This is a genomic window from Roseibium aggregatum, assembly GCF_014692675.1.
GTDB lineage: Bacteria > Pseudomonadota > Alphaproteobacteria > Rhizobiales > Stappiaceae > Roseibium > Roseibium aggregatum_C.
This window is the reverse complement of the sequence record NZ_JABFCZ010000015.1, coordinates 1-57,671: the sequence shown is the minus strand read 5'-3', so window position 1 is coordinate 57,671 and position 57,671 is coordinate 1. Positions and strand designations below refer to the sequence as shown.

The 57,671-nt window shown below is 62.2% G+C and carries 49 protein-coding genes and 2 other RNA genes (1 of these 51 running past the window's edge); 39 read left to right on the top strand and 12 right to left on the bottom strand.

Going from position 1 to position 57,671, the window contains the following annotated elements; all coding sequences use genetic code 11:
* Nucleotides 1–49, top strand: an RNA gene (gene rnpB / locus HK439_RS14405) — RNase P RNA component class A (it extends 339 nt beyond the left edge of the window).
* Nucleotides 50–343: 294 nt separating this feature from the next.
* The gene (locus tag HK439_RS14400; protein ID WP_190292215.1) at nt 344–1,141 is read left to right on the top strand and encodes a hypothetical protein; all 798 of its coding nucleotides are present in this window, start codon (nt 344–346) and stop codon (nt 1,139–1,141) included.
* A 134-nt stretch (nt 1,142–1,275) separates the two neighbouring features.
* Here HK439_RS14400 and HK439_RS14395 read toward each other — a convergent pair whose 3' ends face one another.
* The 3 genes from HK439_RS14395 to HK439_RS26915 form a co-directional block, all read right to left on the bottom strand.
* Nucleotides 1,276–2,763, bottom strand: coding sequence for a flavin-containing monooxygenase (locus HK439_RS14395; protein ID WP_190292214.1), 1,488 nt, complete (start codon nt 2,761–2,763; stop codon nt 1,276–1,278).
* Between the two features lie 33 nt (nt 2,764–2,796).
* A complete protein-coding gene (locus HK439_RS14390) occupies nt 2,797–3,243 on the bottom strand; it encodes a cupin domain-containing protein (RefSeq protein WP_190292213.1) in 447 nt (148 codons plus the stop codon).
* 77 nt (nt 3,244–3,320) lie between these two features.
* Nucleotides 3,321–3,512 carry a hypothetical protein gene (locus HK439_RS26915; RefSeq protein WP_235987898.1) on the bottom strand — a complete coding sequence of 64 codons (192 nt, stop codon included), beginning with the start codon at nt 3,510–3,512 and terminating at the stop codon, nt 3,321–3,323.
* Nucleotides 3,513–3,521: 9 nt separating this feature from the next.
* Between HK439_RS26915 and HK439_RS14385 the strand changes: the two genes are divergently transcribed.
* The 23 genes from HK439_RS14385 (at nt 3,522) to HK439_RS14275 (ending at nt 32,978) form a co-directional block, all read left to right on the top strand.
* Nucleotides 3,522–4,406, top strand: a complete 885-nt coding sequence (locus HK439_RS14385) for an AraC family transcriptional regulator (RefSeq protein WP_235987896.1) — start codon at nt 3,522–3,524, stop codon at nt 4,404–4,406.
* A 361-nt stretch (nt 4,407–4,767) separates the two neighbouring features.
* Nucleotides 4,768–5,238, top strand: coding sequence for a division/cell wall cluster transcriptional repressor MraZ (locus tag HK439_RS14380; RefSeq protein ID WP_190292211.1), 471 nt, complete (start codon nt 4,768–4,770; stop codon nt 5,236–5,238).
* Nucleotides 5,238–6,275 carry a 16S rRNA (cytosine(1402)-N(4))-methyltransferase RsmH gene (rsmH, locus tag HK439_RS14375; RefSeq protein ID WP_209011831.1) on the top strand — a complete coding sequence of 346 codons (1,038 nt, stop codon included), beginning with the start codon at nt 5,238–5,240 and terminating at the stop codon, nt 6,273–6,275. Before HK439_RS14380 ends, rsmH begins: the two co-directional genes overlap by 1 nt.
* A 1-nt stretch (nt 6,276) precedes the next feature.
* Nucleotides 6,277–6,633 (top strand): cell division protein FtsL, encoded by a 357-nt coding sequence (gene ftsL / locus HK439_RS14370; RefSeq protein ID WP_190292209.1) that lies wholly within the window; start codon nt 6,277–6,279, stop codon nt 6,631–6,633.
* Between the two features lie 10 nt (nt 6,634–6,643).
* Nucleotides 6,644–8,356, top strand: a complete 1,713-nt coding sequence (locus HK439_RS14365) for a peptidoglycan D,D-transpeptidase FtsI family protein (RefSeq protein ID WP_190292208.1) — start codon at nt 6,644–6,646, stop codon at nt 8,354–8,356.
* Nucleotides 8,357–8,447: 91 nt separating this feature from the next.
* Complete coding sequence (locus HK439_RS14360; protein ID WP_190292207.1) at nt 8,448–9,917, top strand: UDP-N-acetylmuramoyl-L-alanyl-D-glutamate--2,6-diaminopimelate ligase; 1,470 nt, start codon at nt 8,448–8,450, stop codon at nt 9,915–9,917.
* Nucleotides 9,914–11,344, top strand: coding sequence for a UDP-N-acetylmuramoylalanyl-D-glutamyl-2,6-diaminopimelate--D-alanyl-D-alanine ligase (locus tag HK439_RS14355; protein WP_190292206.1), 1,431 nt, complete (start codon nt 9,914–9,916; stop codon nt 11,342–11,344). Before HK439_RS14360 ends, HK439_RS14355 begins: the two co-directional genes overlap by 4 nt.
* Nucleotides 11,345–11,354: 10 nt before the next feature.
* Nucleotides 11,355–12,437, top strand: coding sequence for a phospho-N-acetylmuramoyl-pentapeptide-transferase (gene mraY, locus HK439_RS14350; protein WP_190292205.1), 1,083 nt, complete (start codon nt 11,355–11,357; stop codon nt 12,435–12,437).
* Between the two features lie 4 nt (nt 12,438–12,441).
* On the top strand, nt 12,442–13,842 hold the full coding sequence (gene murD, locus HK439_RS14345; protein ID WP_190292204.1) for a UDP-N-acetylmuramoyl-L-alanine--D-glutamate ligase: 1,401 nt from the start codon (nt 12,442–12,444) through the stop codon (nt 13,840–13,842).
* Nucleotides 13,842–14,999, top strand: coding sequence for a putative lipid II flippase FtsW (gene ftsW, locus HK439_RS14340; protein ID WP_190292203.1), 1,158 nt, complete (start codon nt 13,842–13,844; stop codon nt 14,997–14,999). Before murD ends, ftsW begins: the two co-directional genes overlap by 1 nt.
* Nucleotides 15,000–15,018: 19 nt before the next feature.
* Nucleotides 15,019–16,137 (top strand): undecaprenyldiphospho-muramoylpentapeptide beta-N-acetylglucosaminyltransferase, encoded by a 1,119-nt coding sequence (gene murG, locus HK439_RS14335; RefSeq protein ID WP_190292202.1) that lies wholly within the window; start codon nt 15,019–15,021, stop codon nt 16,135–16,137.
* A complete protein-coding gene (gene murC, locus HK439_RS14330; RefSeq protein ID WP_190292201.1) occupies nt 16,134–17,549 on the top strand; it encodes a UDP-N-acetylmuramate--L-alanine ligase in 1,416 nt (471 codons plus the stop codon). The genes murG and murC overlap by 4 nt, the downstream gene beginning before the upstream one ends.
* The gene (murB, locus tag HK439_RS14325; RefSeq protein WP_190292200.1) at nt 17,546–18,517 is read left to right on the top strand and encodes a UDP-N-acetylmuramate dehydrogenase; all 972 of its coding nucleotides are present in this window, start codon (nt 17,546–17,548) and stop codon (nt 18,515–18,517) included. Before murC ends, murB begins: the two co-directional genes overlap by 4 nt.
* Nucleotides 18,517–19,443, top strand: a complete 927-nt coding sequence (locus HK439_RS14320; RefSeq protein WP_190292199.1) for a D-alanine--D-alanine ligase — start codon at nt 18,517–18,519, stop codon at nt 19,441–19,443. The genes murB and HK439_RS14320 overlap by 1 nt, the downstream gene beginning before the upstream one ends.
* Nucleotides 19,410–20,348: a cell division protein FtsQ/DivIB gene (locus HK439_RS14315; RefSeq protein WP_209011816.1), complete on the top strand. Its 939-nt coding sequence runs from the start codon at nt 19,410–19,412 to the stop codon at nt 20,346–20,348. Before HK439_RS14320 ends, HK439_RS14315 begins: the two co-directional genes overlap by 34 nt.
* Complete coding sequence (gene ftsA / locus HK439_RS14310) at nt 20,345–21,667, top strand: cell division protein FtsA (RefSeq protein ID WP_190292198.1); 1,323 nt, start codon at nt 20,345–20,347, stop codon at nt 21,665–21,667. The genes HK439_RS14315 and ftsA overlap by 4 nt, the downstream gene beginning before the upstream one ends.
* A gap of 100 nt (nt 21,668–21,767) precedes the next feature.
* Nucleotides 21,768–23,531, top strand: a complete 1,764-nt coding sequence (ftsZ, locus tag HK439_RS14305; protein ID WP_190292197.1) for a cell division protein FtsZ — start codon at nt 21,768–21,770, stop codon at nt 23,529–23,531.
* Nucleotides 23,532–23,787: 256 nt separating this feature from the next.
* The gene (gene lpxC, locus HK439_RS14300; RefSeq protein ID WP_190292196.1) at nt 23,788–24,729 is read left to right on the top strand and encodes a UDP-3-O-acyl-N-acetylglucosamine deacetylase; all 942 of its coding nucleotides are present in this window, start codon (nt 23,788–23,790) and stop codon (nt 24,727–24,729) included.
* Between the two features lie 215 nt (nt 24,730–24,944).
* Complete coding sequence (locus HK439_RS14295; RefSeq protein WP_328804166.1) at nt 24,945–25,811, top strand: outer membrane protein assembly factor BamD; 867 nt, start codon at nt 24,945–24,947, stop codon at nt 25,809–25,811.
* 131 nt (nt 25,812–25,942) lie between these two features.
* The gene (gene recN, locus HK439_RS14290) at nt 25,943–27,613 is read left to right on the top strand and encodes a DNA repair protein RecN (RefSeq protein WP_190292195.1); all 1,671 of its coding nucleotides are present in this window, start codon (nt 25,943–25,945) and stop codon (nt 27,611–27,613) included.
* 52 nt (nt 27,614–27,665) lie between these two features.
* Nucleotides 27,666–29,825: an NAD-dependent DNA ligase LigA gene (ligA, locus tag HK439_RS14285; protein ID WP_190292194.1), complete on the top strand. Its 2,160-nt coding sequence runs from the start codon at nt 27,666–27,668 to the stop codon at nt 29,823–29,825.
* A 272-nt stretch (nt 29,826–30,097) separates the two neighbouring features.
* Nucleotides 30,098–30,385, top strand: a complete 288-nt coding sequence (locus HK439_RS14280) for a GIY-YIG nuclease family protein (protein WP_190292193.1) — start codon at nt 30,098–30,100, stop codon at nt 30,383–30,385.
* Between the two features lie 148 nt (nt 30,386–30,533).
* Nucleotides 30,534–32,978 carry an ATP-dependent helicase gene (locus tag HK439_RS14275; protein ID WP_190292192.1) on the top strand — a complete coding sequence of 815 codons (2,445 nt, stop codon included), beginning with the start codon at nt 30,534–30,536 and terminating at the stop codon, nt 32,976–32,978.
* 6 nt (nt 32,979–32,984) lie between these two features.
* On the opposite strand, the gene HK439_RS14270 is transcribed toward HK439_RS14275, so the two are convergent.
* Nucleotides 32,985–33,572, bottom strand: a complete 588-nt coding sequence (locus HK439_RS14270; RefSeq protein WP_190292191.1) for a tetratricopeptide repeat protein — start codon at nt 33,570–33,572, stop codon at nt 32,985–32,987.
* A 275-nt stretch (nt 33,573–33,847) separates the two neighbouring features.
* On the opposite strand from HK439_RS14270, the gene HK439_RS14265 reads away from it, so the two are divergent.
* Nucleotides 33,848–34,738: a 50S ribosomal protein L11 methyltransferase gene (locus HK439_RS14265; RefSeq protein ID WP_190292190.1), complete on the top strand. Its 891-nt coding sequence runs from the start codon at nt 33,848–33,850 to the stop codon at nt 34,736–34,738.
* Between the two features lie 355 nt (nt 34,739–35,093).
* Here HK439_RS14265 and HK439_RS14260 read toward each other — a convergent pair whose 3' ends face one another.
* A complete protein-coding gene (locus HK439_RS14260; protein WP_190292189.1) occupies nt 35,094–35,306 on the bottom strand; it encodes a hypothetical protein in 213 nt (70 codons plus the stop codon).
* A gap of 250 nt (nt 35,307–35,556) precedes the next feature.
* Here HK439_RS14260 and HK439_RS14255 point away from each other — a divergent pair, with 250 nt between their 5' ends.
* Together HK439_RS14255 and HK439_RS14250 are read left to right on the top strand one after the other, a co-directional pair.
* Nucleotides 35,557–37,371, top strand: coding sequence for an aminopeptidase P family protein (locus HK439_RS14255; RefSeq protein ID WP_190292188.1), 1,815 nt, complete (start codon nt 35,557–35,559; stop codon nt 37,369–37,371).
* 73 nt (nt 37,372–37,444) lie between these two features.
* Nucleotides 37,445–38,482: a phytanoyl-CoA dioxygenase family protein gene (locus HK439_RS14250; RefSeq protein ID WP_190292187.1), complete on the top strand. Its 1,038-nt coding sequence runs from the start codon at nt 37,445–37,447 to the stop codon at nt 38,480–38,482.
* Nucleotides 38,483–38,510: 28 nt separating this feature from the next.
* On the opposite strand, the gene HK439_RS14245 is transcribed toward HK439_RS14250, so the two are convergent.
* Nucleotides 38,511–40,175 carry a chloride channel protein gene (locus tag HK439_RS14245; protein WP_190292186.1) on the bottom strand — a complete coding sequence of 555 codons (1,665 nt, stop codon included), beginning with the start codon at nt 40,173–40,175 and terminating at the stop codon, nt 38,511–38,513.
* A gap of 247 nt (nt 40,176–40,422) precedes the next feature.
* Here HK439_RS14245 and HK439_RS14240 point away from each other — a divergent pair, with 247 nt between their 5' ends.
* Nucleotides 40,423–42,234, top strand: coding sequence for a chloride channel protein (locus tag HK439_RS14240; protein WP_190292185.1), 1,812 nt, complete (start codon nt 40,423–40,425; stop codon nt 42,232–42,234).
* 54 nt (nt 42,235–42,288) lie between these two features.
* Here HK439_RS14240 and HK439_RS14235 read toward each other — a convergent pair whose 3' ends face one another.
* Entirely contained in the window at nt 42,289–42,786 is a 498-nt protein-coding gene (locus HK439_RS14235; protein ID WP_235987893.1) for a thioesterase family protein, read from the bottom strand.
* A 130-nt stretch (nt 42,787–42,916) separates the two neighbouring features.
* Between HK439_RS14235 and HK439_RS14230 the strand changes: the two genes are divergently transcribed.
* Complete coding sequence (locus HK439_RS14230) at nt 42,917–44,332, top strand: FAD-binding oxidoreductase (protein ID WP_190292184.1); 1,416 nt, start codon at nt 42,917–42,919, stop codon at nt 44,330–44,332.
* Nucleotides 44,333–44,393: 61 nt separating this feature from the next.
* Complete coding sequence (locus HK439_RS14225; protein WP_268956907.1) at nt 44,394–48,326, top strand: AsmA family protein; 3,933 nt, start codon at nt 44,394–44,396, stop codon at nt 48,324–48,326.
* Here HK439_RS14225 and HK439_RS14220 read toward each other — a convergent pair.
* From HK439_RS14220 to ssrA, 4 genes are all read right to left on the bottom strand, one after another.
* Nucleotides 48,323–48,544 (bottom strand): ribbon-helix-helix domain-containing protein, encoded by a 222-nt coding sequence (locus HK439_RS14220; RefSeq protein ID WP_190292183.1) that lies wholly within the window; start codon nt 48,542–48,544, stop codon nt 48,323–48,325. The two genes, HK439_RS14225 and HK439_RS14220, sit on opposite strands and share 4 nt — an antisense overlap.
* Nucleotides 48,545–48,555: 11 nt before the next feature.
* On the bottom strand, nt 48,556–48,777 hold the full coding sequence (locus tag HK439_RS14215) for a DUF4169 family protein (RefSeq protein WP_190292182.1): 222 nt from the start codon (nt 48,775–48,777) through the stop codon (nt 48,556–48,558).
* An 18-nt stretch (nt 48,778–48,795) separates the two neighbouring features.
* On the bottom strand, nt 48,796–49,374 hold the full coding sequence (locus HK439_RS14210) for an SspB family protein (protein ID WP_190292181.1): 579 nt from the start codon (nt 49,372–49,374) through the stop codon (nt 48,796–48,798).
* A gap of 124 nt (nt 49,375–49,498) precedes the next feature.
* Nucleotides 49,499–49,869, bottom strand: a transfer-messenger RNA (tmRNA) gene (ssrA, locus tag HK439_RS14205).
* Nucleotides 49,870–50,031: 162 nt separating this feature from the next.
* Here ssrA and HK439_RS14200 point away from each other — a divergent pair.
* Complete coding sequence (locus HK439_RS14200; protein WP_190292180.1) at nt 50,032–50,826, top strand: thymidylate synthase; 795 nt, start codon at nt 50,032–50,034, stop codon at nt 50,824–50,826.
* Nucleotides 50,827–50,865: 39 nt separating this feature from the next.
* Here the strand turns inward: HK439_RS14200 and HK439_RS14195 are convergent, their stop codons facing one another.
* On the bottom strand, nt 50,866–51,207 hold the full coding sequence (locus HK439_RS14195) for a TfoX/Sxy family protein (protein ID WP_190292179.1): 342 nt from the start codon (nt 51,205–51,207) through the stop codon (nt 50,866–50,868).
* Between the two features lie 123 nt (nt 51,208–51,330).
* On the opposite strand from HK439_RS14195, the gene HK439_RS14190 reads away from it, so the two are divergent.
* The 7 genes from HK439_RS14190 (at nt 51,331) to HK439_RS14160 (ending at nt 57,431) form a co-directional block, all read left to right on the top strand.
* Complete coding sequence (locus HK439_RS14190; RefSeq protein ID WP_190292178.1) at nt 51,331–51,843, top strand: dihydrofolate reductase; 513 nt, start codon at nt 51,331–51,333, stop codon at nt 51,841–51,843.
* A 96-nt stretch (nt 51,844–51,939) separates the two neighbouring features.
* On the top strand, nt 51,940–52,785 hold the full coding sequence (locus HK439_RS14185) for a universal stress protein (RefSeq protein WP_190292177.1): 846 nt from the start codon (nt 51,940–51,942) through the stop codon (nt 52,783–52,785).
* Between the two features lie 9 nt (nt 52,786–52,794).
* Nucleotides 52,795–53,274, top strand: coding sequence for a GNAT family N-acetyltransferase (locus tag HK439_RS14180; RefSeq protein ID WP_190292176.1), 480 nt, complete (start codon nt 52,795–52,797; stop codon nt 53,272–53,274).
* Nucleotides 53,275–53,568: 294 nt separating this feature from the next.
* On the top strand, nt 53,569–54,765 hold the full coding sequence (hflK, locus tag HK439_RS14175) for an FtsH protease activity modulator HflK (protein WP_190292175.1): 1,197 nt from the start codon (nt 53,569–53,571) through the stop codon (nt 54,763–54,765).
* Entirely contained in the window at nt 54,765–55,658 is an 894-nt protein-coding gene (gene hflC / locus HK439_RS14170) for a protease modulator HflC (protein WP_190292174.1), read from the top strand. Before hflK ends, hflC begins: the two co-directional genes overlap by 1 nt.
* Nucleotides 55,655–55,840: a DUF2065 domain-containing protein gene (locus HK439_RS14165; RefSeq protein WP_190292173.1), complete on the top strand. Its 186-nt coding sequence runs from the start codon at nt 55,655–55,657 to the stop codon at nt 55,838–55,840. Before hflC ends, HK439_RS14165 begins: the two co-directional genes overlap by 4 nt.
* A 103-nt stretch (nt 55,841–55,943) precedes the next feature.
* Nucleotides 55,944–57,431, top strand: coding sequence for a DegQ family serine endoprotease (locus HK439_RS14160; RefSeq protein ID WP_190292172.1), 1,488 nt, complete (start codon nt 55,944–55,946; stop codon nt 57,429–57,431).
* Nucleotides 57,432–57,671: the final 240 nt, after the last annotated feature.

Genomic DNA, 57,671 nt, shown 5'->3' with positions numbered 1-57,671 from the left:
TCCGCGCAAGCGGGCCATACAGAACCCGGCTTACAGGCCGACTGGTCCTTTTTTCGTTTTCTCGGTCATGCTCCAACTGGGAAAAACGTCGTGCGAGCGATGCTTTTATCCTCGTCACCTTCGCAAACTATTCAAGACCTGTCATCGCAATTCAAACCCCGCTCATTTGGGCGTGTTCCATCAACAGCGGCGATATCAGAACCATCGCACGCGCGTGGAAAGAGGCGATGTCCGACGGCAATGGTACTAGACATGCTAGTGTTAAGCAGATTCAGGAGATGGCTAGAGAAATTTAGAAATATTATCCAGATATTCTGAATGCACTCGGGATGTGATGGGCCCAATGAAGATATTTCATAGAATTTCAGTCACACTTGAACCTGCAATAAAAAACGCCTTCTCAAAAGCGGGCATGCCACTTGAGGGCGGATTTGTCAGTTTTGATATTGAGGAGACTGATGAAAGATGGCCAGATGTGGAAAAAATTGTTCATAGGCATCAGTTGCTGGATATTATAACTACAAAGTTTTCCGAAGAGGAAATTTCAAATTCTGAATATTTAGCGGTAGAACCTACATGGCATAACGGCTATCCGCAGCCGGACGGAGATTTCGGATATTTAGAAAAGACTTATGATCTAAAGGAATATTGCTGCAAGTGTGGGCAGGGAAAGGTACAAGCCGCTCCGTTCAGACTAAAAAAGCCTCCGAATTGGGGGAGGCGTTCAGTGTTTCAATTGAATTGGGTATTTGATGAGTATTTTGTAAGAACAGAACTTTGGGAAAATGCGTTTCGTCCTCATGGAATTGGCTGCAGGCCGGTTGTGCTGCATAAAACGGGTGAGGCAATCTCTTCTGTGGTCCAGCTTGAGATTGAAAAGAAATTTGATGTCGGAATTCCCAAAGATGCTCCGCGGGAAGTGTGCCCAAACTGCCGTAGGGACAAGATCCTGCCAATTACCAGAGGATTCCTGCCGAGGCCGCTTGTTGATGTAAAGCAAGCAATGTTCAAATCCAGCCAATATTTTGGCAGTGGAGGAAGTGCGTTTAGAAAAGTCTTCGTCTCGTCTTCTCTATTTAACGAGTTGCGGCTTCGGGATGTGAAAGGGGTAGATTTTTCACCGTGCCTCCCAAGTGGGTAGAATATCTGACACAGAGTGAATTGCCCTGAAATACGACGCCCGGAAATCTTCGTCACCTTCGCAAACTATTCGATACCTGTCATCGCAAATCCAGAGGCGCCCGGTGATGGACGCCTCCGGAGGACTTGCTGACTTCAGCCCGCCCGATATTGCGGGGCGCTGGCCAGGTAGGTGCCGTAGGCCTTGGCGTTCGGGTAGGAGAACTGTTCGGCGAGCGGATTGGAGCGTTTGTGTTTTCGTGCGCCGATATCCACCAGCAGCTCGTCGAAATGCTTGAAGTGGAACGGGGCCGAACACAGGCCGCCGTAGATCTGGGCGGCGGGGCGTTCGTTGCGTCTCCAGTTCAGCATCATCTCGATGTTGTCGCGCATCTCCGCGTCGGTCGGCTGGTGGGCCAGCTGGCCGTCACAGTACCGGACCAGCCAGTTCGCGATCATTTCGGCCGACAGCACCGTGCAGAAGCTGGAATTGAAGCCGACGAAACCCATGTCGGGCAGGTCCGGGTTTACGGCAAGCCGGTAGACCCTGTACTGGCCGTCCGGCTCGATCAGTTTGTCCTGGTACTCCTGAGACAGATAGGGCACGCCGAGCTTCCAGCCGACCGCCAGAACGGAGAGGTCGCAGCGCACCTTGTCGCCGTTGGTCAGAACCGCATGTCCGGGTTCGTAGTGGTCGATGGTGCCCCGGACCGGTTTGATTGAGCCGTCGTTGAAGCCCTCGAAGAGGCCAGGCGTCACGATTGGAACCGAACAGGAGATATCCTTTTCGATGGGGACATCGGGCACCATGTCCCATTTCTTGAGCCTGAGCTGGGTTTTGAGCAGCGTCTCCAGTCCGCGGAAATTGGCCCAGATCAGGGGCTTGAACACGGCGGCGATGACCCGTGACAGGGCCGAGCGCCCCCATGAATTGAACTGCTGCTCCTGCGCGCGCATGTAAAGCAGGCGCTTGAAGTTGATACCTCCGACGAAATAGGGCACCCGCCACACCGGCTCGCGGTAGACGAGCGTGACCGACTTCGCACCGTTCTTCGCGGCATTCACCGCGATATCCGTTGCCGACTTCGATCCGCCGAGCACCACCACGTGTTTGTCCGCGGCCATCGCGCTGTCGGTATATTCGGAGCTGTGAATGACCGAGCCTCCGGCGGAAGTGAAGTCGTCCTGGCCGGGATGGGTGATGATGTTCTTGTCGGAAAACTGGCCCGTGCAGACCGCGACAAAGTCGAAATCCTGGGTCCAGTTGGTGCCCGCTGCTTCCAGCGTCAGTGTCCAGCCGGGTTTGCCGTCCGCGCGGCGGTCCATCGACACCACGTTGGTGTTCAACTGGAACAGCCGCGCGAGCTTGTGCTTGTCCGCATAGGAATGCAGGTACTTGTGGACCTGCGGTCCCTTGGGCCATTCCGGATAGTCGTCCGGCATGGGCAGGTCGGTGTAGCAATAAAGGTCCTTAGGCGACTGGGTCTGCACGTCCGGATAGGAGCGCGAGAGTTCCCAGACACCGCCGAAATCGTGACTGCGTTCAAAGCCCCATACGCGGTGACCGCGCTCGTCGAAGGCCTTGGCTGCCGCAAGACCGCTCACGCCGCCGCCGATGACGGCGACAGTCTTTCTGTTGATCATGCTCATGTTCCTTTCGCGTGACGCCGGGCCGTGTCAGGCCTGATCGGGCGGCGGCAGGAAGTCGACTTCGTGCAGAGCGGACAGGCGCACCAGTTCGGCCGGATCGGTCACGCCGTCGAGCGCTTTGAACAGATCGAAGAGCTTGCGCGAGGGCGCGACGCCGAACACGCAGGTCGCGGTCTTGCCCGAGCGGTTGAAGATACCGTGGGCCTCGCCCATCGGCATGCGCACGGTGTCCCCGGCACCTGCCTTGTGAACCTGACCGCCCATCTCGACTTCCAGATCGCCCTCCAGCATGACGATCCATTCGTCCTGGGTGGGGTGAATGTGCGGCGGCACGAAGGTGTCCGCCGGGATCACGGCGTGCCAGACGAAGGCATTGGTGCTGAGGAGTTTCGGCGTGTAGGTATGGCCGACGACGTTCCAGGCGAGGTTGTCCAGACCGGCATCAGCGCCGGTTATTCCTGCTCCATGTTGCATGGCTGTCCCCTTTTTTATGGTTTGACAGCCGTGAGCCTAAGTCTGCCGCGACGCTTTCTTTTATCCAGATTGCGAAATTACTTGAGGGGTGGCGGCAAATTGCCACCTTGCGTCTGGTCGATCCGCTTGCGGCAGGACTTCGTGGCATCTAAGCTTTCGGCATGTTGGCTGAAGATCATAAAACCGTGCCGCTCAGCAGGTTTTGCCGGTTTCAGACGGCCGATCTTGATGAGGCGCGCGAAATTGTTGCGAGGAATTTTTGCGCCCATCGCCTGGACATGGCTTCGGGCGGCGGCCGGTTCGACGCCTGCCAGAACCGCGCCGAGGGCCGGTTCATCTCGCTGAACTACATCCGCTACGGCGCAGACGTGGAGATTGAGCCGGGCGAACTGGAAAGCTTCTTTCTGATCCAGATCCCGCTTGCGGGACACGCCACCATCCGCAATGGCCGGACGACCGTTTCCTCCGATACCCGCGTCGCCACGATCCTCAATCCCGACCGCTATACCGCCATGCGATGGCATGCGGGATGCGAACAGCTTCTGTTGCAGATAGACCGCGGCTACGTTGCCGAAATCGCCGAACGGATAACGGAAACCGCGCTCGACCCGGGTGTCCGGTTCTCGCCCCGGATCGATCTCGAACAGGCGGGAACACGCGACTGGTTCGTCAAACTGCGCGCCGTGGTGCGCGCGGCCGAGGCCGGTGCGGTGTTTGCCGGGCAGGACGGATATCAGCAGCGGCACGTCGAGGAGAGCCTCATTGTTCGTCTGCTTGAAACCCAGCCCAGCGGGATCTCGCCTCTTCTGGAACGGCCGGTCTCCAGCACCGCGCCTGCGGTGCTGAAACGGGCGCTCGCCATCATCAACGAACGGTTCGCGGATCCGCTGACCCTGCTTGATATCGCGACGGCTGCGGGAACGACCCCGAGGACGCTGCAACTGGTTTTCCAGAAGGAACTGGGCAAGTCTCCGATGCAGTGCCTTCAGGACCGCAGGCTGAGTTTCGCGCGTCATTTGCTTATTTCCGACGGCGGGCAAAGAAGCGTCGGGGATGCGGCCCATCTTTCCGGCCACAGGCACTTCGGGCGGTTTTCCAGCGCCTACAGGCAGCGCTACGGCGAGCATCCGAGACAGACCCTTCAAGGCGCAGAACTCTTCTGACCCTTTAAGTTCGCCTATTTCCAAGGCTGATCATTGACTGTTTCAGCCGGTTTCTGCCGCATTTTAGAGTGTGTGGACTCCGATTCCCGATTTCTGTCAAGGCTTCGTTAATCTTAACAAGATCAAAATTGCTTTGATTGCTGACACTTGTCCGTAAGCAGCGATACGACCATGGGATTCCATTGACGTCCCATAAGATCCCATGGTATCCCATAAAAACCCAGAATGGGGATTGGCGGCCCGCATCAGGGCGGTCACGGCGGACCAATTTGGTGTCGAACCAGGCCGGAGATCGGCTGTCTTTTTTCATTCAGGGGAACTTGGGCTTGGCCAGGCGGATCTGCCTGCTTAGAGGGGTTTTATGGCCGGTTTTGTCTCGCATTTTACCAACCGGCTGGATGCCAAGGGTCGTGTTTCGATCCCGGCACCCTTCCGTGCGGTCCTTGCGCGGGACGGTTTCGAGGGCCTCTACTGCATCGCCTCTCCCCATTGCCCCGCCGTTGATGCAGGCGGCAACGAACTCCTCAGCGAAATCCAGACCCGGCTCGACGCCTTCGCCAAGCTGTCGCCGGATCACGACGCGCTGGCCGTAGCCCTCTTCGGCGCCAGCGAAACGCCGAAGATCGACGGCGACGGGCGGATCATGATTTCCGACATGGTGCGCGAACACTCCGGGATCACCGATCAGGTCACCTTTGCCGGCCTCGGCTACAAGTTTCAGATCTGGGAGCCGGAAAAGTTCCGCGAGCATCGCGCAGAGGCCCAAAGGCGCGCGCTCGCAATGCTGTCGGGGCAAGTGCCCCCGACATCCTCGCCAGGAGAACCGGCATGATGGCGCTGAGCGAAAGAAGCCCTGCTTCGGATGCCGGCGGACCTGCGCGCCATGTGCCGGTTCTCCTGAAAGAGGTGCTGAAATATCTCGATCCGAAATCCGGTGAGGTGATGGTCGACGGAACCTTCGGCGCCGGCGGCTACAGCCGCGCGCTTCTGGCGGCCGGCGCAGCCGTCGTCGGGATCGACCGCGATCCGGATGCGATTGCCGGCGGTCAGCCGCTGGTCGAGGAGGCAAAAGGCCGTCTGACGCTCGTGCCCGGCCAGTTCGCCGATCTCGATACCTATGCTCGCGGCGCCGGGTTCGAGGCGGTCGACGGCGTGGTGCTGGATCTCGGCGTATCGTCGATGCAGCTCGACCAGGCGGAGCGGGGGTTTTCGTTCCTGCGCGACGGGCCGCTCGACATGCGCATGGAGCAGGCCGGCCCGTCCGCGGCCGACGTGGTCAACAAGATGCCGGTGAAGGATCTGATCCGCATCATCGGGCTGCTCGGCGAGGAAAAGCGGGCGACGACCGTCGCTCACGCCATCGACAACGCGCGCAAGGAAAAACCGTTCGAGCGGACCGCGGAACTCTCCGCGCTGATCGAAAAGGTGCTCGGTCGGTCGCCGAAGAAGGCCCAGATCCATCCGGCGACGCGGACCTTTCAGGCGCTGCGCATCTACGTCAACGGCGAACTGCATCAGGCGGCCCGCGCTCTTGGCGCCGCCGAGAGGATCCTGAAACCGGGCGGACGGCTGGTTCTGGTCAGCTTCCACAGCCTGGAAGACCGGATCGTGAAGCGGTTCTTCCAGGACCGCACCCGGACCCGGGGCGGCGGCTCCCGGCACATGCCGGAAGAGGACGTGCCACCGCCGACATTCGAATTGCTGACGCGCAAGGCGGTGGAAGCCGAAGAAGCGGAAACGGAGGCCAATCCGCGGGCCCGCTCCGCGCGTCTTCGTGCGGGCCGGCGGACCGATGTGCCGGCGCGAGACCTGGATATTCATGCGGCAGGCGTCCCAAGGCTTGCCGAATTTGACGGATTAGGAGGCTGAGGTGGGACGCTATCTCAATATTCTCTTCGTGCTGGCCGTCGTGATCGGTGCGGCTGCGGTCTACGACATGAAGCTTGCGGCCAAGAAATCGGCGTCGCGGGTTGCCGAGTTGCAGCAGAAGATCGACGAGGAGCAGGAAAGCATCCGTCTCCTCAAGGCGGAATGGAGCGCGCTCAATCAGCCCGAACGGCTGCAGCATCTGGTCGAACGCTACAATTCCTATCTTCAACTCCAGCCGCTGGCCGTGGACCAGATCGTCTCGCCGGAGGATTTGCCCGTTCGTCCGGTGCAGCTGAAGCCGGTCGGCGGATCCGACCCGATGGGCGGTTACGCCGGCAATTCCCAGGTCATCAGGTGAGGGCGGCGGCATGGCAGTAACCCACGACACGGGATCCATCCTTCAGTTTCGCCGCGCGAAGCCGCGCCCGGTGCATGGCTCTGTGTCTTCCAGCGCGGTCAAGTCCCGTGTCTATCTGGCGATGCTTGCGTTCGCGGCCGTCTATCTGATGATCGGCGGTCGCCTCGTTTTTCTGGCCGAGATGGACGAAACGGATTCACCGGCCCTGATTTCGGCGCAGGATTCCGTTGCCGCCTCGCGGCCCGATCTGCTGGACCGCAACGGCGAGATCCTGGCGACCGATATCAAGACCGCCTCGCTCTACGCCGAACCGCGCCGGGTGCTGGATGTGGACGAGGCCGTCGAGGGCCTGACGAGCGTTCTGCCGGATCTGGACCCGGCCGTGGTCCGCCGCCGTCTGGAAAGCCGGGCCGGCTTTGCCTGGCTGAAGCGTGAGCTTACCCCCGACCAGGCGGAAAAGATCCATAATCTCGGCCTGCCGGGCATCAAGTTCCTGCCGGAGAACAAGCGGTTTTATCCGGGCGGTCCGACGGCCGGCCACATCGTCGGGTCGGTCAATGTGGACAACCAGGGTCTGACCGGCATCGAGAAGTACATCGATGACGAGTGGCTGGCGGATCTGCAGAAATTCGGTTTCGCCTCCGACCGGCCGATGGAGCCCGTTCGTCTGTCCGTCGATCTCCGCGTGCAACACGTGGTTCGCGACGAACTGGTCAAGGCCATGGAGCGTTATCAGGCCATTGCCGCAATCGGCATCGTGCTCGACGTGAAGACAGGTGAGGTCGTCGCCATGTCGTCCCTGCCGGACTACGACCCCAACGACCGGTCCGAGGCGCTGGACAAGAACCGGCTCAACCGGGCGACCGGCGGGGTCTATGAAATGGGGTCGGTGTTCAAGACCTTTACCGCGGCCATGGCGCTTGATTCGGGCAAGGTTTCGATCAACGACAGCTTCGATGCCTCGCGTCCGATCCGGGCCGCGGGCCGCACGATCCACGATTTCCACGGCAAAAACCGGATCCTCTCCGTGCCGGAAATCTTCATCTATTCGTCCAATATCGGCACCGCAAAGATGATGCTGGCCACCGGTATCGACCGGCAGAAGGAATTTCTCGGCCGGCTCGGGTTCCTGGAACGGCCGCATACCGAGCTGCCGGAGAACGCCGCTCCGCTGCTGCCGCCGAAATGGACCGAGCTGGCGGCCATGACCATCTCCTTCGGCCACGGCATTTCGGTCACGCCGATGCAGACCGCGGTAGCCGCAGCCGCCCTGGTCAATGGCGGCACACTGTTGCCGCCGACCTTCTTCCCGCGCAGCGCCGACCAGGTCAAGGCCTTGGGAAAACGGGTTGTTTCGGAAAAGACCAGCCGGATCATGCGCTATCTGTTCCGGCTCAACGTGCTCTCCGGCTCCGGACGCCACGCCGATGTGCCGGGCTACACGGTGGGCGGCAAGACGGGAACGGCGGAGAAGGTCGAAAACGGCGTTTATGTCTCCAACAAGCGCCGGAACTCCTTCCTGTCGGCCTTCCCGATGGATGATCCGCGCTACGTGGTGCTGGTGGTTGTCGACGAGCCGAAACCGGAAAAAGGCAAGTCCATCGCGACCGCAGGCATGAACGCGGCGCCGACGGTTGCCGCCATCATTCGCCGCGCAGCACCGATGCTGGGCGTCATGCCGCGCTTCGGCGAGGGAGAACAACCGATCGAAATATCCTATTAACGACTGAATATTCAGTCGCCGGCGGGGTCGCAGCCGTTATCCGGTGCCTGAATGCCAACATGACGACGCACAAACCGGACGACCGTATGAAATGCATCTTGAAAAATTAGCGCGCGGGCTGGATCTCCCGGACGGGGCGGAACGCCTCGACATTTCCGGTCTGACCGCCGACAGCCGTGCGGTTAAGCCCGGTTTTTTGTTTGCCGCCCTGAAAGGCGCAAGCACGGATGGCGCGCGCTTTGTCTCCAGTGCGGTGGATGCGGGCGCTGTCGCGATCCTGTGCGCGGAGGACGCTGCCGACCGGGTGCGCGCCGATGCGGCCGGGCGTGCTGCAATCCTGACCAGCGCCGAGCCGCGGCGGGACTTCGCCATGATGGCTGCGGCCTTTTACGGTGACCAGCCGGAAACCATCGTCGCGGTCACCGGCACCAGCGGCAAGACATCCGTCGCCCATTTCGTGCGCCAGATCTTTCAGGCCGCCGGCCATTCTGCCGCAAGCCTTGGTACCATCGGCACCGTGACCGCCGACGGACGGGTCTATGGCGGGCTCACGACGCCGGACCCGGTGGCGCTTCACAAGGAGCTTGCCCGGCTGGCCAGGGACAAGGTCACCCATGCCGCCCTGGAGGCGTCCAGTCACGGCCTCGACCAGTTCCGGCTCGACGGGGTGCGCCTGACGGCGGCCGGTTTCACCAATCTCGGCCGCGATCATATGGATTACCACCCAACGGTCGAAGACTACCTGAATGCAAAGCTGCGCCTGTTCCGCGATCTCCTGCCGGCCGGCGGGACGGTCGTCGTCGATCCGGGCGAGGCCTATGCGGACCGCGTGCTGGCGGTCGCAGCGGAGCGGAAACTGCCCGTCATCACCGTGGGCGAAACCGGCAAGGACCTGAAGCTGACCGGGTTGCGCCAGACGTCCTCGGGCCAGGACCTGACCGTCCAGACGGCGCGCGGCGATTACTCGGTCACCCTGCCGCTGATCGGACGGTTCCAGGTGTCCAATGCCCTGATTGCCGCCGGTCTCGCGATTGCCGCCGGGATCGAAACCGGAAAGGCTCTCAGGTCGCTTGAAAGCCTGAAGGGCGCGCCGGGACGGTTGGAATTTGCCGGCAAGAAAGCGGGCGGCGGCACGGTCGTGATCGACTATGCCCACAAGCCGGAGGCCCTTGAAAACGCGCTCGCGGCCCTGCGTCCGTTTGCCGAAGGCAAGCTTATTGTCCTAATCGGCGCCGGAGGCGACCGCGACCCCGGCAAGCGGCCGCTGATGGGCAAGATTGCCGCCGACAAGGCGGATATCGTCATCGTGACCGACGACAATCCGCGCAGCGAAGATCCGGCGGCCATCCGGCAAGCGATCCTGGAGGCGGCGCCCGGCGCACTTGAAATCGGCGACCGCGGCGAGGCCATCCGCGAAGGTGTCCGCCTGCTCGGCCCGGGCGATATTCTGTGCGTGGCCGGAAAAGGTCATGAAACGGGCCAGATTGTCGGCAACACGGTACACCCCTTTTCCGACCACGAAGCCGTGGCCGACGCTATTGCCATGGGAGATGCCCGATGACCGAACCGCTGTGGACCCGCGAAGCCTTTGTCGAAGCGACCGGCGGAGAAACCTCAGGCGAGGTGGCGGATGCGATTACCGGCATTTCCATCGACAGCCGGACGCTGCAGCCGGGCGAAGCCTTCGTCGCGATCAAGGGCGACCGCCTCGATGGTCATGATTTCGTCGCAGCCGCCCTTGAAGCCGGCGCATCGCTGGCGCTTGTCGCCAGGGAGCGCATGGCCGATCTGCCCAGGGACGGGCGCTATGTGATCGTCGACGATCCGCTGGAAGCCCTCCGACAGCTCGGCGTTGCCGCCCGGGCCCGGACGGAGGCCCGCATTGTCGCGGTGACCGGATCCGTCGGCAAGACCGGCACCAAGGAGGCGCTCCGGCTGACGCTGGAGCGGTCCGGAAAGGTGCATGCGTCGGTTGCCTCCTTCAACAATCACTGGGGCGTTCCCCTGACGCTCGCGCGTATGCCCGCCGACACCGAATACGGGGTGTTCGAAATCGGCATGAACCATGCCGGCGAGATCACGCCGCTGGTCAAGATGGTGCGCCCGCATGTGGCGATCATCACCACAGTGCAGCCGGTCCATCTGGAGTTTTTCGGCTCGGTCGAGAAGATCGCCCAGGCGAAGGCGGAGATCTTTGCAGGCCTGGAGCCGGACGGGGTTGCCATCCTGAACCGGGACAACAACCAGTTCGATCTTCTGAAATTCCTGGCGACCGCCGCCGGTGTCGCCCGCGTTGACACATTCGGCGAGAGCGCCGGCGCGGATTCCGTCGTGGAGAAGGTGTCGCGCCAGCCGGGAAGCTCCAGCGTGCAGGCGTCCATCCTCGGCAACGAGATCACCTACAAGATCGGCGCGCCGGGGCGCCATCATGTGAAGAACAGCCTCGCGGTGCTCACTGCCGTCGTCGAACTGGGCGCCGATCTGGCGCTTGCCGGGCTGGCGCTGGCGGACATGCGCGCGCCCAAGGGCCGTGGGGAAGTGACCCGGCTGAAACTGTCCGATGGCTATTTCGACGTGATCGACGAGAGCTACAACGCCAATCCGGCATCGATGAAGGCTGCTCTCGAGGTTCTGAGCGAGGCGCCGGTGTCCCGTCCGGGCCGGCGCATTGCGGTGCTCGGGGACATGCGCGAACTCGGAGAACGGTCGGATCAGCTTCATGCCGGCCTCTTTGCCCATATCGCTGACGCGGGGATCGACACGGTCTATTGCTCGGGGCCGCATATGCATGCGCTTTGGGATCTTCTGCCCAAACACCAGCGTGCGATCTATGCGGAGGAAGCGGCCGGGCTTCGCAACCGGTTGCTGGAAGATGTGCGTCCCGGCGACGTGATCATGATCAAGGGATCGCTCGGATCGAAGATGGGGCCCCTTGTTGAGGCCCTGAAAAAGGAATATCCGCCTGCGGACGAAACCGTGGCGGCTTGAGGACCTTCGGATGTTTTATTTTCTCGGCGAACTCGCCGACCAGATTTCTGCCTTGAATGTTTTCCGGTACATCACGTTCCGGACCGGCGGGGCAATCATGACGGCCCTGTTCTTCGTGTTCCTGTTCGGGCCAAGGATCATCAGCAGCCTGCGCCTGCGTCAGGGGCACGGACAGCCGATCCGGGCTGACGGGCCGGAAGGCCATCTTTCCAAGAAAGGCACGCCGACCATGGGCGGGCTGATGATCCTGTCGGGCGCGCTTGTCGCAGCCCTTTTGTGGACGGATCTGTCCAACCCCTATGTCTGGATCGTGATCGCGGTGACGGTCGGCTTTGGCCTGATCGGATTTTACGATGATTATCTTAAGGTGACGAAATCCACCGCAAAGGGCTTTGGCGGCAAGGCCCGGCTCGGGCTGGAGTTCCTGATTGCCGCTGCCGCGGCCTATGTGGTCACGCTTCTCGACAACGAGCCGTTTTCAACCTCCATCGGCTTTCCCTTCCTCAAGGCGGTCACCTTCAATCTCGGGCTGTTCTTCATTCCCTTCGCCGCCTTCGTGATGGTCGGCGCGGGCAATGCGGTCAACCTGACCGACGGGCTCGACGGCCTTGCCATCGTTCCGGTGATGATCGCCTGCGCGTCCTTCGCGCTGATTGCCTATCTGTCGGGGAATGCGGTCTTCGCCGAATACCTGCAGATCCACCATGTGCCCGGGACCGGCGAACTGGCGGTGATATGCGGCGCGGTGATCGGGGCCGGCCTCGGCTTCTTGTGGTTCAACGCGCCGCCGGCGGCCATCTTCATGGGCGATACCGGTTCGCTGGCGCTCGGCGGCATGATCGGTGCGATCGCGGTTGCCACGAAGCATGAGATCGTCCTTGCCATCGTCGGCGGACTGTTCGTTCTCGAAGCGGTCTCCGTGATCGCCCAGGTGATTTCCTTTAAGCTGACCGGCAAGCGCGTCTTCCGCATGGCGCCGATCCACCATCATTTCGAACTGATGGGCTGGACGGAATCCCAGGTCGTGATCCGGTTCTGGATCATCTCCGTCGTCCTGGCGCTGATCGGCCTTGCAACCCTGAAGCTGAGGTAGACGCATGATCCCGGTTACCTCGTTCCACGGCAGGCATGTGGCGCTGTTCGGCCTCGGAGGCTCCGGGATGGCGACGGCACGCGCCCTTGTGGCCGGCGGAGCGCGGGTGACGGTGTGGGATGATGCCCCGGCCCGTGTCGAGGCAGCGGTTTCGGAAGGACTGAACGCGCGGGATCTGCGCGAGGCCGACTGGGACGATTTTTCAGCGCTCGTGCTGGCCCCCGGCGTGCCCCTGACCCATCCCCTGCCGCACTGGACGGTGGACCGTGCGCGCGATGCCGGCATCGAGGTGATCGGCGATGTGGAGCTGTTCTGCCGCGAGCGGCGGAAAAAATGCCCCGAGGCGCCGCTGATCGCCATTACCGGCACCAACGGCAAATCGACCACCACCGCGCTGATTGCCCATCTCCTGAAAACCCTGGGCTATGACACGCAGATGGGCGGCAACATCGGCATTCCGGTTCTGGAACTGGAGCCGCCGGCACCCGGACGGCATTATGTGGTCGAGTGTTCCTCCTATCAGATCGACCTGGCGCCTACACTTGACGCGACAGTGGGCATTCACATGAACCTGTCTCCGGACCATCTGGACCGGCACGGCACCCTGGAGCACTACGCGGCGATCAAGGAACGGCTGGTTCAGGGCAGTGAGACGGCCGTCGTCGGTGTCGACGACCGGTTGTCGGCGGCCATTGCCGACCGCCGGGAGATGTCGGAAAAGCCCCTGTGGCGGATTGCCGGGGAACGGGAGTTGCCGGAAGGGGTCTATTCCAGCCACGGAGAGCTGTTCGAAGCTCATGACGGGGCCCAGGTCCGGGTCGCGAGCCTTGCCGGGATCGACAGTCTGCGCGGCGACCATAACGGCCAGAACGCGGCCGCCGCCTTCGCCGCTCTTCGAACGCTTGGCGTTCCGGCTGAAAAGATTGCCGAAGCGCTGAAGAGTTTCCCCGGACTGCACCATCGCATGGAGGTGATCGCCCGGTCCGGGCGGATCCTGTTCGTCAACGATTCCAAGGCGACCAATGCCGATGCGGCGGCACGTGCGCTCGCCAGCTTCGACCGCATCTACTGGATCGCGGGCGGGCGCGCCAAGGCCGGCGGCATTGCGCCGCTGGAGGAATCCTTCCCGCGCATCGCCAAGGCGTATCTGATCGGCGAGGCCGCTCAGGATTTCGCCGGAACACTTCAAGGGCAGGTTCCCTACGAGATCAGCGGGACGCTGGACAAGGCGGTTGCGCAAGCTGCGGAAGATGCGGCAAAGGACGCGGCACCGGAGATGGCGGTGCTGCTGTCGCCGGCCTGCGCGTCGTTCGACCAGTATCCCAATTTCGAAATCAGGGGCGATGCCTTTGCCAAGGCGGTCCGCGCCCTGAAGATGGTCGTCACAAGCCAGGAGGTCGCCTGATGGTCAGCCGCGCCGATCGCAGCCGCTTTGCGGAGTGGTTCTGGACCGTGGATCACTACCTGCTTGCGGCCTTCTTCCTGCTCATGGTCGGTGGCGTGGTGCTGTCCTTTGCCGCCAGCCCGCCGGTTGCGGAGCGGATCGGCGTCGAGACCTTCTTTTTCGTCAAGCGTCAGGCGCTGTTCCTCGGCCCGGCGCTTGCCGTCATGCTGGCCGCGTCGCTGATGACGCCGCGCATGGTCCGGCGGGCGGCCCTTCTGATCTTCATCGCGTCCGTGGTGATGCTGATCGCGACTCTGTTCATCGGGATGGAGGTCAAGGGGTCGAGGCGTTGGATTTCGCTTCTCGGTTTTTCGATCCAGCCCTCGGAATTCCTGAAGCCGGCATTTGTCGTGCTGGTGGCCTTCCTGTTGTCGGAAAGCGGTCGCAGGCGGGAAGTGCCCGGCGTTCTGTTCTCGATCCTGATCTACATCATCTGCGCAGCGCTCCTGATTGCCCAACCGGATTTCGGGCAGACGATGCTGCTGGGGACCGTCTGGGCCGGGCTGTTTTTCCTGAACGGCCTGCCATGGTTCCTGATCGCCGGGCTCGGCGTGATCGGGGTCATGGGTCTTGCGTCAGCCTATATCATGCTGCCGCACGTGGCCGCCCGCGTGGACGGGTTCCTGGATCCGAGTTCGGGCAATACCTACCAGATCGATACGGCGATGGACGCGTTCCTGTCGGGCGGCTGGTTCGGACGGGGGCCGGGCGAGGGGACGGTGAAGCGGATCCTGCCCGACAGCCATACGGACTTCGTTTTTGCCGTGGTGGCGGAGGAATTCGGCATCATCGCCTGCCTGTTGCTGGTTTCCGTCTTCGCCTTCATCATTATCCGCGGGCTCAATCATGCGAGCAGGGATCAGGATGCGTTCGGAAGGTTGGCCACTGCCGGGCTTACGGTCCTGTTCGGTCTGCAGGCTTCCATCAATCTGGCGGTGAACCTCAATCTCATGCCGCCCAAAGGCATGACGCTGCCGTTCATTTCCTACGGCGGCTCATCGCTGCTGTCATCGGCCATGACCGCGGGCGCGCTGCTGGCGCTGACCCGGCGCAGGCCGCGGCCGACCCGCGGCGAGCCGGTGACCGTCAGCCGCCTTTCGCCTTCAAGCCTCATGTGAGGACCGAGCTCGTTCAGTTATGAGTAAAACCATTCTTCTCACGGCAGGCGGTACCGGCGGGCATCTGTTCCCGGCCCAGGCACTGGCGAGCGAACTCGGCCGACGGGGCTGGACCGTGGAGCTTGCCACGGACGAGCGCGCCGACCGGTACGGCCAGGCCTTTCCGGCCCGCAAGGTGCACATCATCGCGTCGGAAACCCTGCGCGGGAAATCGCCGGTGGCGCTTGCGAAAACCGCCCTCAGCCTGCTGCGCGGCACACTGCAGGCGCGCGGTGTGATCAAGGCGCTCAAGCCCGAAGCCGTGGTCGGTTTCGGCGGCTATCCGACGTTCCCGCCGATGTTTGCCGCGCGGCTGACCGGCACGCCGTCCATCCTGCACGAGGCCAATGGCGTCATGGGCCGGGCGAACCGGATGCTGGCCAGGGGCGCGACGGCGATTGCCACCAGTGTCCCGCTGACCGGATTGCCGGCCGATCTCGCCGCCAAGGTGGTGGAGACCGGCAATCCCGTCCGCGATGCCGTCATTGCAGCATCGGGAAAACCCTATCAGCCGCCGGCGCCGGACGGCCCCTTTCATCTGCTCGTTTTTGGCGGGTCGCAGGGTGCGCGGTTTTTCTCCGATCTCATGCCGGAAGCCCTGAAGCATGTGTCCGGCGAGGTGCGCGGACGGCTCCAGCTGGTGCAGCAATGCCGGCCGGAGGATCTGGAACGAGTCGAAGCGGCCTGTCAGTCCCTCGGGATCGACGCCGAGCTCAAGTCGTTTTTCCAGGACATGCCGGAACGCATCGCGGCATCGCATCTGGTGATCTGCCGCGCCGGCGCGTCGTCGGTGAGCGAACTGACGGTGCTGGGGCGGCCCTCCATCCTGGTGCCCCTGCCGCATGCGCTCGATCAGGACCAGAGCGCCAATGCCAGGGGACTGGAAGCCGCCGGCGGGGCCTGGCCGATCCGCCAGGCCGATTTGACGCCGGAACGCATGGCACAGGAACTTGAACGGCTCTTCCACGCACCGGAACTGCTGGCAAACGCCGCGGAGCGCGCGCTCGGACAGGGCAAGCCGGATGCGGTCGCACGGCTTGCGGATCTCGTGGAACGGATCGCCGAAAAGAAAAAACTTGAAACAGGAGACGGCGCATGAAGATGCCGCAGGATATCGGCCCGGTGCATTTCGTCGGCATCGGAGGCATTGGGATGAGCGGCATCGCCGAGGTGCTGAAGACGCTCGGCTACGAGGTCCAGGGCTCCGACATGGCCGACAACGCCAACGTGAAGCGCCTGCGCGACCACGGCATCAAGGTGACTGTCGGCCATGCGGCGGAAAACCTTGGGGATGCGGAAGTTCTCGTGGTGTCCTCGGCGATCAAGAAGGACAATCCGGAACTGGTTGCCGCCCGCGAAAAGCTGATCCCGGTCGTCCGGCGCGCCGAGATGCTGGCCGAACTGATGCGCTTCAAGCAGGCGATTGCGGTCGGCGGCACCCACGGCAAGACCACGACCACCTCGATGATCTCGGCGCTGCTTGATGCGGGCAATCTGGACCCGACCGTGATCAACGGCGGCATCATCAACGCCTACGGCACCAACGCACGCATGGGGCAGGGCGACTGGATGGTCGTGGAGGCGGACGAGAGCGACGGCACCTTCGTCAAGCTGCCCGCCGATATTGCCGTGGTGACGAACATCGACCCGGAACATCTCGACCACTACGGCGACTTTGCCGGTGTGCGCGCCGCCTTCCGCCAGTTCGTGGAAAACGTTCCCTTCTATGGCTTTGCCGTCATGTGTCTCGATCATCCGGAAGTGCAGACCCTGATCGGCCAGATCGAGGACCGCCGGATCGTCACCTATGGCGCCAATCCGCAGGCCGACGTCCGGTTTACCGATGTCGACATGGGTGGCGGCAAATCGACGTTCTCCGTGACGATCCGCGACCGGCGCAGCGACAGCGTGACCGAACTCGACGGCCTCGTGCTGCCGATGCCCGGTCTGCATAACGTTTCCAATGCAACGGCGGCGATCGCAGTGGCGTCTCAGCTCGGCGTCAAGCCGGAAGACCTGCGCAAGGGTCTTGCCGCCTTCGGTGGTGTGAAGCGGCGCTTCACCCATACCGGGTCGGTCAACGGGATCGAGATCTTCGACGATTACGGCCATCACCCGGTGGAAATCCGCGCCGTGCTCCATGCCGCGCGCGAATCCGCCAACGGCAAGGTCATCGCCATCGTCCAGCCGCATCGCTATACAAGGCTGAAGAGCCTGTTCGACGAGTTCTCCAACTGTTTCAACGATGCCGACAGCGTCATCGTGGCGCCGGTCTATCCGGCCGGCGAACAGCCGATCGAGGGCGCCAGCCATCTGGATCTGGTGTCGGGTCTGAAAACCCGCGGCCACCGGTCCGCCCAGGCGATCGACAATCCGGACGAACTGGCCAAGCTGGTCGCGGACATTGCCGAGCCGGGCGACTATGTCGTGTTCCTGGGAGCGGGCAACATCACGCAGTGGGCCTATGCGCTTCCCGACCAGCTGAAGCAGCAGCTTGGAGGTTCGGCGTGAGTTTTCCCGATCTCCTGGACATCCATCCGGATCTGGCTGAAGGCATTCGCGGCAAACTGACGGCGAATCAGTTGCTTTCGGCGGTCACGTGGTTCCGTGTCGGCGGTCCGGCGCAGCTGATGTTCCAGCCGGCCGACGAAGAAGATCTGGCTGCCTTTTTGAAAAAACTTCCCGAAGGCGTTCCGGTGCTGCCGGTCGGCCTCGGGTCCAATCTGCTGATTAGGGACGGCGGGCTGAAGGGCGTGGTCATCCGTCTGAGCGCCAAGGGCTTCGGGGCGATCGAGGAGATTGGCAACAACCGGCTTCGCGCCGGGGCGGCCGTGCCGGACAAGCGCCTGGCGGAAGCGGCAGCCAAAGCGGGACTGGACGGATTTGCCTTTTATACCGGGATCCCGGGCGGCCTGGGCGGGGCGCTGCGCATGAACGCCGGCGCACACGGCACGGAAACCCGCGAGCGGATGGTGGAACTTGTCGCCATCGACCGGCAGGGCAACCGGCATGTCCTGACGAATGCGGACATGGGCTACGCTTACCGGCATTCGGCGGCGTCGAAAGACCTGATCTTCACCGAAGCGGTTTTCGAGGGCACGCCCGCCGACGAAGCGGAGATCCGCAAGGAAATGGATGACGTCGTCGCGCACCGCGAACGGGCCCAGCCGATCCGGGAAAAGACCGGCGGCTCCACCTTCAAGAACCCGGAAGGCACGTCCGCCTGGAAGGTGATCGATGCGGCCGGCTGCCGGGGACTGACCATCGGCGGCGCGCAGATGTCGGAACTGCACTGCAACTTCATGATCAACACCGGCAACGCCACGGGACACGACCTTGAGCTTCTGGGCGAAACGGTCCGGGCGCGGGTCCTGGAGCATTCCGGGGTCCGGCTGGAATGGGAAATAAAGCGACTTGGGGAATTCGGTCCCGAAGGGGCGATCGCGCCCTTCCTGGACAAACTTGAGGAGGCCTGCTGATGGCGCAAAAACACGTGGCGGTTCTCATGGGCGGCTGGGTCAGCGAACGGCCGGTCAGCCTGTCGAGCGGACGCGAATGCGCCAAGGCGCTGAAGGAGGCCGGCTACAAGGTCAGCGAGATCGATGTCGACCGTAATGTCGCCGCCGTCCTCAAGGAGGTCGCGCCCGATGTCGCCTTCAATGCGCTGCACGGCCCGTTCGGGGAGGACGGCTGCATCCAGGGCATCCTGGAGGTCATGAATATTCCCTATACCCATTCGGGGGTAATGGCGTCTGCGCTTGCCATGAACAAGGTCAAGGCGAAGGCGGTGATGGCGGCGGCCGGGGTGCCGGTGACCGAACACCTGATTGTGAACCGGAACGAGATCGGCCGGGAGCATCCCATGACGCCTCCCTACGTCATCAAGCCGATCAACGAGGGATCGAGTTTCGGCGTCCTTATCGTGAAGGAGGACCAGGACTATCCGCCGCAGGAACTGACCCGCGCCGACTGGCCCTATCCGGACGTTTTGATGTGTGAACGGTTCATTGCGGGACGGGAACTGACCTGCGCCGTCATGGGGGACAGGGCGCTGGGTGTCATCGACATCGTGCCGGTCGGTCACGGTTTCTACGATTATGATGCGAAATATCTGGAAGGAGGCTCGAAACACATCCTTCCTGCAAAAATTTCACCGATTGTTTACCAAAAAATACAGACACTGACACTCGAGGCTCATCAGTCTCTCGGCTGTCGCGGGGTGTCCCGCGCGGATTTCCGCTTCGACGAACGTGAAGACGGTACCGGCGAACTGATTTGTCTCGAAGTGAACACGCAACCAGGTATGACGCCGACGTCTCTCGTGCCCGATATGGCGGCCCATGAGGGGATGAGTTTCAAGGACCTGGTCAGTTGGATGGTAGAGGACGCAAGTTGCTGTCGCTAAGGCGCAAAAACAGGCAGAACGACCTGACCCCGATGGAAGCCGAACTGGCTCCGCGGGGACGTGGCGTCGCACGCCTGCATCGCCAGCCTGTCTGGCGCGCCGCCGGCCGCCTTGCGGAACTGCCGCACTGGACCGGGTCCGTGGCGGCCCTCGGTTTCTTAAGCCTCACCATCACCTACGGCATTATCCTCGGCGGTTACGGCCGGGAGGTTTCCGATGCGCTCCTGTCGGCTGCCGGCTTCGAGATCGAGGCCGTCAAGCTGTCCGGCCAGCGGGAAACCAACGAGTTCCAGATCCTGGAGGCGCTTGAAATCCAGGAAGGCTCGTCGCTGGCCCTGTTCGACGCGGATGCCGCCAGAAAGCGGCTGACCGATATCGCCTGGGTAAAGAACGCATCGGTGATGAAGCTCTATCCGGGAACAATCCAGGTCAACCTGGAAGAACGCGTTCCTTACGCGCTGTGGCAGCGCGGCGATGTGGTCTCGATCATCAACGAGGCCGGGGACGTGATTACCGATGATGTCGACGGCCGTTATGCCAATCTGCTGCTTGTCGTGAACCACGGCGCGCAACATCACGCCAAGGAAATCATAACCGCCCTGGAAAGAGTGCCGGAACTGCGTTCGCGGGTTCGCGCCGCCTTTCTGGTCGGCGAAAGACGTTGGGACCTGATGCTGGAAAACGGCATTTCAATCCGGTTGCCGGAAGAAAACATGGATGCGGCCCTTGCGGACGTCGTGGCCATGGATGCGCAGAACGGGCTCCTGTCCCGCGACATCGTCGCGGTGGACATGCGCCTGGCGGACCGGGTCGTCGTCCGGCTGTCGGATGAGGCCCTGGAACGGCGCAAGGAAGCCGGCAAGGGCAATGGTCGGGTGGCTTCGGCCCGGGGGCACAACACATGAAGAAGTCCCGGTCCAACCTCTACCTGCCGCGCATGCGGCCCCTGCCGGGGCGCCGCGCCGTCGTGATGTCCGTTCTCGACGTCGGCTCGACCAAGATCTGCTGTCTGATCGCCAAGCTGACGCCGCGCGACGAGGGCGCGGTCCTGTCCGGCCGGTCCCATTCGGTCGAGGTGCTCGGCTACGGCTATCAGCGCTCGCGCGGGATCAAGTCCGGCGTCGTCGTCGACATGGATGCCGCAGAACATGCCATCCGGCTGGCCGTGGATTCGGCCGAACGCATGGCCGGTGTCACTGTTGAATCGCTGATTGCAAACGTGAGCTGCGGCCGGCTGCAGAGCGAGATCTTCTCCGCCGGGGTGCCGCTTGCCGGTGAATCCGTCACGGAAGCCGATATCCAGCGGGTGCTGTCGGCCGGGTCGTCCCATTCGGTGACCGAGGGCCGGGCCGTGACCCATGCGCTGCCGATTTCCTATTCGCTCGACGGCAACCGGGGCATCCGCGATCCGCGCGGCATGATGGGCCACAAGCTCGGCGTCGATATGCAGGTGGTGACCGCCGAAGTGCCGCCCGTGCGCAATCTGGAACTGTGCATCAACCGCGGGCATCTGCATGTGGAGACCCTGGTCGCCACGCCGTTTGCCAGCGGCCTGTCGACGCTCGTCGACGATGAGACCGAACTCGGTGTCGCCTGTATCGACATGGGCGGCGGCACGACGACGCTTTCGGTGTTCGTCGAGGGCCAGATGGTCCATCTGGATGCCATCGCCGTCGGCGGGCATCACGTGACCACGGACATCGCCAGGGCCTTCGCCACGCGTCTGCAGGATGCGGAGCGGCTGAAGACCCTGCACGGGTCTCCGATCGTCAGCAGTTCCGATGACCGGGACATGCTGACCGTTCCGCCGCTGGAAGGCGACGGCGATCTGCCAAATCAGATCCCCCGCTCGGCGCTGACCCGTGTCATCCGCCCGCGGGTGGAGGAAATTCTCGAACTCGTACGGGACCGTTTCACGGCCTCCGGCTTTGCCGGACGCGTCGGCAAACAGATTGTGCTGACCGGCGGAGCCAGTCAGCTCACGGGTTTGAGTGAAGTTGCGCGCCGCGTCCTGGGGCGTAACGTTCGTCTGGGCCGGCCATTAGGCGTCGCCGGCCTTCCTGAAGCTGCGAAAGGACCGGCATTCGCTACGGCGGTCGGTCTTCTCATCTATCCCCAGGTCGCACAGATCGAGCAGTTCGAGCACAAGAACCGCCGTACTGGCTGGGGTGGGCAATCTGGTTATCTGGCCCGCGTCGGCCAGTGGATCAGGGAAAGTTTCTGACGATATGAGCCAAGGACAGGAACCGCCGGTGACGGCTGACGAGATTAGGGAAGAAGAGGGAGCCCCCGTTTCGGGTGCCCCAGTGGGTCGCGAGGATACTATGACCATCAACCTGAAGATGCCCGACATTCAGGAGCTGAAGCCGAGAATTACGGTCTTCGGCGTAGGCGGCGCGGGCGGAAACGCCGTCAATAACATGATCACTGCCGGCCTCCAGGGCTGCGACTTCGTCGTGGCCAATACGGATGCCCAGGCACTTGCCATGAACCACTCCGAACGTCTCGTCCAGATGGGCGTGGCGGTGACGGAAGGTCTTGGCGCCGGTTCCCAGCCTGAAGTCGGCTGTGCAGCGGCCGAGGAAGTGATCGACGAGATCAACGACCACCTGAGCGGTTCGCACATGGTGTTCATCACCGCCGGCATGGGCGGCGGAACCGGAACGGGGGCCGCACCGGTCATCGCCCGGGCCGCCCGCGAGCAGGGTATACTGACGGTAGGTGTGGTCACCAAGCCGTTCCAGTTCGAAGGCGCCCGGCGCATGCGCATCGCAGATTCCGGCATCGAGGAACTGCAGAAGAATGTCGATACGCTGATCGTCATTCCGAACCAGAACCTGTTCCGGATCGCGAATGCGCAGACGACCTTCGCCGACGCCTTCGCCATGGCCGACCAGGTCCTTTATTCCGGTGTTGCCTGCATCACCGACCTGATGGTCAAGGAAGGCCTGATCAACCTGGACTTCGCCGATGTCCGCTCCGTCATGCGCGGCATGGGCAAGGCGATGATGGGGACCGGCGAAGCCAGCGGCGAAAAGCGCGCCCAGCAGGCGGCCGAGGCGGCAATCGCCAACCCGCTGCTCGATGAATCCTCCATGAAGGGGGCCAAGGGCCTGCTGATTTCCATCACCGGCGGCAACGATCTGACGCTGTTCGAGGTGGACGAAGCGGCCACCCGTATCCGCGAGGAAGTGGACGCGGACGCCAACATCATCCTCGGGGCGACCTTCGACGAAAGTCTCGACGGCATCATCCGGGTTTCGGTTGTTGCAACCGGGATCGACCGGGAAGCCGGGGCGGATGACCTGGGCTACCAGATGGCCGCACCGGTCATCGCGAGCAAGCCGAAGGCAGAACCGGCACCGGCGCCTGCAAAGCCGGCAACTTCGCTGGACGAAGCCGCCAAGAAGGCGGTTGCCAGCCTGGAACGCGAACTCGCCCTTCCGGACACCGCCGGCGTGACGAGCGCGACCGATCCTGATGTTGAGATCAAGCCGTTCCGTCCCGCGCCGGACATGCTCAGCGACAAGACGCCGAACATGGATCTGGAAGCGGACGCGCCGGTTGCGGCCGCAGCGGATGAGCCGGTCAACAAGCCGTATATCCCGCCGGTGGCAGAACAGCACAGCCCGTCGCCGCGCATGCCGCGGGTCGAGGACTTCCCGCCGATCGCTCAGCGGGAACTCCAGGCAAGGCAGGCCGCGGCCGAGCCGGCTGCAACGAAACCCGCCATGGCGGAACGTGCGGCACCTGCACCTGCTCATGATGTTCATCATGACGAGTACGACGAGGAACGCCGTCCCATGGGCCTTCTGCGCCGGCTGGCCAGCGGTCTCGGCCGCCGGGACGAGCATGACGAAGACGAGGGCTATCATGAGCACCATGCGGAACCGAAGGTTCAGCAGCCTGCTCCGGCTCCGGCCGCTGCCGCACGTCCCGCGGCTCCGAGGGCTCCCGCGCCCCGGCCGAGTTCGGAAGGCGCTTCCGGTCAGCTCGATGCGACCGGACGGGCCGCGCCCAAGCCGATGTCTGCGGCGGATGACGAACAGCTGGAAATCCCGGCATTCCTGCGCAGACAGTCGAACTGATTCGCGGCTTTGCCTTCTTCCCTTGTGGACAGCCCGGAGCAATGCTCCGGGCTGTTTCCGTTACGTCAAAATTTATTGATTGAATTCAAGGCGTTGCGATGCTGCGCCGCGTTACAAAACGTAATAAAGCTTTATTTCATGTCCCGGGGCGGACTCGAGTATGGTCCTGTCCAAGACGCAATCGTTAACAGTTCGTAATGTGCAAGCGTGTGTTTCGAACGGGTTTCCAGATGCGAAATCGAAAGGCCGGGGCAGAATGACCAACCACATTGATCGCCAGACGACTCTTGCAGATCAGGTAACGCTTACCGGCATTGGTGTTCATTCCGGAAAACCGGCGACTATTACGCTCCTGCCAGCCGATGCGGGCACCGGCATCGTGTTCCAGCGCACGGATAAGGATGACGCGGCAGAAATTCCCGCCCTCTGGAACCGGGTGACCCAGACCTCCCTTCAGACCGTGCTCGGCGATCCGTCCGACAACGGCCTGTCGACCGTCGAACACCTGATGGCAGCCCTGGCCGGAATGGGGATCGACAATCTGATCGTCGAAATCGACGGCCCGGAAATGCCGATCATGGATGGCTCGAGCGCCGCATTCGTGGACGCCATCGATCAGGTGGGTGTGAAATATCTGGACCGCGGCCGCCGCTACCTCAAGATCAAGAAGGCGGTTCGTGTCGACAACGGCAGCGCATGGTGCGAACTCAAGCCCTACGAGGGCACCCGCTTCGAAATCACCATCGATTTCGACACGCCTTTGATTGGCCGCCAGACGTTTGCCTCCGACCTGACGCCGCTGGTGTTCCGCGAAGACCTGTCGCGTGCGCGTACCTTCGGTTACGTAAAGGACGTCGAGCAGCTCTGGAAGATGGGCTTTGCGCTCGGATCGTCCCTGGAGAATTCGGTGGCGATCGCCGAAGACAAGGTGCTCAATCCGGAAGGAACCCGCTGGCCGGACGAATTCGCCCGCCACAAGGCGCTGGATGCCGTCGGCGACCTGTCGCTTGCCGGCCTCCCGATCCTCGGCCTCTACCGCTCCTACAAGGGCGGGCACAAGATGAACAATGCGATTCTCGCCAAGCTGTTCGAGGACAAGAGCGCGTACGAGATCGTCGAAGCGCCTGCGTTCCGGGAAATCGGACATGCGGAAAACGCCGGTCTCGCCGCAGCCGCCTTCGGCCCGGACGTTTCCTGAGCCCGGGAACTCCGGTCTTTTAAAGCAGGCAAGGCGGCTGAAATTTACTCTCCGCCACAAAAAAGCTTAAAAAAAACGACACATGACGCTCTTGGGGCGTGACGGAGGCCTTTGATTTCCGCTAAACATCCCCGTCGAGCAATGTAGAAGACCGTTTCGGATCGGCCTGGAGCCTTATATCAGACAGGACCGGATCCCGGGGAAGGAGTGCAAGGGTGAAGCTTAAGGACCTGCGTCCGGTTAAACGGGGCGGCAATCGAACCACCGCATTCCTGAATGTCGCACTTCTCGGACTTTCCCTGACGCTTGGTGCCTGTGCTTCGAAGGATGAGGTCGATGACCTCGCCTTGAACGACACGCCGCCGGAGGTTCTCTACAACGAGGGTCTGGCGTTGCGTGCGCAAGGCAAGCTGCGCGATGCCGGCGACAAGTTCGAGGAACTCGACAAGCTCTATCCCTATTCCGAATACGCCAAGAAGTCGCTGGTCAACCTTGCCTATCTGAACTTCACCAGAGGGAAGTACACTGAGGCCATTTCCGCGGCCAAACGGTTCCTGACGCTTTATCCGGGCAGCAACGACGCCGCCTACGCGCTTTATATCATCGGCCAGTCCTATTTCCGCCAGATGCCGGACATCACCCGCGATCAGGAAATGACGGAAAAGGCCATGTCCGCCTTCCGGGAACTGATCCAGCGCTATCCCGATTCCGAATATACCTCCGATGCCGAAAAGAAACTGCTGATCACGCAGGATCAGCTTGCCGGCAAGGAGATGCAGGTGGGGCGTTTCTACCTGAAGAAGCGCAATTACATTGCATCGATCAACCGGTTCAAGACCGTCGTGATCAACTATCAGACCACGCGCCATGTCGAAGAAGCCCTGTTCCGCCTGACCGAATCCTACTACGCGCTCGGGGTGGTCAACGAGGCGCAGACGGCGGCCGCCGTTCTCGGACACAACTATCCGGACAGCCAGTGGTACAAGGACGCCTATTCGCTGCTCACCAAGGGCGGGTACGAGCCGTCCGAGGATACCGGCAGCTGGATCAGCAGGGCGTTCAAGAAGGTCAACGTGCTTTAAGCCACGATCGCGTGCCCGAAATGAGAGCCGCACGGCTTGCGTTTTGCGGCTTGTAACCGGTCTGATCGGCTCATACCATCAAGATACATGATAGGTACAAGTTCTCTGCTTTGATTCGGAGCTTTCCGTCCATGCTGGTCACGCTGTCCATTCGCGACATCGTATTGATAGACCGTCTCGATCTCGACTTTGCCGCGGGCATGTCGGTGCTGACCGGTGAAACCGGCGCCGGCAAATCCATACTGCTGGATGCCCTGTCGCTTGCCATCGGCGGGCGCGGAGATGCGGATCTCGTGCGCCACGGCGAGGCCCAGGGGCAGGTGACGGCCGTTTTCGACGTGCCGGGCAATCATGCGGTCCGTGCCCTGTTGCGGGAAAACGACGTCGATGACGACGGCGATCTCATCCTGCGGCGGATCCAGACCTCCGACGGCCGGACCCGCGCTTTCATCAACGACCAGCCCGTCAGCGTCGGCCTGATGCGTCAGGCGGGCACGCTTCTCGTCGAAATCCACGGCCAGCACGACGACCGCGCCCTGGTCGACCCGGACAGTCACCGGCTTTTGATCGATTCCTTCGGCGGATTGACCGGCGACGTGGAGGCGCTCGGCGAGGCCTACAAGGCATTTCGTGCCGCGGAAAAGGCCGTGCGCGACCATGAGGCGCGGATCGAGACCGCGCGTCAGGAAGCAGACTACCTGAAGAGCGCGGTCAGCGAACTCACCGCCCTTGCCCCGCAGTCCGGCGAAGAGGACGAGCTGGCTGCCCGGCGGACCGCCATGATGCAGGTGGAAAAGATCGCCGGCGATCTCAACGAGGCTTACGAGACGCTGAACGGAACATCGTCGCCGATCCCGGAACTGGCCAGCCTGCTTCGGCGCATGGAGCGCAAGACGGAGCAGGCGCCCGCCCTCCTGACCGGTCCAGTTACCGCGCTTGCCAATGCGCTCGACAATCTGGAAGAGGCGCGCAGCGGCCTGGAAGCCGCCGTGCGCGAGACCGATTTCGATCCGCGCGAACTGGAAGCGGCCGAGGAGCGGCTGTTCGCCCTGCGCGCGGCCTCGCGCAAATTTGCAGTTCCGGTCGACGAACTGGCCGCGCTGTGCGCCCGCATGAGCGAGGATCTTGCCGACCTGGACGCGGGCGAGGACAAACTGGCGGCGCTGAAGGCAACAGCGGTCAAGACCCGCGAGGCCTACGACAAGAAGGCAAGTGCCCTTTCAAAGGCGCGGGAAAAGGCGGCACGGCAGCTTGAAAAGGCCGTGGGTCAGGAGTTGCCGGCGCTGAAGCTGGAGAGGGCCCGGTTTATCGTCGAAATGACGAGCGATCCGGAGAACCGGTCGCGGACCGGCATCGATCAGCTGGAGTTTTACGTTCAGACCAACCCGGGAACGAAGCCCGGACCGATGATGAAGGTGGCCTCCGGTGGCGAGCTGTCGCGCTTCCTGCTGGCGCTTAAAGTTTCGCTGGCCGACAAGGGATCTGCGCCCACGCTGGTGTTCGACGAAATCGATACGGGTGTGGGCGGTGCCGTGGCGGAGGCGATCGGCGTGCGCCTTGCCCGGCTTGCTGCCAATGTCCAGGTGCTGACGGTCACCCATGCGCCGCAGGTGGCCGCGCGCGCTGCCGGTCATTTCCTGATCGCCAAGGAAGAGGCCCATCCGGAGCGGGTGGCCACCCGGGTACGCCGGATCGACGAAGACCACCGGCGCGAGGAAATCGCCCGCATGCTGGCCGGCAGCGTGATTACCGAGGAAGCGCGTGCTGCGGCCGGCAAGCTGATCACGGAAGCGACCGGCTGACCGCTTCCGGCGATATTTGCCGGCGATGTCTGTTTGGGTGAATGGGGCCACAATGACCGAAAAATCCGATTCCGCTGCCGCTGTTGCCGTGGAGGCGCTGACGCTGGAACAGGCGGAGGCCGAGCTGAAGCGCCTGGCGGCGGAAATCGCGGAGCATGACAAGCATTACTTCGCCGAGGACGCGCCGACCGTTTCCGATGCCGAATACGATGCGCTGCGCAAGCGCAACAACGAGATCGAGGCGCGGTTTCCGGAGCTGATCCGGGGAGACAGCCCGTCCCAGCGCGTTGGCGTCGAGCCGACGTCCGGTTTCGGCAAGATCACGCACAGCATCCCGATGCTGTCGCTGGACAATGCCTTCGACGACGACGACGTGCGCGACTTCGTCGGCCGTGTCCGGCGGTTTCTGAAATACGATCCGCTGATGGGCGCGCTTGGCGTGACCGCGGAGCCCAAGATCGACGGCCTGTCCCTGTCGCTGCGCTACGAAGGCGGCAAGCTGGTAAGTGCGGCCACCCGCGGCGACGGCACGGTTGGCGAGAACGTCACCGCCAACGCGCGCACCATCGCCGATATTCCGACCGAGCTGAAGGGCAAGGCGCCGGACGTGGCCGAGATCCGTGGCGAGGTCTATATGGCCCATGCGGATTTCCAGTCGCTCAACGCGCGCATGGCGGCCAACGGCGGCAAGGTTTTCGCGAACCCGCGGAATGCGGCCGCCGGGTCGCTCCGCCAGCTCAACCCGGACATCACCGCGTCCCGCCCCTTGCGGTTCTTCGCCTATGCCTGGGGTGAGATGACCTCGCTTCCCGCCGACACCCAGATGGGGATGGTCGAGGCCATGGGCGCCTGGGGATTTGCCGTCAATCCGAAAATGCAGCTGTGCGAAAGCGTCGATGAGCTGATTGCCGTCTATCACGGGATCGAGGAAGAGCGGGCGACGCTCGGCTACGATATCGACGGTGTCGTCTACAAGGTCGACCGGCTGGATCTGCAGGAGCGGCTCGGCTACGTCTCCCGCTCGCCCCGCTGGGCGATTGCCCACAAATTTCCGGCCGAACAGGCCTTCACCATCCTGAATGACATCGAAATCCAGGTCGGGCGGACGGGCGCGCTGACGCCGGTCGCCAAGCTGGAACCGGTCACCGTGGGCGGCGTGGTCGTTTCCAACGCGACGCTACACAACGAGGATTATATCAAGGGCATCGGCCAGGACGGCGAGCCGCTTCGCGGCGGCAAGGACCTGCGCATCGGGGATACGGTGAAGATCCAGCGCGCCGGCGACGTGATCCCGCAGGTGATCGATGTGGATCTCGACAAGCGCCCCGCTGATGCGGAGCCCTTCGAGTTTCCCACCGTCTGTCCCGCCTGCGGCAGCCATGCGGTGCGCGAGATCCATCCGAAGACCGGCCGTCAGGATGCGGTGCGCCGCTGCACCGGCGGGTTGATCTGTCCGGCCCAGGCGACGGAAAAGCTCAAGCATTTCGTCTCGCGCAACGCCTTCGATATCGAGGGCTTCGGCGACAAGCAGGTCGATGCCTTTTATACGGACGGGCTGGTGATGGCGCCGGCCGACATCTTCACCCTCGAGGAACGCGACCGGCGGGCGCTGACCAAGCTCAGGAACCGGGAAGGCTGGGGGGCGGTGTCGGCGCGCAACCTGTTCGAGGCGATCAACGCGCGCCGCGAGATCGACCTCCACCGCTTCATCTTCGCCCTCGGCATCCGCCACGTGGGCGAGGGCAACGCCAAGCTCCTGGCGCGCTACTACGGCTCGTGGGAGACTTTCTACCAGGCAATGCTAAAGGCGCATGACCATGACAGCGACGCCTGGGCGGAACTGAACAACATCGACGGTGTCGGCACGATCGTCGCCGAAGCGGTCACCGAATTCTTTGCCGAAAGCCACAACCGGGATCAGCTTACGGCGCTTCTGGAACAGGTCACGCCGAAGGACGCGGAAAAGATCGACGCGGGCGACAGTCCGGTTGCCGGCAAGACCATCGTGTTCACCGGATCGCTGGAACGCATGACCCGCGACGAGGCCAAGGCCATGGCCGAACGCTTCGGCGCCAAGGTCTCCGGCTCCGTGTCGAAAAAGACCGACCTCGTCGTCGCCGGCCCGGGCGCCGGCTCGAAACTGACCAAGGCGCAGGAACTGGACGTCGAGGTGATTTCCGAGGACGACTGGTTTGAATTGGTGGGGGGATAGGGAACCCGCTACCGTCACCCCGGGCGAGCAACGCGAGACCCGGGGCCTACTCGCCACTCCGCTTGCTGAACCTTTGGATGTTTTTCGAGGCTGCCTGCCGTTCCGAATAATTCGTCGACTCTCTGCGAATGAGTAGGCCCCGGGTCTCCACTTCGTTCCGCCCGGGGTGACGTCAGGGGGGCACCTTAGTCATTCCACTATGCGGTCAGAACCGGCGGGATATTGGCATATGTAAAGCTTGCGCGTTCGGTCCTTACAATCCAGAATCGCGCATGCCTTACTACGTCTACATCCTCGCCAGCCGGAAGCACGGGACGCTATATGTCGGTGTGACCAATGAACTCGCGAGGAGGGTGTTGGAGCATCGCTCTGGAGATGCGAGCGGCTTTACGAAGGAACACCAGGTGTTTCGGCTGGTCTTTTTCGAAATCTTCGATCGTATCGACGAAGCTATCGCCATGGAAAAACGTTTGAAGCGATGGCGTCGCCCCTGGAAAATCCAGCTAATCGAAAAACAAAATCCCGAGTGGCTCGACTTGCTCGAAAGTCTGAATGTCTAGAACATTTATCCTGCTTCATTCAGACCGACATCTGCCCGAATTGAACTTCCACGCTTTTCCCGCAAATTCTCTCACTTCAAGCCTCGCTCTCGGGCCGTTCGTTGCTATATTGTTCTCTTGAGATCTCACAGATTCGCGAAAGTAAGTAATGGCAGACCCGAACGGGTATTCGGATGATTGGGAACGGATCGAGCCGGGTTTCGATCCGGCGCCACCTGCGCGCCCGACTGGCAGTCATGGTGGCGGACAGGGCGGCGGGATTGCTGCGCGGGCGATGGCGGCGCGCCGCGCGCCCGATTATCTCGACGGGCTCAATCCGGAACAACGGCTGGCGGTGGAAACCATCGACGGTCCGGTTCTGGTGCTCGCCGGGGCCGGCACCGGCAAGACCCGGGTCCTGACCACCCGGATTGCGCATATTCTCGCGACCGGGGCCGCGCGGCCGTCGGAAATCCTGGCGGTGACCTTTACCAACAAGGCTGCGCGCGAGATGAAGGAGCGGATCTCCTCCTTCATCGGCGGCAATGTGGAGGGCATGGCCTGGCTCGGCACGTTCCACTCCATCTGCGTCAAGATCCTGCGCCGCCATGCGGAACTGGTCGGGCTGAAATCGGGCTTTTCCATTCTCGACACCGACGACCAGCTCCGGCTGATCAAACAGATCATCCAGGCGGAAGGCCTCGACGACAAGCGCTGGACCGCGCGGGCCTTCGCCTCGATGCTCGACGGTTGGAAGAACCGGGCGCTGACGCCCAAGGAGGTGCCGGAGGGCGAGGCCCGCGCTTTTGCCAACGGAAACGGCCGCAAGCTTTATGCGGAGTATCAGGACCGCCTGTCGGTGCTGAATGCCTGCGACTTCGGCGATCTTCTGCTGCATGTGATCACCCTGTTCAAGACCCAGCCGGATATCCTCAAGGACTATCAGCGCCGTTTCCGCTACATGCTGGTGGACGAGTATCAGGACACCAACATCGCCCAGTATCTGTGGCTGCGCCTCTTGGCCCAGGGCAATCCGAACGTCTGCTGCGTGGGCGATGACGACCAGTCGATCTATGGCTGGCGCGGGGCGGAAGTGGATAACATCCTGCGCTTCGAGCACGATTTCAAAGGCGCGACCGTCATCCGGCTGGAGCGCAATTATCGCTCCACCAGTCACATCCTGGCCGCCGCCTCGCACCTGATCGCCCATAACGAGGGCCGGCTCGGCAAGACGCTGTTCACCGATTTCGAAGAGCCGGACCACGATCTTGTGTCGGTCGCCTCCGTCTGGGATTCCGAAGAGGAGGCCCGCTCCATTGGCGACGAGATCGAGGCGCTGCAGGCCAACGGCCATGCGCTCAATGACATCGCCATTCTGGTGCGCGCCTCGTTCCAGATGCGCGAATTCGAAGACCGCTTCGTCACGCTCGGCCTGAACTACCGGGTCATCGGCGGTCCGCGCTTCTACGAGCGCATGGAAATCCGCGATGCCATGGCCTATTTCCGCTGCGTGGTGCAGCCGGCGGACGATCTGGCGTTTGAGCGCATCGTCAACACGCCGAAGCGGGGCCTCGGCGAGGCGACGCTGAAGCTTGTGCACGAACTGGCGCGGGCCGAACGCATTCCGCTGATGCAGGCGGCCGCCCAGCTGTGCCAGACCGAGGAGCTTCGGCCGAAGGCGCGCAATGCGCTGAGCAACCTGCTCGGTGACATGGACCGCTGGCGGGCGCAGATCAATGCGGTCTCCCACACGGAAATGGCCGAAATCATCCTGGACGAAAGCGGCTATACAGCCATGTGGCGGGCCGATCGTTCGGCAGAGGCGCCGGGCCGGCTCGACAACCTCAAGGAACTCATCCGCTCCATGGAAGAGTTTGAATCCATGCAAGGGTTCCTGGAGCATGTCTCGTTGGTGATGGACCGGGACAGCGCGGAGAGCAACGACGCCGTTTCCATCATGACGCTGCATTCGGCCAAGGGCCTGGAATTCGACACGGTGTTCCTGCCCGGCTGGGAAGAGGGTCTGTTTCCGCACCAGCGCGCGCTCGACGAGAGCGGCCGCGCGGGCCTGGAGGAAGAGCGCCGTCTGGCCTATGTCGGCATTACCCGGGCGAAGAAGCGCGCCAAGATCTATTTCGCCTCCAACCGGCGCATTCACGGCCTGTGGCAGTCGACGGTGCCGTCGCGCTTTCTCGACGAATTGCCCGAGGAACACGTGGAAATAGCGGAAGCTTCGTCCAGCTACGGCGGCTATGGCGGCGGAGGCTACGGCGCCTCGCGCTTCGACAACCGGGATCCCTTCCAGTCAGGCTCCTATTCGACGCCGGGCTGGCAGCGCGCCCAGCGGGCCTCCCGGTCCGGCGACGGCTTCGGCGAAAGCCGGAACGACTACCGCTCCGCGCGCACCAAGCGCCAGGGACCGCTCACCATCGAGGGCGAACTGGTCGCCAAGTCGGTGAGCGACACGCCGTCGGAGTTTTGTCTCGGCGAGCGGGTGTTCCATATCAAGTTCGGCTATGGGGCGATCAAATCGATCGAGGGCAACAAGCTGACCATCGACTTCGAGAAAGCCGGGCTCAAGAAAGTCATCGACAGTTTTGTCGAGCGGCACTAACGGCCGCTAGAGGTCTTCACCCTTGGGCTCGATCAACATGTTGCGCTCCTTGATGAAGGGGTAGATCTCGATCGCCTGGCGCAGGGCTTTCTGGCCGAGCTCCACGCGCCCCTGCCGCATCAGGATGTGGGCCTTGCCGGAGAGCGCGCCGAAATGGCGGGGTTCCAGTTCCAGCGCCCGGTCCGCATCTTCCAGCGCCTCGTCGAGTTTGTCCTGCAGGAACAGGATGAAGGCCCGCTGGTTCCAGACTTCCGCGTAGTCGGGCGCGCGCTTGACGGCGTCGTTGAGCAGCAGGCGGGCGCCTTCGAAATCGTAGTTGTCGCGCTTGCGCATGGCTTCGTCGACGAGATGGCGGGTTTCGGTGTCCGGGGCCTCGCCGAGCCAGAACCACCAGATCTGGTCCTCGACCAGACGTGCTTCCGCTTCGGTTGGCGCCGACTTCAGAGCCGCGAACAGGGCGTCTTTTTCCTCCGAAGCCCTGACGCTCAACGTTGAGGACAGAATGAGGAAGACGGCCAGGAGGGCAAAGCCGATGAGGCCGGTTCGCGGTCGGTGCATTGATATCGGATCGTGAATGAAAGTCTCTTGCGCCATTCCGTATCCTCCCGAAAAGCGGCCGTTCCAAATCAGCTTTTCCCGAGAGTTAGGGCAAATGCAACTGAGGGCCAGACCTGGGCGATCTGCCGTCACCCGATTGTTATCGGAGCGGTTGGCCACTCCTGCAAATCCTTCGAAGGTCGTCGTGCCTCTTTTGAGCTCCCGGACACGTCCGGCGGCGGTTTGAACTGGCGAATGCAATCGTCCCCCGCTATACCCCGGCTTCAGTTTGCCATGCAAAGAGGCGCGGAGCGCGCGACAAGGGGTGCGTCATGAAGACGATCAGGGTCCGGATCACGGCCGGCGAGACGGAAGCCAAGCGCATTGCCGATGTGCTGGAACGGGCCTTCGAGGACGACGGCAATCCGGTTTCGATCTATGAAGCGTCGGCCGACGGGAAGACCTGGTCTGCCGAAATCCTGCTGTTCGACATGGAACCGGATGAAGCTGCGGACCAGGTGCGCGACCGGGTGGGCGCGGACGCCTTCGCCGCCCCTCTTGAGGCAGAAGAACTGCCGGACATCAACTGGGTGGAAAAGAGCCTGGAGGGTCTGGCGCCCGTCCGGGCCGGCCGCTTCGTGGTGCACGGCTCTCATGACCGGAACAAGGTTCCGCCGGCCGCCATCGGCCTCGAAATCGAGGCGGCCCTTGCCTTCGGGACCGGACATCACGGAACCACGGCCGGCTGTCTGGAAGAACTCGACCGGCTTCTCGCCATGCGGTCCTATGACAGCATTCTGGATCTGGGGACCGGAACCGGGGTGCTTGCGATTGCAGCCGCCCATCTGGCGCGCCATCCCGTTCTTGCAACGGACATCGATCCGGTTGCGACCAGGACGGCAGCGGAGAACGCCCGCCTGAACGGTGTCGGGCCTCTCGTGAAGACCTTTACCGCCAACGGCATGGAAGACCGCCGGTTCGGCGAATTCGGGCCGTTCGACCTTGTCATCGCCAATATTCTGGCGCGTCCGCTGATGCAGATGGCCAAATCCATCGGGGCTCATTGCGCCGATGTTGCGACCCTGGTGCTCTCGGGTCTGCGGATTGAGGACGGGCCGCGGATCCTGTTCGCCTACCGCTGCCAGGGATTTCACCTGGCCCGGTCGCGCCAGAAAGACGGCTGGCTGACACTGACGCTGGTGCGTGGGCGCAAAGACGCCTGAACCGGCGGGCTTTCCCGAAGCCAAGGGTCAGGACTCATTAATCTTACACATTCTGCGGGAGTGGCTTTGTCTGCTGACAAGGCAGAGAGCCGCAGGAAACCATTCGGTTTTCAAGGGTCTCTAACGCTGTCAGGAGGCAACGACGCCCCGCCCTACGGGTTTGCCAGGGAAGGCCGACCTGACCGCAAAATCGAGCTTGAACAGGGAATACCTGTCCTGCGCTCGCTCTTACGCTCATTCCAACCTTCCCTGGCAAACAGAATGAGCAAAATTAATGGGTCCTGACCCTAGGCAAAAAAAGAGCGCGGTGGCCGGGCCATCGCGCTTCTTTTTATTGTTACGCCGGATATCCTGCTTAGAAGATGATCGGCGAAGAACCTTCGCGTTCCAGCTCTGCACGGTCGTAGCCGTGAGCGGCAAGCGTTGCGTCGTCAAGGGACAGAAGGTAGCCGTTGACGTAGCGGCGGGCCTGCTTGGAGCGGGCATCGATCATGCGGTCGAAAGCGCGGCGCACAAAGCCGGTGGAGGTGGAGCGGCCTGCGCCGCTGAAGGTGGTGGTCATTGCCATGGGAGTTCTCCATGCTTGAAGTGAACGGGCGCATCCTCCAGGGGATTCGCTGCCTTTGTTTTGTTGACCTGAATATGGGTGCAGGTTCCGGTATGAGGTAGATGCAATCCTGCATGCCAGTTCTGCGTTTTTCGCATATGCGAGATGAATGGTGCGCTGCAAAATAAGGCGACTGGTTTTTCCCGTATTCTCTCTCCCGGCAAGAATTATCCAGCTTGATCGGTGCCGGGTGAGGAATTAGCTTTCCGGCATGTTTCAGAACTTTGACGATCTTGCCGATCCCTCCTGCGGAGCGCCGCGTGCGGCCCTTTTCAGGGCAGAACTCAAGCACCGTGGCCTGGATGGGTTCCTCATCCCGAGGGCCGATGCGCATCAGGGCGAATATGTGCCTGCCTCCGACTGCAGACTGCAGTGGCTGACGGGCTTTTCCGGCTCGGCCGGGATTGCCGCCGTGCTCGGCGATGAGGCAGCGATCTTCGTCGACGGGCGCTACACCATCCAGGTGCGCGAGCAGGTCGACATGGGCGTCTTTCCGGCGCACCACCTGATCAACGAACCGCTGACCGACTGGCTTGCCGGACTTTTGAAGCCGGGCCAGAAACTCGGTTTCGACCCGATGCTGCATACGGTGCGCGAGGTCCGCAAATTGCGTGAGGTCTGCGCAGAAGCCGGGGCAGATCTGGTTGCTGTTGAGGAAAATCCGCTGGATTCGGTCTGGGAAGGCCGTCCGAAGCCGCCGCTCGGGCAGGTGCAGCTTCATCCGGAATCGCTCGCCGGGAAATCCGCGAACGCCAAGATCGCGGATATCCAGAAAGCGATCATGGACAAGAAGGCGGATGCCTGTGTCCTGACCCAGCCCGATTCCATTGCCTGGCTGTTCAATATTCGCGGAGCCGATGTCCCGCACACACCGCTGCCACTGTCCTTCGCGACAGTCCCTGCGGAAGGCCGTCCAACACTCTTCATCGATGGCCGCAAGCTGTCCAATTCGGTACGCGACGCACTGGAAAAGCTGACCGAAATCGAGGAACCGTCGGGGTTCAAGGCCGGGCTTGCAGGTCTTGGAAAGGCTGGAAAGAAGGTCCTGATCGATCCTGGGCTGGCTGGAGAAGCGATTGCGACGGCCATAACGGAAGGCGGCGGATCCCTGATCGAGGCCACGGACCCTGTACTCCTGCCCAAGGCGATCAAGAACCAGTCAGAAATCGAGGGTATGCGCGCCGCGCATCTGCGCGATGCGGTCGCCTATGCGCAGTTCCTGTGCTGGTTCGACGAGGTCGCGCCGACGGGTCAACTCGACGAGATCGGCGCAGCCCGGAAGCTGGAAGAGTTCCGGGCGGGAACCGGGGCGCTCAAGGACATTTCCTTCGATACGATTTCAGGTGCCGGTCCCAACGGGGCTATCTGTCATTACCGGGTCAGCGAAAAGAGCAACCGGCCGATACCGGTCGGAAAACCGTTCCTGATTGACAGCGGCGCGCAGTACGAGGACGGCACGACCGATATTACCCGGACGATTGCGGTCGGCGATATGTCCGCCGAGATGAAGCGGAATAACACCCTGGTGCTCAAGGGCCATATCGCGATTTCCGCTGCGCGGTTTCCGGAAGGGACGACCGGCGCGCAGCTGGACACGCTGGCCCGGATCGATCTGTGGAAGGCTGGCCTCGACTTCGATCACGGCACCGGCCACGGGGTCGGGTCCTATCTGTCGGTTCACGAAGGCCCGCAGCGGATTGCAAAGACCGGGACCGTGGCCCTGAAGCCGGGCATGATCCTGTCCAACGAGCCGGGTTATTACCCGGCCGGAGAATACGGCATCCGGATCGAAAACCTGGAACTTGTCACCGAAGCGGCCCCCATCGAGGGCGGTGAGCGCAACATGCTCGGCTTCGAAACCCTGACCCTTGCGCCGATCGACACAAGGCTTGTCGAAGTGTCGCTTCTGACTACCGGCGAACGTGACTGGCTGAATGGATATCACAAACGGGTTTTCGAGATGGTCGGCCCGCTTCTGGATGAAAAAACAAGGACCTGGCTGGAAGGTGTGACCAAGCCGATTTAGCGGCATTTCAAAACTTGACCTAACGTAAAAATCTCGCAAATTAATATACGAACGCTATCATTCAGGGGGTCTGATGAGGGCGATCGATCTGTTGAGAATGCCGCTCTGGACAGCAGAGCTGGCAACGGGCGCGAAGTCGTTCGCCACCAATCCTGTCATCGGCAGTCGTTGGTTGAACGAGCACGGCCTGCATGAAAAACGGTTGCAGCTGGCCCAGCGGATGGCCGGATTCCGCCGCTGGCAGATAAGGCATCTGGTTTCGCCGGAGCATGCCGAGGCCTATGGGCGCGACGGCTATGTGGTGTGTCGCAACGTGCTTCCGCCTGACGCGTTCGAACGGCTCAGGCGCGAGGTCGAGGACAATGCGTTTTCCGCCCAGGAGATGCTCCAGGGGCATACGGTCACCCGGTTCACGCCGATCACGCGCCAGATGCTGCAGGACCTGCCCGAATTCGGCGCCTTTGTCACCGGACGGCTGTTCCAGGGATTGCTGCGCTATGTCAGCTCCAGCAATGCGGACCCGATCACCTTCATCCATACGGTGTTCGCCGAACCGGACCGCGGCAAGCGGGACCCGCAGACGGTGTTTCACTCCGACACGTTTCAGCCGACGGCGAAGTGCTGGTATTTCCTGTCGGACGTCGCCGAGGACGGCGGACCGTTCACCTATGTGCCCGGTTCCCACCGGCTGACGCCGGAACGGCTCGCCTGGGAGCGGGAGCAGGCGATTGCCGCTTGTTCCCAGAAAAGGTCCATGCACACGCTCGGTTCGTTCCGGATTTCCGACGAGGACCTGGCCCGCCTCGGCTATCGGGAGCCGGTGAAGGTCGCGGTCCCGGCCAACACGCTGGTGGTGGCCGATACCCACGGGTTCCACGCGCGCGGCATCAGCACGAAGCCGACCGTCCGGCTCGGCATCTACGGGTCGCTCAGGCGCAATCCCTTCCTGCCCTGGGCCGGGTTCGATCCGTTCTCATTGCCGGGTTTGCGCTGGCGTCAGGCGGAAATCCATGACGCCATCAACAACTGGAAAATGCGCACCGGCCGGTTTACCGGACAGCCGAATGTGGGCAAGGTGAAGCCGCTGGATCCCGCCCGCCGCTGGCAGTGATGCCGGTTCCGGTCGGTCTGCCCCGAGCTTAACGGTGCTCTTCCTCGGCGGCCTCGATCAGCGCCGAATTGAAATAGCTGAGCGCGCGGACGTGGTGGGCGATGCCGATGACCGTCTCCAGATCGTTGATGTCGATCACAGGCAGTTTGTCACGTCCCGTCTCGTTGAAGGTCTTCAATGCACTTTCAAGCGAGCTGGTCGCATGCAGGTAGGGACCGCCGGTTTCTATGCTGAACGTGCGGTCTTCTTCCGCTTCCGGAGGCGGGTCCATGAAATCGCGGACCTTGACGGAGGTGCTCAGGAACCGGTGCGGACCCTCCGTCGCCATTACCCCGTGCATGGCAAGCTGCCAGTGGAAATAGGACCGGCCGTGGAAGGCCTGGGTAATGCCGGTCGCAATGGAGACGGTCAGGAGCAGGGCGATGGATAGCGTATAGCCGCCGGTGAGTTCGAACACGATCATCGTGGTCGAGACCGGGGCGCCGAGGACAGCTGCGGCCACGGCCCCCATGCCGAGGATGGAGTAAAGCCCCTCGCTGGAGGCCATCTGCGGAAAGACGGAGGCGGCAATCAGGCCGAAGGCCCCGCCGGCCATCGCGCCGAGATAGAGGGACGGCGAAAAGATCCCGCCGCCGAACCTGGACGCCAGGGTGATGGCGGTCGCCGCCGTCTTGGCTATCAGCAGGGACAGCAGCATGGAGATCGGCAACTGGTCCTTGAGCGCCGCATCGGTCGCCTCGTAGCCGACGCCGACGACCGCCGGATAGGCCAGGGCAATGGTGCCGACGGCGCAGCCGCCGACCACGGGCCTTGCCCAAAGCGGCATCGTAATGTTGCGGGCGACCCAGTCGGTGCCGATCAGGGCGAACTGGAAGCAGATGGCCACGACGGCGCAGGTGACGCCCAGAAGGGCGAAGGCCGGAAATTCCCAATAGGAGGTGATCTGGTGTCCGGGGATGACGAAGGCTGCGACATCTCCGAACCAGAGCCGCGAGAAAACCGTGCCGGTGACGGCGGAAATCGCGATCGGAGAAATCGCGGACAAGGCATAGTGTCCGAGGATCACTTCGTGGGCAAAGAGAACGCCGGCAATCGGGGCGTTGAAGGAGGCGGATACCGCGCTGGCGACGCCGCAGGCAAGCAGGATGCGCCGCGCGGATGCAGGCAACTGGAACAGCCGGCTGAGGGATGCACCGATGGTCGCACCCAGATGAACCACCGGACCTTCACGGCCGGCACTTGCCCCGGAGCCGAGGGAGAGGGTGGTGATCAGCGCGGACAGGATGCCGGGTCTGAACATCAGTTCCTCGACGCCTCTGGCCCGGGCTTCGATGACATCGGCGACACTGTAGGTGCGCTTCGTCGGCTGGACATACTGCAGCAACAGTCCGACGATGAGGCCGCCGACCGTGGGGGCGGCGACGACGACATACCAGGGCAGGTCGGCCAGCGCGGTGATGACGTTTTCGCTTGATGTTCCAAGCCACACCAGTTGAACCAGGCCGATCGCTTCGCGAAACAGGATTGCCGCCCAGGACACGATCGCGCCGATGCAAAGCGCCAACAGCCAGATGATCGGCCGCTTTTGCGCCAGGAATTCATTGAAGTTCAGCCGGATGCCCGCAGGGATCGAATTCAGCCCGGTTCTGATCAGGCCGAGACGGCGGATGACGGACAAAAGCCATTCAGGCATAGGGTTACCTAAGCGGGGCGGTATCATTCCAATATTGGATAAATATTAGGGCTTTGCCGGAAAATTGCGCAGACAAATATAAATTTTCTTAGCTTTTCCCTTGATTTTCGAATGCTGCAGGTTCAGGAGAGGGACCATTCCTGACTTCAGGGCAGCCTCCTCGCTGTTCGATCGCTCCTTACGGGGCCGGAGCCAGGTGAGAACTCGCCCTAGACCGTCACCCGTTGCCCATAAATGTTGGCTATTCATGTCTGTAGTTGATCAGTCGAATTCTCCTGCCGCCGAAACCGTTACATCATCCGAAGAACAAGACCGCGTCTTTTCCGTGCCGATGCTTTGCATTCTTGCCTTTGCAATCGGCATTGTCGCTGCCGCCGGCGCTGTTTTCTTCCGATACCTGATCTCTCTTGTTCATAATCTTTTTTATTACGGAACGATTTCGGCCGTCTATGACGCGAACCAGTTCGATGCGCCCAGTCCGCTCGGAGCGCTCATCATCCTGGTTCCCGTCGTGGGCGGCCTGATCGTCGTCTTCCTGGTCAAGACATTCGCACCCGAGGCCAAGGGCCACGGCGTTCCGGAAGTCATGTACGCGATCTACCACAACAAAGGCGACGTGCGTGGCATCGTCGCGGTGGTCAAGTCGTTCGCATCCGCCATTTCCATCGGCAGTGGCGCATCGGTCGGTCGCGAAGGCCCGATCATCCAGATCGGTGCGTCGTTCGGTTCCACGATCGCCCGGAAGCTGCGCCTGGCGCGCTGGCAGAAGATCACGCTGCTTTCCGCCGGCGCCGGGGCGGGTATCGCCGCTACCTTCAACACGCCGCTCGGCGGCGTGCTGTTCGCGGTGGAAATGCTCCTGCCGGAAGTCAGCAGCAGAACGTTTCTTCCCGTTGTCGTCGCGACGGCGACCGCCACCTATGTCGGCCGTATTACCCTGGGTCTCGATCCGGCCTTCATCGTGCCGGTCGCCGATATAACGGCCATCGAGGCGATTGATCCGGTTCAGCTTCTCGCCTACGCGTTCCTCGGCATCGCGGCGGGGATTGCGTCCTGGGCCTTCATTCGCACCCTGGCCTGGTGTGAGGACATTTTCCCCGAACTGCCCGGCAACGAATACACGCAGAACATCATCGGCATGCTGATCATCGGTTGCCTGAGCTATGCCTTTTTCGTCACGACGGGGAATTACCACACCGCCGGCGTTGGCTATGCGACCATTCAGGACATTCTGAATGCGACGCCCTATACGATTGTCCTGCTCGGGGCCCTGCTCGCCGCCAAAATCGTGGCAACCTCGGTCAGCCTGGGTTCGGGTGCGTCGGGCGGTGTTTTCTCGCCGTCGCTGTTCATCGGAGCCACGCTGGGCGCCGTTGTCGGCGTGATCGGCAGCAAGCTGTTTCCCGAGCACGGGTTCATCGCAGCGGAATTCGCGCTTGTGGGCATGGGCGCGCTGGTCGGCGGCGCCACCGGCGCCTCGATGACCGCCATCGTGATGATCTTCGAAATGACGCGGGACTATAACGTCATCGTGCCGCTGGTTCTTGCCGTGGCCATTGCCGTCGGCGTCCGTCGCTGGCTGGTGGTGGACAACATCTACACCATCAAGCTGCGCCACCGCGGTCGGCCGATCCCGGTCAACCGGCACACCAACATGTACCTGGTGAAGCCGATCAAGGAAGTGATGGCGACCAATTTCAAGATCCTGCCGATCGACATGCCGATCCAGGAGGCGATTACCGCGATTGGGGAGGAGGGCGATGCCCATATCATCGTTTCCGACGGTGCGCGTATCGCCGGCTTCGTTCGCTTCGGTACCATTCCCTATCGGGCGGACCGATTTGCCGAACAGACGCTGCGTGGGGTCCTGTCGAGCGACTATGTGATCGCCCCGGCCTCGAACATCCTGAACTCCGTCATTTCGCGCATGAACAACCGCAGCCGCACCTACGCCATCATCGTGGCGGGTGACGGACGGATTCCGCGCCCGGACGACGTCGTCGGCGTGGTCGATTCCAAGGAAATCGCCGAAGTGGTCGTGGCCAACCACTACGGCTGAGCCTTCAGATCGTTCCGGGCCCCGCTTCGGCGTCGGGCCCGGAACGGCTTTGAATCAAGCCGGCTTTCGCTTGATTTCGATATGGCGCCCGGCGCGTTCGGGCCGCGGCAGGCCGGACTGGGCGTCGGCGAGCGCTTGAATATTTTCGGCAATGTCTTCCGGCCAGGGCACGACCTTGCGCGCGCCCATATCCACATGCAGGCTGATTTGCTCGTTGGTGGCCGAAAGCCAGCCTTCATCCGCGTGATGGATTTCCTGATAGAAGTGGCAGCGCTTGGCGTCGTGGTCGACAAGTTGCAGGCGCACCGTCACCGGCATGCCTGCAGCCAGTTCGCGGACATAGCAGATGTGCGTCTCGGCCGTGAAATAGGAGGCGTTGCGCTCCTTGAGGTAGCTTTCCCCGAGCCCCAGCTTTTCGAAGACCTCGTCGCAGGCCCTGTCGAACAGGACGACGTAATAGGCCATGTTGAGATGACCGTTGTAATCGATCCAATCGTCCTGGACGGTCATTCGTGAGCTTTCGACCATCTGCGTCGGCCAGGTAACGGACATAATTCCTCCTTCTATGCGGCGCCAAGCGTGCTTGACTTTCACCTTCGGAAACTGGCCTAACATATTCTCAAGCGAAAGCGGAAACGCTGTCCGGTAGAACCAGATAAAATAAGATAAGGGAAGTCGAACCATGTCCTTGGCCGCTCTGCAGGTTCCCGTCGAACGCAACGAGGCGAGCACCGCACTTGTCGTCGATATACTGACCCAGAAATTCGGTGAGCGCTGTTCCCGGTCGCAGGCCGTGCGCGAGCAGCACGGCCACACCACGACGTGGCTGCCCAATCAGGCGCCCGACGCGGTGATCTTTGCCGAAAGTACCGAAGAGGTCGCCGACGTGGTGCGGATCTGCGCGGAACACAAGGTGCCGGTCATTCCCTTCGGCACGGGCTCTTCGCTCGAAGGTCATGTCAATGCGCCGGGCGGCGGCATTTCGATCGATCTTTCCCGTATGAACCGCATCCTGGCGGTGAACGCGGAGGATCTCGACTGCCGTATCGAAGCCGGCGTCACCCGCAAGCAACTGAACAGCTACCTGCGCGACACCGGCCTGTTCTTCCCGATCGATCCGGGGGCGGACGCAAGCCTCGGCGGTATGGCGGCAACCCGGGCATCGGGCACCAATGCGGTGCGTTACGGCACCATGAAGGATGCGGTTCTGGGTCTGACGGTGGTCACCGCTTCCGGCGAGGTCATCAAGACCGGCGGCCGGGCCCGCAAGTCGTCGGCCGGCTACGACCTGACCCGGCTGATGGTCGGTTCGGAAGGCACGCTCGGCATCATCACCGAACTGACGGTCCGCCTCCACGGCCAGCCGGAGGCGATTTCCGGCGGGGTTTGCCCGTTCCCGAGCATCGAAGCGGCCTGTCAGGCGGTTATTGCGACGATCCAGTGCGGTATTCCGGTCGCCCGCATCGAGCTTCTGGACGAGCAGCAGGTGAAGGCCTGCAACATCTATTCGAAGCTGACCCTCAAGGAGACGCCGACCCTGTTCCTTGAATTCCACGGCAGTGAGGCGAGCGTGAAGGAACAGTCGGAACTGTTCGGCGCCATTGCCGAGGAATATGGCGGCGGCCCCTTCGACTGGGCGACGCGGGCGGAAGAACGCACCAACCTGTGGACGGCGCGCCATGACGCCTACTGGGCGTCCTTTACGCTGCGCCCCGGCGCCAAGGGGGTTGCGACCGATGTCTGCGTGCCGATTTCGCGCCTGGCGGAATGCGTGACCGAAACCAAGCAGGACATTGAGTCGAAGGGGTTGCTGGCGACCGTCGTCGGCCATGTCGGGGACGGCAATTTCCATGTGCTGGTGCTTGTCGACGAAGACAATGACGAAGAGGTCGGCAAGGCGGAGGCCTTCGTCGAACGTCTCAACTGGCGGGCAATCGAAATGGAAGGCACCTGTACCGGCGAACACGGGGTCGGACAGGGCAAGATGAAATACCTTCGAAAAGAGCATGGCGGCGGCGTCGATATGATGGCTGCCATCAAACGGGCACTTGATCCGGATAACATCCTGAATCCCGGCAAGATCGTACCTATGTCATGATAGACTTCCGAATCGCCGGACGCGCCGGGGTTTTTGAACCGGCAAGCAAGGAGAGCAGGGCCTGAATTCGGTTTACATCACGATTGGCGTCGCGATCATTCTGGTGCTGGTAACGGCACTGGTAGGGCCGTTTTTTGTCGATTGGACCATTTACCGCTCCACCTTCGAAAAATACGCGGAACAGGCGCTCGGGCACAAGGTCACGGTTCTGGGCGATGCGGATATCCGTCTTCTGCCGTCCCCTGCAGTGACTTTCACCGATGTGCGCGTCGGCGAAGCGGAAGATCCGCTTCTTGTCGTTTCCCGTTTCCAGATGCGCATCGAACTGCCGCCGCTCCTCAAGGGAGAGGTCCGGGTGCTCGACATGGAGCTGGACCGCCCGCATCTGACCCTGTCGCTTGACGAAAGCGGGCGCCTGGACTGGCTGACGGCGAAGACGTCCGACGGCGTTCTCGGCGAACTGCCGGCAGAGGATGTCGCTTTTGAGCGGATTTCCATCGTTGACGGGGCGGTGTCGATCATCGATGCGCGCAACGGCGAAACCCACCGGTTCGACAACGGCAATCTCCTGATCAGCGCAAGGACCCTGGCGGGACCGTTCAAGATCGACGGCAGCACCACATACGACGGCAAGCCCTACAGCCTGCGGCTTGCCACCGGCCGGAAGCTGGACGACGGATCAATCCGGGTGAAGGGGCAGGTCACGCCTTCCGCCTGGCCGATCAACCTGTCGGTCGACGGAACGCTGTCTGAAGAGAATGGCGTTCCCGGATATGAGGGAAATTTCTCGCTGGCCTCGATCCAGGACGAGGACCGGAAAGACAATGCCTGGCAGACGGACGGCGCGTTTTCGGCGAATGTGGACGGGCTGAAGGTTCCCTCTTTCGAGTTTCGCTATGGTCCGGAAGACCGGGTCCTCGGATTGGACGGAAGCGCGGAGCTTGCCTATTCCGGCAAGAGGCACTTTGAAATTCGCGGCCGCTCGAAGCAGGTCGATCTCGACCGGATCTTCGGCGGCGGCCCTCAGGCGCCGGTTTCCGTGGATGACGCGTCTTCCCGGCTGATTGCCGCCCTCAAGGCGGTTCCGATCCCGGATATGGACGGGGTGATCGCGCTCGACGTTCCGGCCATCGTCGTCGGCGGCGGGTTGGCCCAGGATGTCAAACTCGATCTTGAGACCACGCTCGGCGGATGGCGCGTCGCCAGGCTAGCCGGACGGATGCCCGGGCGGACGGTGATTGCCACGCAGGGCGATCTCGGCCTGCAGCCGGATCTCACCTACCGCGGCAGCGTGTCGATATCCTCCGAACAGCCGGGCGCCTTTGCCGCCTGGTGGCGGCAGAAAGGCAAGGGCGCCTCCACGATCCAGCCGATCTCGATGGAAGGGCGGCTCAGTCTCGTTCCCGACGGGGCCGCGCTCGACAATCTGCGCCTGAACCTGGCGGGTTCGCAAGCGACCGGCGGGCTTTCCTATCAGAAGCCGCGTTCGGGCCATGCGGTCTTTTCGCTCAGTCTTGATGCCGACAAGCTCGACATCGACCAGGTCGAGACGCTTGCCGGCCTTTTCGAACGCCCCGATGACGGGCCGAAAGACCTCGATGTCTCCTTGAGGGTGCAGGCACGCGAAGTCAGCGTGCGCGGCGTGGACGGCAAAGGCCTGTCGCTGGAAGCGGAATATTCGCAGAACGGCCTCAGGATCGACCGGCTCTATGCGGAAGACCTGGCCGGAGCCGAAGTGGATGTCAGCGGCCGTATCGACGACATCCTGTCCGCGCCGGAAGGCCGCCTGGCCGGAACACTCAATGCGACCGACCTGACCGGCATCACGGCGGTGCTGGGCAGCGTTTTGCCGGACAATGCCCTGGTCGGACGCCTCGAGCGGGCGTCCGGGCACCTGGTTCCGGCCCATTTCCAGGCAGACCTAAAAGCGTCCGCGCAGGACGGGGTCAGCCAGGTCGACTTCAAGCTGAGCGGCGATGCCGGCGGCGCCAAGACCGACTTCGACATGAATTTCAATGGTCGGGTCGATGCGTGGCATTCGGCGGAGATCGGCCTTGGCCTGAGCCTTTCCGGCCCGAGCGGAGACCAGATCCTGAGGCAACTGGGATTTGCCATTCTGCCGGTCGGCAGCCTTGGCGCCGGCGAAGTGCATCTGACAGCAATCGGCCGCCCGAAAGACGGCCTCGATGTCTCGCTAAGCGCGTCTGCCGGTAACGCGACCCTGGGGGTTGAAGGACGGGTGACGCTTCAAAAGGACAAAGAGCCGGACTACCGGCTTTCCGTCTCGGCGTCGGCGCCGGATATCGCTCCCTATGCCTTGCTGTTCGGCCGGGTGCTGCCGGTGATGGCGGGCGACATCGATGCCAGCCTTGATTTCGATGTGAGCGGAACAGGCAGCAAGATCGAGGTGTCGAAACTCAAGGGCAAGGTCGCAGGCGTGACTGTTGATGGAAATCTGGCCGGAGACCTCGAACCTGTCCAAGGTGAAACCAATCGGCGGCTGAAGGGAAGTTTGACCTTGAGCGCGCTCGACCTGAGGTTCCTGTCGGAAGCGATCCTTGGGACCGATCAGTGGTTTTCCGCCGGCGACGGTTCCAGCCTCTGGCCGAACGGGGCCTTCGGGGCGCCGCTCCTGACGCAAACGGACCTGACGCTTCAGCTTTCCACCGACCGGATGACCGTTGACTACACCGACACGATCGGGGGCGCAAAGGCGGAGCTGCGGCTGACACCGACCATGCTGCGTCTCGACGGCCTGAGCGGCACCTACGCCAACGGCAAGCTGGACGGTACGCTTGCCATTCGCCGGTCCGGGGCGGAGGGGGCGGTCTCCGGAACGATCAAGCTGACCGGGGGCTCGGTGCGCGATCTGGTCTGGACCCACAACGACCGGCCGGTGGCCTCAGGGTCGTTCGACCTCTTCCTGGAATATCAGGGCAGCGGCCGGACCATATCGGGGATCGTGTCCGGCCTGACGGGCGGCGGCACCTTCGCGGTCACCGACGGTGAACTCAGGGGTATCAATCCGCAGGCCTTTCCGCTGGTGATCCGGGCAGTCGACGCAGGGCTGGACCTGCATGACGACAAGATCCGGGAGGTCTTCCTGAACCACATGGCGGCCGGCAGCCTCGGCTTCGATCGGATCGAAGGGACGGTCTCGCTGATCGGCGGCCGGTTGAGCGCACGCAATGTGGTGGTCGATTCCAGCCGCGCGGATGTTTTCGGGTCAGCGGAAGTCAATCTGAACGACTGGACCTTGAACGGCGACTTCTCGGTCAAGGTGGATCCGGGGGAGAACGCGGTGACCGGCGCGGAGCCGCAGGTCGGCCTGGTCTTCAGCGGTCCGGTCGAAGCGCCGGTCAGAACGGTCGACATCTCTCCCTTTACCGCCTTCCTGACCCTGCGCGCCTTCGAAAAGGAAGTGCAAAGGGTTGAAAAACTGCAGGCGGAAATCCTGGAACGCGACCGCTTGCTGCGCGAAATGAAGCGGATCAAGCATGAAAGGGCGCGACGCGAGCGCGAAGCCGAGGAAGCGGCTGCGAGGGCTGCGGAAGAAGCCGAACGCGCGGCAGCCGCTGCAGCGGCGGCTGCGGCCGGAGGCGAGAAGGACAGCCCCGCTCCGAACGGGAATGCGGCCGGCGGCGGCGCGGCCGCTCCGGCGAAGGGTGGCGATACCCGGCTGCCGCAGGACCAGAGCCGGAATGACGTCACCGCTGCTCCTGAAGAAAAGCCGCGCCGTGAAGCCGGTACCGATCCGGCGGATTTTGCCAACCGCATCCGCTCCGTCATCGGTTCTCAGAACGCGCAGGGCGGCGGTCCCATGGTTCTTGAGCCCGCCGGTGCTGCGGCTCCGTCCGGAGGGCAGGCGTCAGGGGAACTGCCGCCGCTCGAGCCACCGCAGGAGATCGATGATCTTATCGCCCGCGAAATTGGAATTCCGGCGTCCGAACTGAACAGGCCGCCGGATCCTGTCATCAACGGCGGTGCAAATTAGTTTTTTGAGTCAGAAAGCACTCTGTTGAGCGCCCAGACGCGAACCGACGACGACAGGGCGTCTTCCGGGTCGCGGGTGTCATCGATCTCGGCTATGAGGGCGGCAAGCGCCATTTTCCGGGATCTGGCCGCTTCGTCCACCACGTGCCAGAATTCCGGCTCCAGCGCCAGGCTGGTGCGGTGGCCGTGCAGGGAAAGGGACCTTTTGACCAGCGGCATGCCGAGCGAGCCTAATCAGAGGAAGAGGTGGGAGTGTCCGGCGTCTCGTCGCTGGAAGCGGACAGTTTGTGGCCGTCCACGGTCTTTTCCAGGACGGTACGTTCGCGCTTCGAAGCCTGTTTTTCCGCCTTTGTCCGGCCGAATTTTACCCGGTTGTCTTCCGCCTTGGCCTCACGTTGCGAACGGGCCTTGCGTTTTCTCGCCTGGCGGAGATTGACGATCTCGGCGCTCATCAGCTTATCCGGTTGCGGTCAGGGCTTTTTCCGGAAGGCATCGAGAGAGACGACCTGACCGCTGGCATCGCCCTTGTCCTTATCGGACGCCGAGGCCTTTTCTTTGGTTCCCGTCTCGGAAGACGCGGTTTCGGCCAGCTGCTTTTCGTCGTTGCCGGCTGCGTTCTCGGCTTCTTCCTGCTCGACCCTGGCGAGTTCCTCAACCGCTTCCAGAAGTTCTTCGGGAAGCTCTTCGGCCGTCTTGCCGGGATCGAATTCGAGGGCGAATTGAACGGAGGGGTCGAAGAAGCCCTTGATGGCGGAATAGGGCACCAGGAGCTTTTCGGCGACGCCGCCGAAGGACAGTCCGACCTCGAAGGCATGCTCGCCGATGGCCAGATCCCAGAACTGGTGCTGGAGAACGATGGTCATTTCCTGGGGGTAGCGTTCTTTCAGGCGCTGGGAAATCCGCACGCCCGGCGCCCTGGTATCGAAAGCGATATAGAAGTGGTGTTCACCCGGAAGCCCTGTGCGCCCCACCTCGGCAAGGATCTTCTTCACCGCGCCGCGCAGCGCGTCCTGAATGAGGATGTCGTATCTGAGTAGGTCTTCGGACATCTTGTCTTCGTTGGCTTCCGAGTCGTCACTTGTTAGGGCTTCATGCAATTTGACGGCTGGAGCGCGAAAAGAAAAGGCCCCAATTCGTCGCCTCACGGGGTTTTTTATCGTTTGGTCGGGAGAAAGTGGAGGCTTCTGTTGCCAGGTGCCTCCGAACCCCGCCTGACGGTGCTACCCGACAGGACTTTAATGGACGACCGGTACTGCGTTACGCAGCAACAGCCATGTCCGAAGCATAGTTGTCATTTGCAACTATTAGGATGGCCCGATGTCGGTGGTACCATGCCGAGCAAAAGCACAGTCTTTACGCCCTCGTCGATCCTGTTTCGCCCCCGCCGAAACACACCGCTGAACTTTGTCCGTCCTCGATGCGCTTGGGTGGAGGCGCCGGGTACCGCCCCCGGGTCCGATAGGTTTATTGCACTGACCATTTATTGCCATAGCCGGCGAACCGGCACGCCAGATATAGGGTCTTGCGTCGGCAAATAAAAGGGGCAGTGTATTGATCTGCATAATTTCTGTCCGGCCGGTGCAATTCCTAAAGAGTGGGAAAATGGACTCACAGATTCGCGCTAAAGCTCGCGAATCTGGCACTTTGCCGGTATCTGAAAAACAGACGGATAAGGGCGAAAGCCGAAGCATCACGGGAACAGCGACTTGCAGCAATATCTCGATCTCATGCAGCTCATCCTGGACAAGGGCGTCGACCGGGGCGACCGGACGGGAACCGGCACCCGGTCCGTCTTCGGCCATCAGATGCGGTTCGACCTGTCGGAAGGGTTTCCGCTGGTCACGACCAAGAAGCTGCACCTGAAATCGATCATCCATGAACTGCTGTGGTTCCTCGCCGGCGACACCAACGTGCGCTACCTGCAGGAGCACGGCGTGAAGATCTGGGACGACTGGGCCGACGAGAACGGGGAACTGGGGCCGGTCTACGGCTACCAGTGGCGTTCCTGGCCTGCGCCGGACGGGCGCTCCATCGACCAGATTTCAAACCTGCTGCGCATGATCCGGGAGACGCCTGAATCCCGCCGCCTGATCGTGTCCGCCTGGAACCCGGCGCTGGTCGACCAGATGGCCCTGCCGCCGTGTCATTCCCTGTTCCAGTTTTATGTGGCTGAGGGAAAGCTTTCCTGCCAGCTCTACCAGCGTTCGGCGGACGTCTTCCTCGGCGTACCGTTCAACATCGCTTCCTATGCGCTCCTGACCATGATGGTCGCGCAGGTGACCGGCCTGAAGCCGGGCGACTTCGTCCACACCTTCGGCGACGCGCATCTTTATCACAACCACTTCGACCAGGCCCGGGAGCAACTGACCCGGACGCCTCGGTCGCTGCCGACCATGACGATCAACCCGGACGTGTCCGATCTCTTCGCCTTCAAATACGAGGATTTCACGCTCTCCGACTACGATCCGCATCCGCATATATCGGCACCTATTGCGGTGTAAGGGGGCGCTTTTCAAATCTGCGTTTGAGCTGTCCAGCGGCTATTTTTTCTCCTTCGCCGGCATTTCGCCCACGTAATCCATCGCAACACCGATCCAGTGTTCAAGATCCTCATCGGTGGTGAGCCCGTCCGGCCCGACGCGCAGGAAGCCGCGCATGCGCCGTTCCGACATCCGGACCTGTGTGACATGGGGCGATTTCAGGATGTCCGCCTCCCGTGCCGGATCGATCCGGATCATCAGGCCCTTCTTGCCGGCGCCGCACAGGAGATTGCCGTTCAGCATGAAGCCGATGCTGCCGAACATCGGCCTGTGGGTCACGTTTTCGTCCGGAAGGACGGCGCGGACCCGTTCCGCGAGCAGCTGCTTGTCCATGTCGGTCATCCGGGCGCTCCCTCCAGGCTGCCTTTGAACGACCATTCAACACTTAAATTGCTGGAAATGCAGTTCCGAATTGATCGGGTTGCGCGGACTGCGTAAGACCGGTGTCGAAAGAGCGGAGGAACCATGCCCCAAATCGTTCTGATCGCTGCGGTGGCCCGCAACGGCGCAATCGGCCTGGACAACGACATGCCCTGGCGGCTGCCGTCCGACCTGAAGCATTTCAAGGCAATGACCCTCGGCAAGCCGGTGGTGATGGGGCGCAAGACGTTTGAATCCCTCGGCCGGCCCCTTCCCGGGCGCCCGAATATCGTCATTTCCCGCAATGGCTTTGCTGCTGAAGGCGCGGAGGTGGTGTCTTCACTGGAAGAGGCCCTGCAAAAGGCATCGGACCTTGCCGCCGATCTCGATGTCGATGACGTCATCGTCATGGGCGGCGGGCAGATTTACGTTCAGGCCATGGCACGGGCGGACCGGCTGGAAATCACGGAAGTGCAGGCGGACCCGGACGCGGACACGCATTTTCCTGACATCGATCCGGAACAATGGCGGGAGACGGCGCGCATCAAGGGCGAGCGCGGCGAGCGCGACAGCGCGGATTTCGAATTTGTCACCTATCGCCGGAAGTCCTCCGTCTGATAAGGCTTGATCCTGATTAATGTGTGGCCGTATCTGACGGCTAGAGTGGCTTTGGACCTGTCAGGTGACAGGCCCTTGAAGATCGATGAGGCACCCATGTCCTTCAAAACCGTGCTGGCCGTCGTGGATTACAGGTCCGACCTGCGGGAAAACCTGCAGGGCGCCATTCGGATCGCAAGGTGGTTCGAGGCCCATCTGGCCGTGCTGCTGGTCGGCGAGGTGGAGCCCCTGCCGTTTTACGGCTACGGCAGCCTCGGCTACACGGAAATCTGGGTCAAGGAAGGCGAGGAACGCGCCGCGGCCCTGAAGCAGGCGGCCGAGGACGTGGAAGCCATGCTTGCCGGTGAAGGCCTGTCCTTCGACGTGCGCGCCCATCAGGCCATTGTCGCGCGGGAGGACAACCTCGTCGCCCGTCACGCGATCTATGCGGACCTGACGATCCTGCAGCGGAGCGGAAAAGACGAATTGAGCCGCGTGGAGCGGCAGGCCATTGACGGGGCCCTGTTCGATACCGGCCGGCCGCTTTTATTCCTGCCCGCCGGAGACGCGCCTGAGACCATCGGCACAAATGTGATGGTTGCCTGGAATTCCCGGGCGGAGGCGGCGGAGGCGGTGTCCGACGCTCTGCCCATTCTGCAACTGGCGGGCAAGGTCACGCTGACGGTTATCGATCCGGTGAGCGGGCCTGACGATCATGGTGAGCTGCCGGGCGCCGACATGGCGCTGGTGCTGGCCCGGCATGGAGTAACCGTCGAGGTCCGCACTGTTGCTGCCGGCAATCGCGCGGTTTCCGAAGTTCTCCAGGACGAGGCGGCGGCGCTTGGCGCGGATCTGATCGTCATGGGCGCTTACGGCCACATGCGCATGCGGGAGAACATCATCGGCGGCACGACGCGCGACATGCTGGAAGAGGCCAAAGTGCCGCTTTTCCTCGCGCATTGAAGGCAGACGATGTCGGTTGAAACGGCGGGCAGTCCCGCGAAGATCGAAGGAAAATGGTCTGCCTTTGACGCGCTCAGCGGCCGCGAGGTCCATGACCTTTTGAAACTGCGCCAGGATGTGTTCGTGGTCGAACAGGACTGCGCTTTCGGCGAGATCGACGGCAAGGACCCCGAAGCCCTGCATTATTTTCTGCTTTTGCCGTCCGGGGACATAGCAGGGGCCCTGCGTCTTTTTATCGGCAGAGGTGCGGACCGACCGTCGCGGATCGGCCGGGTGGTGATTGCGCCGGAGTGCCGGGGGCAAAAACTCGGTCAACGGCTGATGCGGGACGGCATCGAAAAGGCCCGCGCGCTTGCGCCCGGTGCTGCGATCCACCTGTCGGCGCAGGCCCACCTGGAAGGGTTTTACGGAGAACTGGGCTTCAGGACCGTTTCCGACATCTATCTGGAAGACGATATCCCGCATATCGACATGGTTCTTGCCGTTTAGGTACGATGATGCGGCCGAGCGATCGGTTTTGCGCCGTCAAACCATCCGTATTTGTTGCCTTGCGCTCTAATAGCGCACCGATGAGCCGTTATTGCCCTTGAAAGCCTTGAAAACGGCCACCAAGTGGCAACTACGGAAAAAATGGGGCGGTCCGGTGTGAAACATGCCTTTGCGTTGAAAGCGCTCGGTAACCTCCCTATAACCTGCGGTGAGTGAAAACAGGCCGAATGTAGTCCCGGGACGCCTTTGAAACGAAGGTGCAGACTCCCGGGAGCTGGGAAAAAGGAAGTCTTGATGCCTTGGAGCAATCAGTCAGGCGGCGGCGGGCCCTGGAAGGGCGGCGGCGGAAACAACGGCGGCCCATGGGGCGGTGGCGGAAACAATGGCGGTCCATGGGGCGGCGGTCCGAACCGCGGCGGAGGCGGCCAGCCGCCGGATCTTGAGGAACTCCTGAAGCGCACCCAGGACCGGATGAAGAACGTACTGCCCGGTGGTGGCGGCGGTTTCGGCGCTCTGGGTATCGCGATTGTCGTCGGCCTGGCCGTCGTCGGCTGGCTCGCGACAGGCATCTACATCGTCGACGAAGGCAAGGGTGAGGTCGGTGTCGAACTCGTCCTCGGCAAGGTGACCGACCAGACCGGCGCCGGTTTCAATTACAACTGGCCCTATCCGATCGGCGAGGTTTACAAACCGCAGGTCGAGTTGCAGCGTGAAATGACTGTCGGTGTTCAGGAAAGCGTCCGCGGCACGTCGATCAGTTCCCGGGAAGTGCCCGAGGAAAGCCTGATGCTGACCGGTGACGAAAACATCGTCGATGTCGGCTTCAAGGTGCAGTGGCGTATCAAGAACACCCGCGAGGGCATCGCCAATTACCTGTTCAACATCCAGAACCCGGAAGGCACCGTGAAGGCGGTGGCCGAGAGCGCCATGCGCGAGGTGGTCGGCCGGTCCAAGATCGACGCCATCCTGACGGAAAGCCGCGTCGAGACCGAACGTGCAGTCGACGAGCTGATGCAGAAGACGCTCGACAGTTACAAGGCCGGTATCGAGATCACCGAAGTGCAGATGCAGAAGGTGGACCCGCCGCAGCAGGTGATCGACGCGTTCCGCGATGTCCAGGCGGCCCGCGCCGACCAGGAGCGGATCCAGAACGAAGCGCAGGCCTATGCGAACAAGGTCGTCCCGGAAGCCCGCGGTGAAGCCGCGCGCGTCAAGGAAAAGGCCAACGGCTATCGGGAACAGGCCATCGCAGAGGCGACCGGTCAGTCCCAGCGTTTCGACAAGATCTACGAACAGTACAAGAAGGCGCCCGACGTGACCCGCGAACGCCTCTATCTGGAGACACTCGAAAAGGTGCTTGGTTCCAATAACAAGATCATCATCGATAACAAGGCATCCGGCGGACAGGGCGTCCTGCCCTACCTGCCGCTCAACCAGCTGCCTTCGGGCGGCACGGCACAGACCGGACGGACCACCGGAGGGACCCAGTGATGCGTAGCGGACTTCTTGGAATACTGGTCGCCGTCGTAGCGTTTCTGGCCTACCTGTCGGTGTTTGTCGTCAATCCGGCGCAACAGGCGCTGGTCCTGCAGCTCGGCCGCGTCGAGCGGGTTGTTCAGGATCCGGGCGTTCAGTTCAAATACCCGTTCATTCAGAACGTGGTCTATCTGGACAAGCGCATTCTCGATCTGAACATGCCGCCGCAGGAAGTGATCGCGTCGGACAAGAAGCGTCTCGTGGTGGATGCCTTCGCGCGCTACCGGATTTCCAATCCGGTTCTGTTCTATCAGCGCGTGAACAACATTTCCCAGGCGAACCGCCGGCTTTCGACCTTCCTGCAGTCCTCGCTGCGGTCGGAACTCGGCAGGGCGTCCTTCATCGCCGTTGTCCGCGACAACCGGGACGGGCTCATGGAGAATATCCGCAAGAACGTCAGTGCGAGCGCTGCGGACCTGGGGATCGAGGTGGTCGACGTGAAGATCCGCCGCGCGGATCTCCCCGAGGCGAACTCGCAGGCCATCTTCCGGCGGATGCAGACCGAGCGTAATCGTGAAGCCGCCGAACTGCGTGCGCAAGGTGAGGAACAGGCCCGCCGTATCCGTTCCCGTGCCGATCGTGAGGTGACGGTTGTGGTCGCGGAAGCAAAACGGGACGCAGACATCACCCGAGGTGAGGGGGATGCGGAACGGAACCAGATCTTCGCGGAAGCCTACAGCAAGGACCCGGACTTCTTCGCCTTCTACCGGTCCATGCAGGCCTATGAGGCCGGACTGCGCGAAGGGGACACCAGCCTGGTGCTGTCGCCGGATTCCAATTTCTTCCGTTATTTCAACGATCCGATGGGAGATGGTGGCAAGGAAAAACCGGCTGACGCCGGCCAATGACCGACTTCCTCACGGCCCTGGGCCTGGTGCTTGCCCTTGAGGGTACGCTCTACGCCCTGGCTCCCGGCGGAATGAAGAACGTCATGCGCACCGCGCTGAACATGTCCGACCAGAGCCTCAGGATCGCCGGACTTGCGGGACTTGCGCTCGGCGTACTGATGGTCTGGTTCATTCGCGGGTAACACAATTTTGCAGGGTGGGAGATCTTCGGGTCTCCCCCCTGTTTCATTCTCGTATATGCTTTAAGGCCTATACCGATCCGGAAAGGATGGAGGAGAAGCCCAAATGGCTCCTGGTTTCTACCAACGCAGTCTCAACACGATCAAATCCCTGGCCGCGAGCGCGGTGCTCGGTGGTCTGGTCGTTCTGCAGCCGCTGGCTGCCGTTCACGCACAGGGACCGGCTTCCGTTGCGGATCTGGCCGAAGGCCTTGCCGATGCGGTCGTCAATATTTCCACGTCCCAGACGGTCAAGGGACAGCGCACTGTTCCGCTGCCCAAGGTCCCCGAAGGGTCGCCCTTCCAGGAATTCTTCGAGGAATTCTTCAATCGCCAGAACCGCGAAGAGGACCGCCCGCGCAAGGTGCAGTCGCTCGGCTCCGGTTTCGTGATCGACGGCAAGGAAGGCATCATCATCACCAACAACCACGTCATCGAAGGTGCGGACGAAATCACCGCGAACTTCAATGACGGCACCAAGCTGAAGGCCGAACTGCTCGGAACCGACGAAAAGACCGATATCGCGGTCCTGAAGGTCAATCCGGAAAGGCCGCTGACCGATGTCAGCCTGGGCGACTCGGACAAGATCCGCGTCGGCGACTGGGTGATGGCGATCGGCAATCCCTTCGGCCTGGGCGGAACGGTGACGGTGGGGATCGTCTCGGCCCGTAACCGGGACATCAACTCCGGCCCTTACGACAACTTCATCCAGACCGATGCCTCGATCAACCGGGGCAACTCGGGCGGTCCGCTGTTCAACATGGACGGTGAAGTGATCGGCATCAACACGGCGATCATCTCGCCGTCGGGCGGATCGATCGGCATCGGCTTCGCCATTCCCTCGAAGACCGCAAAGCGCGTGATCGCCCAGTTGCGCGAGTTCGGCGAAACCCGCCGAGGCTGGCTCGGCGTCCGGATCCAGGAGGTTACCGACGAGATCGCCGACAGCCTGGACATGGATCAGGCGATGGGGGCTCTGGTTGCAGGCGTGACGGAAGGCGGTCCGGCCGAAAAGGCGCAGATCGAACCGGGCGACGTGATCCTGGAATTCGACGGCAAGCCCGTCGAACACATGCGCGAACTGCCGCGTATGGTCGCCGAAACCGAGATCGGCAAGGCTGTCGACGTGGTGGTCCTGCGTCGGGGCAAGAAGGTCGATCTGAAGGTGACACTTGGCCGGCTCGAGGAGGCCTCCGCGGAGGAAGACAAGAGCAGCGATCAGGAAAAGGACAAGCCCGCCGACAAGCCGGCCGAAACGGAAGTGCTCGGCATGATCCTTTCCGAGCTGGATGACGCCGGCCGGGAAGAGTTCAAGATCGACGCGGAAGTCGAGGGCGTGCTGGTCAAGCAGGTCGCACCGGGAAGTTCGGCGGAAGAAAAGCGCGTCCAGGCCGGTGATGTGATCAAGGAAGTGGCGCAGGAACCGGTTGCAACGCCGGCCGACGTCATCGACCAGGTCAAGAAGCTGAAGGAAGACGGGCGCCGTTCCGCATTGCTCCTTCTGTCCAATCCGAACGGCGAATTGCGCTTCGTTCCGGTGCGGATCGACGACTGAAGCAGCGACGCCAGGAATTGAAAAGGGCGCCTCAGGGCGCCCTCAGACTGCTGACAAACCCGTCGTTTTCGGCGGGTTTGTTTTTTTGGCTTTGGTTTTGTGGCGCTTGTCCGCGTTTTTGCGTTTGGTCCTTTACGCGCTGGTCTTTGTCACGCGGGAGCTTGTTTCGGAGCTTTGGTGAGTGCCATTGCGATCTTTTTGATGTTTTGGGCAGTGGCGGCGAGTAGGCACTGCACTTGT

What these genes read in the sequence shown, in the direction of transcription:
- HK439_RS14275 (WP_190292192.1), top strand. Translation starts at nt 30,534, where the DNA reads ATGGCAGACCCGAACGGGTATTCGGATGATTGGGAACGGATCGAGCCG.
- HK439_RS14265 (WP_190292190.1), top strand. Translation starts at nt 33,848, where the DNA reads ATGAAGACGATCAGGGTCCGGATCACGGCCGGCGAGACGGAAGCCAAG.
- HK439_RS14165 (WP_190292173.1), top strand. Translation starts at nt 55,655, where the DNA reads ATGACCGACTTCCTCACGGCCCTGGGCCTGGTGCTTGCCCTTGAGGGT.
- HK439_RS26915 (WP_235987898.1), bottom strand. Translation starts at nt 3,512, where the DNA reads ATGGGCGCAAAAATTCCTCGCAACAATTTCGCGCGCCTCATCAAGATC.
- HK439_RS14365 (WP_190292208.1), top strand. Translation starts at nt 6,644, where the DNA reads ATGGCAGTAACCCACGACACGGGATCCATCCTTCAGTTTCGCCGCGCG.
- ftsA (WP_190292198.1), top strand. Translation starts at nt 20,345, where the DNA reads ATGAAGAAGTCCCGGTCCAACCTCTACCTGCCGCGCATGCGGCCCCTG.
- HK439_RS14250 (WP_190292187.1), top strand. Translation starts at nt 37,445, where the DNA reads ATGAGGGCGATCGATCTGTTGAGAATGCCGCTCTGGACAGCAGAGCTG.
- rsmH (WP_209011831.1), top strand. Translation starts at nt 5,238, where the DNA reads ATGGCGCTGAGCGAAAGAAGCCCTGCTTCGGATGCCGGCGGACCTGCG.
- lpxC (WP_190292196.1), top strand. Translation starts at nt 23,788, where the DNA reads ATGACCAACCACATTGATCGCCAGACGACTCTTGCAGATCAGGTAACG.
- HK439_RS14220 (WP_190292183.1), bottom strand. Translation starts at nt 48,544, where the DNA reads ATGCCGCTGGTCAAAAGGTCCCTTTCCCTGCACGGCCACCGCACCAGC.
- ligA (WP_190292194.1), top strand. Translation starts at nt 27,666, where the DNA reads ATGACCGAAAAATCCGATTCCGCTGCCGCTGTTGCCGTGGAGGCGCTG.
- HK439_RS14210 (WP_190292181.1), bottom strand. Translation starts at nt 49,374, where the DNA reads ATGTCCGAAGACCTACTCAGATACGACATCCTCATTCAGGACGCGCTG.
- mraY (WP_190292205.1), top strand. Translation starts at nt 11,355, where the DNA reads ATGTTTTATTTTCTCGGCGAACTCGCCGACCAGATTTCTGCCTTGAAT.
- HK439_RS14195 (WP_190292179.1), bottom strand. Translation starts at nt 51,207, where the DNA reads ATGACCGACATGGACAAGCAGCTGCTCGCGGAACGGGTCCGCGCCGTC.
- HK439_RS14260 (WP_190292189.1), bottom strand. Translation starts at nt 35,306, where the DNA reads ATGGCAATGACCACCACCTTCAGCGGCGCAGGCCGCTCCACCTCCACC.
- HK439_RS14380 (WP_190292211.1), top strand. Translation starts at nt 4,768, where the DNA reads ATGGCCGGTTTTGTCTCGCATTTTACCAACCGGCTGGATGCCAAGGGT.
- HK439_RS14215 (WP_190292182.1), bottom strand. Translation starts at nt 48,777, where the DNA reads ATGAGCGCCGAGATCGTCAATCTCCGCCAGGCGAGAAAACGCAAGGCC.
- HK439_RS14395 (WP_190292214.1), bottom strand. Translation starts at nt 2,763, where the DNA reads ATGATCAACAGAAAGACTGTCGCCGTCATCGGCGGCGGCGTGAGCGGT.
- ftsZ (WP_190292197.1), top strand. Translation starts at nt 21,768, where the DNA reads ATGACCATCAACCTGAAGATGCCCGACATTCAGGAGCTGAAGCCGAGA.
- HK439_RS14160 (WP_190292172.1), top strand. Translation starts at nt 55,944, where the DNA reads ATGGCTCCTGGTTTCTACCAACGCAGTCTCAACACGATCAAATCCCTG.
- HK439_RS14190 (WP_190292178.1), top strand. Translation starts at nt 51,331, where the DNA reads ATGCCCCAAATCGTTCTGATCGCTGCGGTGGCCCGCAACGGCGCAATC.
- HK439_RS14185 (WP_190292177.1), top strand. Translation starts at nt 51,940, where the DNA reads ATGTCCTTCAAAACCGTGCTGGCCGTCGTGGATTACAGGTCCGACCTG.
- ftsW (WP_190292203.1), top strand. Translation starts at nt 13,842, where the DNA reads ATGGTCAGCCGCGCCGATCGCAGCCGCTTTGCGGAGTGGTTCTGGACC.
- murD (WP_190292204.1), top strand. Translation starts at nt 12,442, where the DNA reads ATGATCCCGGTTACCTCGTTCCACGGCAGGCATGTGGCGCTGTTCGGC.
- recN (WP_190292195.1), top strand. Translation starts at nt 25,943, where the DNA reads ATGCTGGTCACGCTGTCCATTCGCGACATCGTATTGATAGACCGTCTC.
- hflK (WP_190292175.1), top strand. Translation starts at nt 53,569, where the DNA reads ATGCCTTGGAGCAATCAGTCAGGCGGCGGCGGGCCCTGGAAGGGCGGC.
- murG (WP_190292202.1), top strand. Translation starts at nt 15,019, where the DNA reads ATGAGTAAAACCATTCTTCTCACGGCAGGCGGTACCGGCGGGCATCTG.
- HK439_RS14235 (WP_235987893.1), bottom strand. Translation starts at nt 42,786, where the DNA reads ATGTCCGTTACCTGGCCGACGCAGATGGTCGAAAGCTCACGAATGACC.
- HK439_RS14355 (WP_190292206.1), top strand. Translation starts at nt 9,914, where the DNA reads ATGACCGAACCGCTGTGGACCCGCGAAGCCTTTGTCGAAGCGACCGGC.
- hflC (WP_190292174.1), top strand. Translation starts at nt 54,765, where the DNA reads ATGCGTAGCGGACTTCTTGGAATACTGGTCGCCGTCGTAGCGTTTCTG.
- HK439_RS14240 (WP_190292185.1), top strand. Translation starts at nt 40,423, where the DNA reads ATGTCTGTAGTTGATCAGTCGAATTCTCCTGCCGCCGAAACCGTTACA.
- HK439_RS14320 (WP_190292199.1), top strand. Translation starts at nt 18,517, where the DNA reads ATGGCGCAAAAACACGTGGCGGTTCTCATGGGCGGCTGGGTCAGCGAA.
- HK439_RS14255 (WP_190292188.1), top strand. Translation starts at nt 35,557, where the DNA reads ATGTTTCAGAACTTTGACGATCTTGCCGATCCCTCCTGCGGAGCGCCG.
- HK439_RS14245 (WP_190292186.1), bottom strand. Translation starts at nt 40,175, where the DNA reads ATGCCTGAATGGCTTTTGTCCGTCATCCGCCGTCTCGGCCTGATCAGA.
- HK439_RS14390 (WP_190292213.1), bottom strand. Translation starts at nt 3,243, where the DNA reads ATGCAACATGGAGCAGGAATAACCGGCGCTGATGCCGGTCTGGACAAC.
- HK439_RS14360 (WP_190292207.1), top strand. Translation starts at nt 8,448, where the DNA reads ATGCATCTTGAAAAATTAGCGCGCGGGCTGGATCTCCCGGACGGGGCG.
- HK439_RS14385 (WP_235987896.1), top strand. Translation starts at nt 3,522, where the DNA reads ATGGCTTCGGGCGGCGGCCGGTTCGACGCCTGCCAGAACCGCGCCGAG.
- HK439_RS14400 (WP_190292215.1), top strand. Translation starts at nt 344, where the DNA reads ATGAAGATATTTCATAGAATTTCAGTCACACTTGAACCTGCAATAAAA.
- HK439_RS14230 (WP_190292184.1), top strand. Translation starts at nt 42,917, where the DNA reads ATGTCCTTGGCCGCTCTGCAGGTTCCCGTCGAACGCAACGAGGCGAGC.
- murC (WP_190292201.1), top strand. Translation starts at nt 16,134, where the DNA reads ATGAAGATGCCGCAGGATATCGGCCCGGTGCATTTCGTCGGCATCGGA.
- HK439_RS14180 (WP_190292176.1), top strand. Translation starts at nt 52,795, where the DNA reads ATGTCGGTTGAAACGGCGGGCAGTCCCGCGAAGATCGAAGGAAAATGG.
- HK439_RS14270 (WP_190292191.1), bottom strand. Translation starts at nt 33,572, where the DNA reads ATGGCGCAAGAGACTTTCATTCACGATCCGATATCAATGCACCGACCG.
- HK439_RS14280 (WP_190292193.1), top strand. Translation starts at nt 30,098, where the DNA reads ATGCCTTACTACGTCTACATCCTCGCCAGCCGGAAGCACGGGACGCTA.